This is a genomic window from Pseudomonas sp. FW305-70 (genome assembly GCF_058783925.1).
In genome coordinates, this window is sequence record NZ_JBYSYZ010000015.1 from 1 (window position 1) to 57516 (window position 57516).

Annotated in this window: 50 protein-coding genes (1 of these 50 only partly in view); 18 read left to right on the plus strand and 32 right to left on the minus strand. The window is 60.3% G+C overall.

The annotated features are described in order from the left end of the window. The first annotated feature begins 190 nt into the window (after positions 1 to 190). From AC3WN7_RS13725 to AC3WN7_RS13740, 4 genes are all read left to right on the plus strand, one after another. Positions 191 to 664: a MarR family winged helix-turn-helix transcriptional regulator gene (locus tag AC3WN7_RS13725; protein WP_095966517.1), complete on the plus strand. Its 474-nt coding sequence runs from the start codon at positions 191 to 193 to the stop codon at positions 662 to 664. Then, positions 661 to 2130 (plus strand): efflux transporter outer membrane subunit, encoded by a 1470-nt coding sequence (locus AC3WN7_RS13730; protein ID WP_102674009.1) that lies wholly within the window; start codon positions 661 to 663, stop codon positions 2128 to 2130. Before AC3WN7_RS13725 ends, AC3WN7_RS13730 begins: the two co-directional genes overlap by 4 nt. A gap of 15 nt (positions 2131 to 2145) precedes the next feature. Further along, positions 2146 to 3348, plus strand: a complete 1203-nt coding sequence (locus tag AC3WN7_RS13735) for an HlyD family secretion protein (protein ID WP_102674008.1) — start codon at positions 2146 to 2148, stop codon at positions 3346 to 3348. 164 nt (positions 3349 to 3512) lie between these two features. After that, positions 3513 to 5042, plus strand: coding sequence for a DHA2 family efflux MFS transporter permease subunit (locus tag AC3WN7_RS13740; RefSeq protein WP_095966514.1), 1530 nt, complete (start codon positions 3513 to 3515; stop codon positions 5040 to 5042). A gap of 121 nt (positions 5043 to 5163) precedes the next feature. Here the strand turns inward: AC3WN7_RS13740 and lpxH are convergent, their stop codons facing one another. Then, a complete protein-coding gene (gene lpxH / locus AC3WN7_RS13745) occupies positions 5164 to 5916 on the minus strand; it encodes a UDP-2,3-diacylglucosamine diphosphatase (protein WP_095966513.1) in 753 nt (250 codons plus the stop codon). Further along, complete coding sequence (locus AC3WN7_RS13750) at positions 5913 to 6416, minus strand: peptidylprolyl isomerase (protein ID WP_095966512.1); 504 nt, start codon at positions 6414 to 6416, stop codon at positions 5913 to 5915. Before AC3WN7_RS13750 ends, lpxH begins: the two co-directional genes overlap by 4 nt. A gap of 251 nt (positions 6417 to 6667) precedes the next feature. On the opposite strand from AC3WN7_RS13750, the gene AC3WN7_RS13755 reads away from it, so the two are divergent. Together AC3WN7_RS13755 and cysS are read left to right on the plus strand one after the other, a co-directional pair. Next, positions 6668 to 8365: a glutamine--tRNA ligase/YqeY domain fusion protein gene (locus AC3WN7_RS13755; protein ID WP_102674007.1), complete on the plus strand. Its 1698-nt coding sequence runs from the start codon at positions 6668 to 6670 to the stop codon at positions 8363 to 8365. A gap of 21 nt (positions 8366 to 8386) precedes the next feature. After that, positions 8387 to 9769: a cysteine--tRNA ligase gene (gene cysS / locus AC3WN7_RS13760; protein ID WP_102674006.1), complete on the plus strand. Its 1383-nt coding sequence runs from the start codon at positions 8387 to 8389 to the stop codon at positions 9767 to 9769. Between the two features lie 209 nt (positions 9770 to 9978). On the opposite strand, the gene AC3WN7_RS13765 is transcribed toward cysS, so the two are convergent. Next, entirely contained in the window at positions 9979 to 11811 is a 1833-nt protein-coding gene (locus AC3WN7_RS13765) for a sigma-54-dependent Fis family transcriptional regulator (RefSeq protein WP_102674005.1), read from the minus strand. Positions 11812 to 12184: 373 nt separating this feature from the next. Between AC3WN7_RS13765 and AC3WN7_RS13770 the strand changes: the two genes are divergently transcribed. Genes AC3WN7_RS13770 through AC3WN7_RS13795 form a run of 6 tightly spaced genes read left to right on the plus strand, consistent with a single transcriptional unit; the run spans position 12185 to position 18140 of the window. Then, positions 12185 to 13279, plus strand: coding sequence for an ABC transporter ATP-binding protein (locus tag AC3WN7_RS13770; protein ID WP_015094365.1), 1095 nt, complete (start codon positions 12185 to 12187; stop codon positions 13277 to 13279). Beyond that, entirely contained in the window at positions 13279 to 14394 is a 1116-nt protein-coding gene (locus tag AC3WN7_RS13775) for an ABC transporter ATP-binding protein (protein WP_102674004.1), read from the plus strand. The genes AC3WN7_RS13770 and AC3WN7_RS13775 overlap by 1 nt, the downstream gene beginning before the upstream one ends. Continuing rightward, entirely contained in the window at positions 14391 to 15257 is an 867-nt protein-coding gene (locus AC3WN7_RS13780) for a carbohydrate ABC transporter permease (protein WP_102674003.1), read from the plus strand. Before AC3WN7_RS13775 ends, AC3WN7_RS13780 begins: the two co-directional genes overlap by 4 nt. 10 nt (positions 15258 to 15267) lie before the next feature. Continuing rightward, positions 15268 to 16068 (plus strand): carbohydrate ABC transporter permease, encoded by an 801-nt coding sequence (locus AC3WN7_RS13785; RefSeq protein ID WP_007970460.1) that lies wholly within the window; start codon positions 15268 to 15270, stop codon positions 16066 to 16068. A 10-nt stretch (positions 16069 to 16078) separates the two neighbouring features. Further along, positions 16079 to 16351 carry a DUF2160 domain-containing protein gene (locus AC3WN7_RS13790; protein WP_015094367.1) on the plus strand — a complete coding sequence of 91 codons (273 nt, stop codon included), beginning with the start codon at positions 16079 to 16081 and terminating at the stop codon, positions 16349 to 16351. 46 nt (positions 16352 to 16397) lie between these two features. Continuing rightward, entirely contained in the window at positions 16398 to 18140 is a 1743-nt protein-coding gene (locus tag AC3WN7_RS13795; RefSeq protein WP_102674002.1) for an ABC transporter substrate-binding protein, read from the plus strand. 238 nt (positions 18141 to 18378) lie between these two features. Here the strand turns inward: AC3WN7_RS13795 and AC3WN7_RS13800 are convergent, their stop codons facing one another. From AC3WN7_RS13800 to AC3WN7_RS13915, 24 genes are all read right to left on the minus strand, one after another. Next, positions 18379 to 18660 carry a type II toxin-antitoxin system prevent-host-death family antitoxin gene (locus AC3WN7_RS13800; protein WP_102674001.1) on the minus strand — a complete coding sequence of 94 codons (282 nt, stop codon included), beginning with the start codon at positions 18658 to 18660 and terminating at the stop codon, positions 18379 to 18381. Positions 18661 to 18867: 207 nt separating this feature from the next. Further along, on the minus strand, positions 18868 to 20331 hold the full coding sequence (gene nuoN / locus AC3WN7_RS13805; protein ID WP_015094370.1) for an NADH-quinone oxidoreductase subunit NuoN: 1464 nt from the start codon (positions 20329 to 20331) through the stop codon (positions 18868 to 18870). Between the two features lie 7 nt (positions 20332 to 20338). Next, the gene (gene nuoM / locus AC3WN7_RS13810) at positions 20339 to 21871 is read right to left on the minus strand and encodes an NADH-quinone oxidoreductase subunit M (protein WP_095966506.1); all 1533 of its coding nucleotides are present in this window, start codon (positions 21869 to 21871) and stop codon (positions 20339 to 20341) included. Positions 21872 to 21910: 39 nt separating this feature from the next. Further along, positions 21911 to 23764 carry an NADH-quinone oxidoreductase subunit L gene (gene nuoL, locus AC3WN7_RS13815; RefSeq protein ID WP_095966505.1) on the minus strand — a complete coding sequence of 618 codons (1854 nt, stop codon included), beginning with the start codon at positions 23762 to 23764 and terminating at the stop codon, positions 21911 to 21913. Continuing rightward, positions 23761 to 24069, minus strand: coding sequence for an NADH-quinone oxidoreductase subunit NuoK (nuoK, locus tag AC3WN7_RS13820; RefSeq protein ID WP_007946416.1), 309 nt, complete (start codon positions 24067 to 24069; stop codon positions 23761 to 23763). The genes nuoL and nuoK overlap by 4 nt, the downstream gene beginning before the upstream one ends. A 2-nt stretch (positions 24070 to 24071) precedes the next feature. Then, positions 24072 to 24575, minus strand: a complete 504-nt coding sequence (nuoJ, locus tag AC3WN7_RS13825; RefSeq protein ID WP_015094373.1) for an NADH-quinone oxidoreductase subunit J — start codon at positions 24573 to 24575, stop codon at positions 24072 to 24074. 9 nt (positions 24576 to 24584) lie between these two features. Next, a complete protein-coding gene (gene nuoI / locus AC3WN7_RS13830; protein ID WP_015094374.1) occupies positions 24585 to 25130 on the minus strand; it encodes an NADH-quinone oxidoreductase subunit NuoI in 546 nt (181 codons plus the stop codon). A gap of 12 nt (positions 25131 to 25142) precedes the next feature. Then, the gene (gene nuoH / locus AC3WN7_RS13835; protein ID WP_102674000.1) at positions 25143 to 26150 is read right to left on the minus strand and encodes an NADH-quinone oxidoreductase subunit NuoH; all 1008 of its coding nucleotides are present in this window, start codon (positions 26148 to 26150) and stop codon (positions 25143 to 25145) included. Then, complete coding sequence (nuoG, locus tag AC3WN7_RS13840; RefSeq protein WP_095966503.1) at positions 26147 to 28861, minus strand: NADH-quinone oxidoreductase subunit NuoG; 2715 nt, start codon at positions 28859 to 28861, stop codon at positions 26147 to 26149. The genes nuoH and nuoG overlap by 4 nt, the downstream gene beginning before the upstream one ends. Positions 28862 to 28997: 136 nt before the next feature. Then, complete coding sequence (nuoF, locus tag AC3WN7_RS13845; RefSeq protein WP_095966502.1) at positions 28998 to 30353, minus strand: NADH-quinone oxidoreductase subunit NuoF; 1356 nt, start codon at positions 30351 to 30353, stop codon at positions 28998 to 29000. Then, a complete protein-coding gene (gene nuoE, locus AC3WN7_RS13850; RefSeq protein ID WP_008020715.1) occupies positions 30350 to 30847 on the minus strand; it encodes an NADH-quinone oxidoreductase subunit NuoE in 498 nt (165 codons plus the stop codon). The genes nuoF and nuoE overlap by 4 nt, the downstream gene beginning before the upstream one ends. Before the next feature lie 2 nt (positions 30848 to 30849). Continuing rightward, a complete protein-coding gene (nuoC, locus tag AC3WN7_RS13855; protein WP_095966501.1) occupies positions 30850 to 32634 on the minus strand; it encodes an NADH-quinone oxidoreductase subunit C/D in 1785 nt (594 codons plus the stop codon). A gap of 72 nt (positions 32635 to 32706) precedes the next feature. Beyond that, positions 32707 to 33381 carry a NuoB/complex I 20 kDa subunit family protein gene (locus AC3WN7_RS13860; protein ID WP_102673999.1) on the minus strand — a complete coding sequence of 225 codons (675 nt, stop codon included), beginning with the start codon at positions 33379 to 33381 and terminating at the stop codon, positions 32707 to 32709. Between the two features lie 10 nt (positions 33382 to 33391). Next, entirely contained in the window at positions 33392 to 33805 is a 414-nt protein-coding gene (locus tag AC3WN7_RS13865; RefSeq protein ID WP_003223812.1) for an NADH-quinone oxidoreductase subunit A, read from the minus strand. A gap of 568 nt (positions 33806 to 34373) precedes the next feature. Beyond that, the gene (gene aceA, locus AC3WN7_RS13870) at positions 34374 to 35699 is read right to left on the minus strand and encodes an isocitrate lyase (protein ID WP_007970439.1); all 1326 of its coding nucleotides are present in this window, start codon (positions 35697 to 35699) and stop codon (positions 34374 to 34376) included. A 473-nt stretch (positions 35700 to 36172) separates the two neighbouring features. Then, positions 36173 to 36925 carry a secretin N-terminal domain-containing protein gene (locus tag AC3WN7_RS13875; RefSeq protein ID WP_095966500.1) on the minus strand — a complete coding sequence of 251 codons (753 nt, stop codon included), beginning with the start codon at positions 36923 to 36925 and terminating at the stop codon, positions 36173 to 36175. 368 nt (positions 36926 to 37293) lie between these two features. Beyond that, positions 37294 to 37719 (minus strand): GNAT family N-acetyltransferase, encoded by a 426-nt coding sequence (locus AC3WN7_RS13880; RefSeq protein WP_095966499.1) that lies wholly within the window; start codon positions 37717 to 37719, stop codon positions 37294 to 37296. Beyond that, the gene (locus AC3WN7_RS13885; protein WP_007972092.1) at positions 37712 to 38881 is read right to left on the minus strand and encodes a ribosomal protein uL16 3-hydroxylase; all 1170 of its coding nucleotides are present in this window, start codon (positions 38879 to 38881) and stop codon (positions 37712 to 37714) included. The genes AC3WN7_RS13880 and AC3WN7_RS13885 overlap by 8 nt, the downstream gene beginning before the upstream one ends. An 86-nt stretch (positions 38882 to 38967) precedes the next feature. Continuing rightward, positions 38968 to 40338 (minus strand): adenylosuccinate lyase, encoded by a 1371-nt coding sequence (gene purB / locus AC3WN7_RS13890; RefSeq protein WP_007981277.1) that lies wholly within the window; start codon positions 40336 to 40338, stop codon positions 38968 to 38970. Between the two features lie 124 nt (positions 40339 to 40462). After that, on the minus strand, positions 40463 to 41086 hold the full coding sequence (gene hflD, locus AC3WN7_RS13895) for a high frequency lysogenization protein HflD (RefSeq protein WP_102673998.1): 624 nt from the start codon (positions 41084 to 41086) through the stop codon (positions 40463 to 40465). Further along, entirely contained in the window at positions 41083 to 42216 is a 1134-nt protein-coding gene (gene mnmA / locus AC3WN7_RS13900) for a tRNA 2-thiouridine(34) synthase MnmA (protein ID WP_007972086.1), read from the minus strand. The genes hflD and mnmA overlap by 4 nt, the downstream gene beginning before the upstream one ends. Positions 42217 to 42275: 59 nt before the next feature. Then, positions 42276 to 42722, minus strand: coding sequence for an NUDIX hydrolase (locus AC3WN7_RS13905; RefSeq protein ID WP_102673997.1), 447 nt, complete (start codon positions 42720 to 42722; stop codon positions 42276 to 42278). Positions 42723 to 42931: 209 nt separating this feature from the next. Continuing rightward, a complete protein-coding gene (locus AC3WN7_RS13910; protein WP_102673996.1) occupies positions 42932 to 45157 on the minus strand; it encodes an NADP-dependent isocitrate dehydrogenase in 2226 nt (741 codons plus the stop codon). Positions 45158 to 45484: 327 nt separating this feature from the next. After that, a complete protein-coding gene (locus AC3WN7_RS13915; RefSeq protein ID WP_173862065.1) occupies positions 45485 to 45652 on the minus strand; it encodes a hypothetical protein in 168 nt (55 codons plus the stop codon). Here AC3WN7_RS13915 and icd point away from each other — a divergent pair. Next, the gene (gene icd, locus AC3WN7_RS13920; protein ID WP_007972065.1) at positions 45651 to 46907 is read left to right on the plus strand and encodes an NADP-dependent isocitrate dehydrogenase; all 1257 of its coding nucleotides are present in this window, start codon (positions 45651 to 45653) and stop codon (positions 46905 to 46907) included. The genes AC3WN7_RS13915 and icd overlap by 2 nt on opposite strands. An 81-nt stretch (positions 46908 to 46988) precedes the next feature. Here the strand turns inward: icd and cspD are convergent, their stop codons facing one another. Further along, on the minus strand, positions 46989 to 47243 hold the full coding sequence (gene cspD / locus AC3WN7_RS13925; RefSeq protein WP_015094393.1) for a cold shock domain-containing protein CspD: 255 nt from the start codon (positions 47241 to 47243) through the stop codon (positions 46989 to 46991). A gap of 223 nt (positions 47244 to 47466) precedes the next feature. Here cspD and clpS point away from each other — a divergent pair, with 223 nt between their 5' ends. Together clpS and clpA are read left to right on the plus strand one after the other, a co-directional pair. Continuing rightward, on the plus strand, positions 47467 to 47829 hold the full coding sequence (gene clpS, locus AC3WN7_RS13930) for an ATP-dependent Clp protease adapter ClpS (protein WP_015094394.1): 363 nt from the start codon (positions 47467 to 47469) through the stop codon (positions 47827 to 47829). Between the two features lie 30 nt (positions 47830 to 47859). Continuing rightward, on the plus strand, positions 47860 to 50130 hold the full coding sequence (gene clpA, locus AC3WN7_RS13935) for an ATP-dependent Clp protease ATP-binding subunit ClpA (RefSeq protein WP_007972069.1): 2271 nt from the start codon (positions 47860 to 47862) through the stop codon (positions 50128 to 50130). 218 nt (positions 50131 to 50348) lie between these two features. Here clpA and infA read toward each other — a convergent pair whose 3' ends face one another. The 4 genes from infA to trxB form a co-directional block, all read right to left on the minus strand. Then, positions 50349 to 50567 (minus strand): translation initiation factor IF-1, encoded by a 219-nt coding sequence (infA, locus tag AC3WN7_RS13940; RefSeq protein ID WP_002553999.1) that lies wholly within the window; start codon positions 50565 to 50567, stop codon positions 50349 to 50351. Positions 50568 to 50678: 111 nt separating this feature from the next. Next, on the minus strand, positions 50679 to 51386 hold the full coding sequence (locus tag AC3WN7_RS13945) for an arginyltransferase (protein ID WP_015094395.1): 708 nt from the start codon (positions 51384 to 51386) through the stop codon (positions 50679 to 50681). A gap of 57 nt (positions 51387 to 51443) precedes the next feature. Continuing rightward, positions 51444 to 52124, minus strand: a complete 681-nt coding sequence (gene aat / locus AC3WN7_RS13950) for a leucyl/phenylalanyl-tRNA--protein transferase (RefSeq protein ID WP_095966494.1) — start codon at positions 52122 to 52124, stop codon at positions 51444 to 51446. 62 nt (positions 52125 to 52186) lie between these two features. Beyond that, positions 52187 to 53146 carry a thioredoxin-disulfide reductase gene (gene trxB / locus AC3WN7_RS13955; RefSeq protein WP_007972075.1) on the minus strand — a complete coding sequence of 320 codons (960 nt, stop codon included), beginning with the start codon at positions 53144 to 53146 and terminating at the stop codon, positions 52187 to 52189. Positions 53147 to 53440: 294 nt separating this feature from the next. Between trxB and AC3WN7_RS13960 the strand changes: the two genes are divergently transcribed. From AC3WN7_RS13960 to AC3WN7_RS13970, 3 genes are all read left to right on the plus strand, one after another. Beyond that, complete coding sequence (locus AC3WN7_RS13960; protein WP_095966492.1) at positions 53441 to 55852, plus strand: DNA translocase FtsK; 2412 nt, start codon at positions 53441 to 53443, stop codon at positions 55850 to 55852. 66 nt (positions 55853 to 55918) lie between these two features. Further along, positions 55919 to 56542, plus strand: a complete 624-nt coding sequence (lolA, locus tag AC3WN7_RS13965; RefSeq protein WP_102673995.1) for an outer membrane lipoprotein periplasmic chaperone LolA — start codon at positions 55919 to 55921, stop codon at positions 56540 to 56542. Positions 56543 to 56693: 151 nt separating this feature from the next. Beyond that, on the plus strand, positions 56694 to 57516 hold the 5' portion of the coding sequence (locus tag AC3WN7_RS13970) for a replication-associated recombination protein A (protein WP_102673994.1). It continues 500 nt past the right edge of the window; the window shows 823 of its 1323 coding nt (coding positions 1-823); it begins with the start codon at positions 56694 to 56696; the stop codon falls past the right edge of the window.

The window sequence follows — 57516 nt, forward strand, 5'->3', positions numbered from 1 at the left end:
CGCTCCCACAGGTTCAGCGTGATCCCTGTGGGAGCGGGCTTGCTCGCGAAGGCGTCGGCGTGGACAGCACAAAATCTGATGCCATTAGTCAACTATTTACAAAGCATGCTAACTATTGCGTTGACATTCGCTGCCTAGGCAGTAACATTTAGACATACATTCACTGCCTAGGCAGCTAACGGGTGGTCAGATGAAACATTTCTCTCCAGACGATTTCCACAATTGCCATCTCGGCCTGCTGCTCGGACGCGCCGCGCTGCTCAAGGACCGGATCATCGACACCCACATGGAACCCCACGGCATCACCGCCGCGCAGTTCAAGGTGTTGATCATCATGGCCCAGTACGGCGTCGATTCGCCGGGCGAGTTGTGCCGTCATCTGTCCCTGGACAGCGGCTCGATGACGCGCATGCTCGATCGTCTGGAACAGAAGGGCTTCCTCGCCCGCCAACGCTCCGAGGCGGATCGCCGTCAGGTGCAGCTGGTACTCACGGAAGACGGCCAGAAGCTCGCCGGGCTGTTGCCGCACATCGGCGCCGAAGCCATGAATGAACTGGCCGGTGCCATCACTCCAGATGAGCTGAAAACCCTGGAGATGATTCTGAAGAAGATTTTGGTAGCCGCCGGTGACTCGATCACCCTGCTGCGGGTAGGTGACAAATGAGCAGTAAACCCTTGCGTGCCGGCTTGAGCCTGGTGCTGCTGGCCATGAGCCTGGCCGGTTGCGCCAGTTACAGCGGCCTGAAAACCGAAGGTGTCAGCCTCGACGCGAAAAACTTCAAGGCCGGGCAATCCCTCGGCGGCGTGACCCTGTCGCCGGCCGCCTGGCCGAAAAGCGACTGGTGGAAAAGCCTCGGCGACCCGCAACTCGACGGCCTGATCCGCGAGGCCCTGCGCGACAGCCCGGACATGCAGATCGCCGACGCCCGTGCCCACCAGGCCAGCGCCGCCGCCTACGCCGCCGACGCCGCGCGGATGCCGACCCTGGATGCCAGCGCCGGTGTCAGCCGCTCGCGCCTGGCCCGGGACCAGGACCCGCTCGGGCAGGGTGACGCGTACGCCACCCTTCGCAATATCAGCACCAGCTTCAACTACAACTTCGACCTGTGGGGCGGCCAGCGCGATGCCTGGGAAGCGGCCCTCGGCCAGGCCCGTGCCGCCGAAGTCGACCAGCAGGCCGCGCAACTGACCCTGGCCGCCGACGTCGCCCGGGCCTACAGCGATCTCGGTCAGGCGCACATCGTGTATGACCTGTCCAGCGAAGACCTCAAGCGTACCCGGCAAATGCTCGAGCTGAGCCAGCGGCGCCTGACGGCCGGGATCGACAGCCAGTACCAGTTCCAGCAGACCGAAAGCCTCGAAGCCACCTCCCTAGCCAATTTGATCGACGCTGAAAAGCGCCTGAACAGCGCGAAGACCGCCCTTGCGGTGCTGCTCGGCAAAGGTCCGGACCGCGGCAATGAAATTGCCCGGCCGAACATTCTTCAGCCGAGTGCGGTAGCGCTACCTTCGGTGTTGCCGGCCGAGTTGCTCGGGCGTCGCCCGGACCTGGTCGCCGCGCGCTGGCGGGTCGAGGCGGCGAGCAAAAGCATCGACGCCGGCAAGACCCGGTTCTACCCCAACCTGAACCTCAGCGCCGCTGCCGGCGCCGAGTCCTTGTTGGGCGATGCGATGTTTGGATCGGCCAGCCGCTTCTTCAGCATTGCACCGACGATTTCTGTGCCGATTTTCGACGGTGGCCGCTTGCGCGCCGACCTCGATTCCCGCGACGCCGACTACGACCTCGCCGTGGCGCAATACAACAAAAGCCTGGTGAAGGCGCTGGGGGATGTCAGTGACAGCGTCAACCAGCTGCGCGATATCGGCCGGCAGATCGCGGCCCAGCAGCATGCCACCGACATCGCCCAGGATTCCTACAACACCGTGGTCCAGCGTTACGGTTCCGGCATCGGCAACTACCTGGATGTGCTCAGCATCGAGCAGCAATTGCTCCAGGCCCAGCGCCAGCTGGCCAACCTGAATGCCGAGCAGATCGACCTGTCGATCCAGCTGATGCAGGCGCTGGGCGGCGGTTTCCAGCCTGAGGTCGTCGCCTCGGCCAACGCCACGCCAGCCACGCTGACCCACTAATTCAAGGTACTTGTCATGGCCACTGCCGATACAACTCAACCTCCGGAAAACACCCAAGGCAACCCCAACTCGGGCAAGCGCAAGTTCATGTTGCTGGTCCTGGCTGCCGCCGTCGTGCTCAGCGGCGCGGGTGTCTGGGCCTACCACGAGTTTTATGGACGCTGGAGCGAAAGCACCGACGACGCCTATGTGAACGGCAACGTGGTGGAAATCACGCCGCTGGTCACGGGCACCGTGGTCAGCATCGGCGCCGACGATGGCGATCTGGTGCATGAAGGCCAGGTGTTGGTGAACTTTGACCCGAACGACGCCGAAATCGGTCTGCAAAATGCCCAGGCCAATCTGGCCCGTACCGTGCGTCAGGTGCGTGGCCTGTACAGCGATGTGGATGGCATGAAAGCCCAGGTCAATGCGCAGAAAGCCGAAGTGCAAAAGGCCCAGGACAACTTCAGCCGGCGCAAGAACCTCGCTGCCGGCGGGGCGATTTCCCAGGAAGAGCTGTCCCACGCCCGCGACGACCTGACCTCGGCGCAAAACGCCCTGGCCAATGCCGAACAAAAGCTCAAGACCACCAGCGCGCTGGTCGATGACACCGTGGTGTCTTCGCACCCCGATGTGATGGCCGCCGCCGCACAACTGCGTCAGGCCTACCTGAACAACTCACGCAGCGTCCTGATTGCACCGGTCACCGGTTACGTGGCCAAGCGTTCTGTACAGCTCGGCCAGCGCGTGCAACCGGGTACCGCGCTGATGGCGGTGATTCCGCTGGATCAACTGTGGATCGACGCCAACTTCAAGGAAACCCAATTGCGCGATATGCGCATTGGCCAACCGGTCGAGATCGAAACCGACCTGTACGGCAGCAGCGTCAAGTACAGCGGCACCATCGACAGCCTCGGCGCCGGTACCGGCAGCGCCTTTGCCCTGCTGCCGGCGCAGAACGCCACCGGCAACTGGATCAAAATCGTGCAGCGCGTACCGGTGCGAGTCCACGTCAACGCCGAGGAACTGGCCAGGCATCCGCTGCGGGTCGGCCTGTCGACCATGGTCGATGTGGACCTGCACGACCAGAGCGGGCCGGTGCTGGCGCAACAGCCGCCGCAGAAGGCTTCGTTCAGCACCAACGTCTACGACCGTCAGCTGGCCGAGGCCGACGCGATGATCACCCGGTTGATCCACGACAACAGCGCCGCGGTCAGCAAAACCGCGCAACGCTGAAATGCCATTACCTCGAGCCTGTGGGAGCGGGCTTGCTCGCGAAGGCGGAGGGTCAGGCGACATCCATGTTGAATGTGCCGACCTCTTCGCGGGCAAGCCCGCTCCCACGGGGTTGGCTGCGTCCGTGACGGACGCGGCACCCATCAGGTTTCCAAGGGTTCGCGATGAGCAATAACGCGTCTTTCACACCGCCAAGCCTGTTACTTAGCACCATCGGCCTGTCGCTGGCGACCTTCATGCAGGTGCTCGACACCACCATCGCCAACGTGGCGCTGCCGACGATTTCCGGCAACCTGGGCGTGAGTTCGGAGCAGGGCACCTGGGTCATCACCTCGTTTGCGGTGAGCAATGCCATCGCCTTGCCGCTGACCGGTTGGCTCAGTCGGCGTTTTGGCGAGGTGAAGCTGTTTGTCTGGGCGACACTGCTGTTCGTGCTGGCCTCGTTCCTGTGCGGGATTTCCACCTCGATGCCCGAGCTGGTGGGCTTCCGGGTGCTGCAAGGGGTGGTGGCGGGGCCGTTGTACCCGATGACCCAGACGTTGCTGATCGCGGTTTATCCGCCAGCGAAGCGGGGGCTGGCCCTGGCGTTGCTGGCGATGGTCACGGTGGTCGCGCCGATTGCCGGGCCGATCCTCGGCGGCTGGATCACCGACAGCTATAGCTGGCCGTGGATTTTCTTCATCAACGTGCCGATCGGCCTGTTCGCGGCATGGGTGGTCACCCAGCAGATGAAAAAGCGCCCGGTGGTCACCAGCCGCCAGCCGATGGATTACGTTGGTCTAATTGCGCTGATCATCGGTGTCGGGGCGCTGCAGATCGTGCTCGACAAGGGTAACGATGCCGACTGGTTCGAATCGAGCTTCATCGTGATCGGCAGTGTGATTTCTGTGGTGGCCCTGGTGTTCTTCGTGATCTGGGAAATGACCGATGAACACCCGGTGGTCAACCTGCGTCTGTTCGCCCACCGCAACTTCCGCTACGGCACCATTGTGTTGATCCTGGGCTATGCCGGGTTCTTCGGGATCAACCTGATCCTGCCGCAGTGGCTGCAGACACGCTTGGGCTACACCGCGACCTGGGCCGGTTTTGCCGTGGCACCGCTGGGGATCCTGCCGGTGTTACTGGCACCCTTTGTTGGCAAATACGCACCGAAATTCGACATGCGGTTACTGGCAGGCGGTGCGTTCCTGGCCATTGGCCTCAGTTGCTTCATGCGCGCCGGGTTCACCAATGAAGTGGATTTCCAGCACATTGCCATGGTGCAGCTGTTCATGGGGATCGGCGTGGCGCTGTTCTTCATGCCGACCCTGACCATCCTGCTCTCGGACCTGCCGCCGAGCCAGATTGCCGACGGTTCCGGGTTGGCGACGTTCCTGCGGACCCTGGGCGGTAGTTTCGCGGCGTCGCTGACCACCTGGATCTGGATTCGCCGTGCCGACCAGCACCATGCCTACCTGACCGAAAGCATCACCCCGTTCGACCCGGCGACCCGCGAAGCACTGAGCAATCTGGGCGGGGCGGGGGCCAAGGCCTATACGCAACTGGATCAGATGGTGATCAGCCAGGCGTACATCATGTCCACGGTGGATTACTTCACCTTGCTGGGCTGGATGTTCCTGGGGCTGATCCTGATCGTGTGGCTGGCCAGGCCGCCGTTTACGGCCAAGGCCGGGCCTGCGGCCTCGGGACACTAAGGCAGCACATAACCTGTGGGAGCGGGCTTGCCCGCGAAGGCGGCGGATCAGTCATACAGATCTCGACTGACACTCCCTCTTCGCGGGCAAGCCCGCTCCCACAGGTTTTTGTGTTCGGCTGTTAGTTTGCGGGTGCTGCCAGTTGCGGTGGCGGTGTGAAATCAAACGGCGCCAGCGCAAACCCTTGCTCATCCACCTGCAACGCCCACCCCTGACGATCCCAATCCCCCAGCACAATGCGCCGGGCGGCCTGGTCGCCCAACTGCAACTTGTGGATCGCCGGACGATGGGTATGCCCGTGGATCAAGGTCTTCACCCCGAACTCCTGCATGATCCGCGGAATCTCTTCGGGCGTGACGTCGACGATGTCATTGGCCTTCATCCGCACCTGTGCACGGCTTTCACTGCGCAGTTTGCGTGCCAGCTTGTGCCGGGTGCGCAAGGGCAGGTTGCGCAGGATGAACAGGGTGATCGGGTTGCGCAGGTAGCGGCGCAGCTTCATATAGCCTTCGTCGCGGGTGCACAGGCTGTCGCCGTGCATCAGCAGCACCGGCTCGCCGTTGAATTGCACGACACTCGGGTCTTTGAGCAGGGTGCAGCCGGCCTGCTTGCAGAAGGCCTTGCCGAGCATGAAATCACGATTGCCGTGCATCAGGAAAATGGCCGTGCCGCTGTCGCTGAGGTCGCGCAGGGCCTGGCAGATGGAACGCTGGAAGGGCGTCATGGCGTCGTCGCCAATCCACACCTCGAAAAAGTCGCCCAGGATGTACAACGCACTCGCCGAGCGGGCGCGTCCGGCGAGCAAATCCAGAAACGCCCGGGTAATGTCCGGGCGCTCCTCTTCCAGATGTAAATCTGAAATCAGCAATATCACTCAATGATCTCGGCTTTCTCGATGATCACGTCGTCTGCCGGAACGTCCTGGTGGCCGGACTTGGAAGTGGTGGCCACGCCTTTGATCTTGTCGACAACGTCGGTGCCGGCGGTCACTTTACCGAATACCGCGTAGCCCCAGCCTTGAACGTTCTTGCCGCTGTGGTTGAGGAAGCTGTTGTCCGCCACGTTGATGAAGAACTGTGCGGAAGCGGAATGCGGCTCCATGGTGCGGGCCATGGCGATGGTGTACTTGTCGTTGGAAAGACCGTTGTCGGCTTCGTTCTGGATGCTTGGACGCTTGTCTTTCTTTTCTTTCATGCCTGGCTCGAAACCGCCGCCCTGGATCATGAAGTTGCCGATGACACGGTGGAAAACGGTGTTTTCGTAGTGACCGGCTTTAACGTACTCGACGAAGTTGGCCACGGTGATCGGGGCTTTGTCGGCGTTCAGTTCGAGGACGATGTCGCCGAAATTGGTAGTCAGTTTGACTTGGGTCATGATCGTTACTCACTAAGGGAATTCGTGGTTTTGGGACATTCCATCCCGCAACCGGTTCAGCCTGTCTCGGCCAAGGTGCGCAGTTTAGCGTGACAGGCACGAATTTCGAGGCAGTTTTTTCATTTGCGGCCCATTAAATGCGACGGTTTACAGAGTGCGCTCTGTCAGGCACTTGACGGCATCGGCTATGATAGCGGCTTTGTTTTGTCCGGCCTTCATTACGGCCACGCACTTGTACGTTCAAGGATCCTATGAGCAAGCCCACTGTCGACCCTACCTCGAATGCCAAGACCGGCCCAGCCGTGCCGGTCAACTTCCTGCGGCCGATCATCCAGGCAGACCTGGACTCGGGCAAGCACACGCAGATCGTCACCCGTTTCCCGCCTGAACCCAACGGCTACCTGCACATCGGTCACGCCAAGTCGATCTGCGTGAACTTCGGCCTGGCCCAGGAGTTCGGCGGCGTCACGCACCTGCGTTTCGACGACACCAACCCGGCCAAGGAAGACCAGGAATACATCGACGCGATCGAAAGCGACGTCAAATGGCTGGGCTTCGAGTGGTCCGGTGAAGTGCGCTACGCCTCGCAATATTTCGACCAGTTGCACGACTGGGCAGTGGCGCTGATCAAATCCGGGAATGCCTACGTCGATGACCTGACGCCGGAGCAAGCCAAGGAATACCGTGGCAGCCTGACCGAACCTGGCAAGAACAGCCCGTTCCGCGACCGCAGCGTCGAAGAGAACCTGGACCTGTTCGCCCGCATGAAGGCCGGCGAGTTCAAGGACGGCGCACGGGTGCTGCGGGCCAAGATCGACATGGCTTCGCCGAACATGAACCTACGTGATCCGATCATGTATCGCATCCGTCACGCTCACCACCACCAGACCGGTGACAAGTGGTGCATCTACCCGAACTACGACTTCACCCACGGTCAGTCGGACGCCATCGAAGGCATCACCCACTCGATCTGCACCCTGGAGTTCGAAAGCCACCGTCCGCTGTACGAGTGGTTCCTCGAGCACTTGCCGGTGCCGGCCAACCCGCGCCAGTACGAGTTCAGCCGCTTGAACCTGAACTACACCATCACCAGCAAGCGCAAGCTCAAGCAGCTGGTCGATGAGAAGCACGTCAACGGCTGGGACGACCCGCGCATGTCCACGCTGTCGGGTTTCCGCCGCCGTGGCTACACGCCGAAATCGATCCGCAACTTCTGCGAAATGATCGGCACCAACCGTTCCGACGGCGTGGTGGACTTCGGCATGCTCGAGTTCAGCATCCGTGACGACCTCGACCAGAGCGCCCCGCGTGCCATGTGCGTGCTGCGTCCGCTGAAAGTCGTGATCACCAACTACCCGCAAGGCCAGGTCGAGAACCTCGAACTGCCGTGCCACCCGAAAGAAGACATGGGCGTGCGCGCTTTGCCGTTCGCCCGTGAAATCTACATCGACCGTGAAGACTTCATGGAAGAGCCGCCGAAGGGCTACAAGCGCCTGGAGCCGGCCGGTGAAGTGCGTCTGCGTGGCAGCTACGTGATCCGCGCCGACGAAGCGATCAAGGACGCCGATGGCAACATCGTCGAACTGCGCTGCTCGTACGATCCGGACACCCTGGGCAAGAACCCGGAAGGCCGCAAGGTCAAAGGCGTGATCCACTGGGTGCCGGCCGCGGCCAGCGTCGAGTGCGAAGTGCGTCTGTACGATCGTCTGTTCCGTTCTCCGAACCCGGAGAAGGCCGAAGACAGCGCCAGTTTCCTGGACAACATCAACCCTGACTCGCTGCAGGTGCTCACCGGTTGTCGTGCTGAACCCTCGCTGGGCAATGCACAGCCGGAAGACCGTTTCCAGTTCGAGCGCGAAGGTTACTTCGTCGCCGATCTCAAGGACTCGAAACCAGGTCAGCCGGTATTCAACCGTACCGTGACCCTGCGTGATTCGTGGGGCCAGTGATTCAGCGTCAAGGGAAATAACGTGCTTACGATCTACAACACGCTCACCAAGAGCAAAGAAGTCTTCAAGCCGCTCGATGGCAACAAGGTGCGCATGTACGTGTGCGGCATGACCGTGTACGACTACTGCCACCTGGGCCACGGCCGCAGCATGGTTGCGTTCGACCTGGTGACCCGCTGGTTGCGCTTTAGCGGTTACGACCTGACCTATGTGCGCAACATCACCGACATCGACGACAAGATCATCAATCGTGCCCGCGAGAATGGCGAGTCGTTCGAAGCCTTGACCGAGCGCATGATCGCGGCGATGCACGAAGACGAAGCGCGCCTGAACATCAAGAAGCCGGACATGGAGCCGCGTGCCACCGATCACATTCCGGGCATGCACGCGATGATCCAGACCCTGATCGACAAGGGTTATGCCTACGCCCCGGGCAATGGCGACGTGTACTACCGCGTCGGCAAGTTCATGGGCTACGGCAAGCTGTCGCGCAAGAAGATCGAAGACCTGCGCATCGGCGCGCGCATCGAAGTCGACGAGTCCAAGCAGGACCCGCTGGACTTCGTGCTGTGGAAAGCGGCCAAGCCGGGCGAACCGAGCTGGGAATCGCCGTGGGGCGCCGGGCGTCCGGGCTGGCACATCGAATGCTCGGTGATGTCGACCTGCTGCCTCGGTGAGACTTTCGACATTCATGGCGGCGGCAGCGACCTTGAGTTCCCGCACCACGAAAACGAAATCGCCCAGAGCGAAGCGGCCACCGGCAAGACCTACGCCAACGCGTGGATGCATTGCGGCATGATCCGTATCAATGGCGAGAAGATGTCCAAGTCCTTGAACAACTTCTTCACCATTCGCGACGTGCTCGACAAGTACCACCCGGAAGTCGTGCGTTACTTGCTGGTGTCGAGCCACTACCGCAGCGCCATCAACTACTCGGAAGACAACCTCAAGGACGCCAAGGGCGCCCTGGAGCGTTTCTACCACGCGTTGAAAGGCCTGCCGAACGTGGCGCCGGCCGGCGGCGAAGCCTTCGTCGAGCGTTTCACCCAGGTGATGAACGACGACTTCGGCACGCCGGAAGCCTGCGCGGTGCTGTTCGAGATGGTCCGCGAGATCAACCGTCTGCGCGAGAGCGATCTCAATGCAGCGGCCGGCCTGGCGGCGCGTCTGAAAGAACTGGCCAGCGTGCTGGGTGTGTTGCAACTCGAAGCTGATGACTTCCTGCAGGCCGGTGCCGAAGGGCGCGTGGATGCAGCCGAAGTCGAGGCGCTGATTGCTGCTCGCCTGGCGGCTCGTGCCAGCAAGGACTGGGCCGAATCCGACCGCATCCGCGACCAGCTCACCGCCATGGGCGTGGTGCTGGAAGACGGCAAGGGCGGCACGACCTGGCGTCTGGCTGACTGACAGCGGCTGTATTGGCTATAAAAACAAAACCCGCCTTGTGCGGGTTTTTGTTTTTCGGGGGTGGCTGCTCGTTCTTTGGCGACAGGACTGACGCCTTCGCGGGCAAGCCCGCTCCCACAGTTGATCTTTGGTGTGTTTGAGTTTTGAGTACAACGCAAATCCAATGTGGGAGCGGGCTTGCCCGCGAAGAGGCCCATTCGGCCAACTTGTCATTCAGCCTGGCGCAACCGCTTGTACAGGGTATTGCGACTAACTCCCAACCGCCGCGCCAGATACGAAATATTCCCCCCGACCGCCTGCAACTGCCGATTCAGTGCTTCCACATCATTCAAGTCGATGCCCAGCGGCTCCGGCGTCTCCACCGGTTCCATCTCCAGGTCGACAAAAAAATCATCCGGCAAGTGCTCAGCCCGCACCGGCTGTTCCTCGGCCATGGCCAGGGCCACCTGGATCACGCTACTGACCTGGCGCAAGTTGCCCGGCCACGGGTGGCGGCCGAACAAAACCATCACTTCCTGGCTCAAACCGGCCCATTGCGTCGGTTCGCGGTGCTGCTCCCACAGGCGTTTGAACAGTGCCTCCTTATCGCTGCGCTCACGCAGGGGCGGCAGTTCCAGGGTCAGGCCGCCGATGCGGTAGTACAAGTCTTCACGAAACCGCCCCAGTTGTACTTGTTCGCGCAGCGAGCGATTGGTCGCTGAAATGATGCGCAAGTCCACAGGGAACAATTCGCTGCTGCCCACTGGCTGAACGCAACGTTCCTGCAACACCCGCAACAGTCGCGCCTGTGTTGGCAGCGGCATGTCACCGATTTCGTCGAGAAACAGCGTGCCTTTGTCCGCCTTGCGGATCAGCCCGATGCTGCCTTTCTGGTTGGCGCCGGTGAACGCGCCTTTCTCATAGCCGAATAACTCGGACTCCACCAGTTCGGCGGGAATCGCCGCACAGTTGACGGCGATGAGCGCTTGTTTGCTGCGCGAACTGGCCTGGTGCAGGGCCTTGACGAAGACTTCCTTGCCGACTCCGGTTTCACCATGGATCAGCAGTGGAATGTCTTTTTCCAGCAAGCGTTCGGCCTGGCGCACGGCTTTTTCCACGCGGCTGTCGCCGAAATGCAGGGTGTTGAGGCTGATGGCCGCGGGTGTAGCGACAACCGGCTCGGTGAACACTCGGGGTTGAACGGATGCCTGTTTCGGCCGCTTCAGCAGGCACTGGAAGCGGTTGCGTCCTGAGGTTTGCAAGGCGAAGGGCAGGCCTTCGGGCTGATTGAGCAGTTCCAGCAGAGAGACCTTGAACAGGCTCTCGACACTGACCCGCGACAGGCTGATGCCCAGCAGATTGTCGGCCCGGCGATTGGCCGACAGCACCTGGCCGCTTTCATCGAAAATCAGCAAGCCAGCCCATTGGCTGTCGAGGTTGTTCAGCCCGGTGTTGAACGTCAACTGGAAATGCTGGCCATGGAACAGGTTGAGGATCAGCCGGTTTTCCACGGTCTGGCTCATCATCTTGACCATGCCCAGGGTGTGGGATGGCGGCAGGTAGCTGTCGCTGGACACGTCCAGCACCGCGATCACCTTGCGCTCGGCATCGAAAATCGGCGCGGCGGAACCGGTCATGAAGCGGTTGGCCTTGAGGAAATGTTCATCGTGCTCGATGTGCACGGCTTGCTCACAGGCCAGGGCGGTGCCAATGGCATTGGTGCCAGTGCAACGTTCCATCCAGCTGGCGCCGGCGCTGAAACCCCGAGCCAGTTTCGGCTCGATAAAGCGCTGGGTGCCCCACGATGTGAGCACCTGGCCCTGATGGTCGGCGAGCATGATCAGGCAATTGGAATTGCTCAGGATGTTCTCGTAGTAGGGCAGCACTTCCTGATGGGTGGTTTGCACCAGTGAATGCTGGCTTTCCAGCAATTGCGCGATGCCCGCGGCCGGCAATTGATCGAATGCCGGCGCGCTCTGATGACTGAGGCCGAACGCGCGGCAACGCGACCAGGAGTCCTGGATGATGGCGTCGTGGGACAGCGGCAGGGCAGGTGCGGCCATGGCAGTCGATCTCTGAACAAGACTTTATTGTTTTTATGGGATAGCGCCGATCCCTGTAGGAGCGAGCTTGCTCGCGATGCACGTGAGAGCGCCGCATTTACTCAGGCAGCCCTCGTCAACGTTAACGTCCATCGCGAGCAAGCTCGCTCCTACAGGGGCCGTGAACAGTCCGTAGAGTGTTGTTCACTATTGTTCACTGTCAATGGGTGAACTGTTCAATTGTTCATTTCGGATTGTTCATTTGTGTTCAGCAACGAACGTCGATGGGCCGTGATTTTCACTTATTTTAAGCTAAATCAGTGGCTTGGGATTTTTGGCACGGATGTCGCTTTATCGCTCCGGTCGCTTGACTCCAATAATAAAAGGCCGAGCCATGTCACTCACCCTGGAGCACGTCAGCCGCACCGTCGAGGGCCAGACCTGGATCGACGATGCCAACCTGAGTTTTGAACCCGGTTCCTTCAACGTTTTGCTGGGGCGCACCCTGTCCGGCAAAACCAGCCTGATGCGCCTGATGGCCGGTCTGGACAAGCCCGACAGCGGGCGCATCCTGATGAACGGCGTCGACGTTACCCAACGGCCAGTGCGTTTGCGCAATGTGTCGATGGTTTATCAGCAATTCATCAATTACCCGACGATGACGGTGTTCGACAACATCGCCTCGCCGCTGCGCCAGGCCGGTGTATCCAGCGAGCTGATCCAGAGCAAGGTGCTGGAAACCGCGAAGATGTTGCGCATCGAAAAATTTCTGAAGCGCTATCCGCTGGAGCTTTCCGGTGGCCAGCAACAACGCACGGCCATGGCCCGGGCGCTGGTCAAGGATGCCGAGTTGATCCTGTTCGACGAGCCACTGGTCAACCTCGACTACAAGTTGCGCGAGGAACTGCGCCAGGAAATGCGCGAGCTGTTCAAGGCGCGCCATACCATCGCGATCTATGCCACCACCGAACCCAACGAGGCCCTGGCCCTGGGCGGCACCACCACCATTCTTCACGAAGGGCGGGTGATCCAGAGCGGCCAGTCGTCTTCGGTCTATCACCAGCCGCAAACCGTGCTGGCGGCGGAGCTGTTCTCCGAGCCGCCGATCAACCTGATGCCGGGGCGCATTGCCGGCAACGAAGTGAGTTTCGCCAACTTCGTGCACTTTCCGCTGAACGTCGATTTGCGCCCGGTGGGCGAGGGCGAGTTCCGTTTCGGCGTGCGACCCAGCCATATCTCGCTGGTGCCGAGCAATGACGATGACCTCGAACTGGCGGTGACCGTCGAGGTGGCCGAAATCAGCGGTTCGGAAACCTTCCTGCACGTGCGCAACGAGCATTTCCTGCTGGTGCTGCACTTGCCGGGTGTTCACGAATACGACGTCGATGCGCCGATCCGTATCTACATCCCGACCCATAAACTGTTTGTGTTCGATACGCAGGGCCGGCTGGTTCAGGCGCCGGGCCAGCGTGTCGCGAGGGTAGCCTGATGGCCGAAATCCGTTTGCAGAACCTCGCCCACAGTTACACCAAAACCCCGGTGGGACCCGAGGACTACGCGATCCGCGAGATGGACCACATCTGGGAGCAGGGCGGCGCCTATGCGTTGCTCGGTCCGTCGGGCTGTGGCAAATCAACCTTGCTCAACATTATTTCCGGGCTGCTCAGCCCGTCCCAGGGGAATGTGCTGTTCGACGGCAAAGCGGTCAACGACCTGACGCCGGAGAAGCGCAACATTGCTCAGGTTTTTCAGTTCCCGGTGGTCTACGACACCATGACGGTGTTCGACAACCTGGCCTTCCCGCTACGCAACCAGGGCATGGCCGAGGCAAGCATTCATACCAAGGTGCAGGAAATCGCCGAAGTCCTCGACCTGCAGAGCCTGCTGAGCAAAAAGGCGCGCAACCTCACCGCCGACGAAAAACAGAAAGTCTCCATGGGCCGTGGGCTGGTGCGCGACGATGTGTCGGCGATCCTGTTCGACGAGCCGCTGACGGTGATCGACCCGCACCTGAAGTGGAAACTGCGACGTAAGCTCAAGCAGATCCACGAACAGTTCAACATCACCATGGTTTACGTCACCCACGATCAACTGGAGGCCTCGACCTTCGCCGACAAGATTGCGGTGATGTACGGCGGGCAGATCGTGCAATTCGGCACACCACGGGAATTGTTCGAGCGCCCGAGTCACACCTTTGTCGGCTACTTCATCGGCAGCCCGGGGATGAACCTGATCGAGGTGCAGCCGCAGCCGGGGGGCGTCGGGTTCGCCTCGACCCACCTGCCGCTGTCCGAGGCCATGCAACAACGCATCGCCGAATCCGAATGGCAAACCCTGAAGGTCGGCATTCGCCCGGAGTTCGTCCATGTCTGGGACGAAGCCTTTGATGATGCGCTGCGGGCACAAGTCGTACATGTCGAAGACCTGGGTACCTACAAGATCATGAGCCTCAACCTCGACGGCGCCACCCTGAAAGTGCGCCTGGCCGAAGACAAACCGGTGCCGCAAGGCACGGCCTACATCAGTTTTCCGGCGCAATGGCTGATGGTCTATGCCGATGATTTCCTGCTCGAAACCAATGCCAATCAAGGGGCGCAGCCATGAACAAGGTGCAGAACAACAAGGCCTGGTGGCTGGTGCTGCCGGTGTTCCTGCTGGTGGCGTTCAGTGCGGTGATCCCGATGATGACTGTGGTCAACTATTCGGTGCAGGACATCTTCGACCAGTCCAGCCGCTATTTCGTCGGTGCCGACTGGTACAAGCAGGTACTGCTCGACCCTCGGCTGCACGACTCGCTGCTGCGCCAGTTCATCTATTCCGCCTGCGTGCTGCTGATCGAAATTCCGCTGGGCATCGCCATCGCCCTGACCATGCCGACCAAGGGCCGATGGTCTTCGGTGGTGCTGATCGTGCTGGCGATCCCGCTACTGATCCCGTGGAACGTGGTCGGCACCATCTGGCAGATCTTCGGCCGCGCCGACATCGGCTTGTTGGGGGCGAGCCTCAAGGCCATGGGCATCAGCTACAACTATGCGGCGAACACGGCGGACGCCTGGGTCACCGTGCTGGTGATGGACGTCTGGCACTGGACCTCGCTGGTGGCGCTGTTGTGTTTCTCCGGGTTGCGGGCGATTCCGGATGTGTATTACCAGGCGGCGCGGATCGACCGAGCCTCGGCCTGGGCGGTGTTCCGGCACATTCAGTTGCCCAAACTCAAGAGCGTGCTGCTGATCGCCGTGATGCTGCGCTTCATGGACAGTTTCATGATCTACACCGAGCCCTTCGTGCTCACGGGCGGCGGTCCGGGCAATGCCACGACCTTCCTCAGCCAGACCCTGACCCAGATGGCCGTAGGGCAATTCGACCTGGGGCCGGCCGCGGCGTTCTCGCTGGTGTACTTCCTGATCATCCTGTTGGTGTCCTGGCTGTTCTATACCGCCATGACTCACTCTGACGCCAACCGTTGAGGCCCGCGCCATGAGCAAAAGAAAGCTTATCCCCCTGCTGCTCTACATCCTGTTCCTGCTGGTGCCGATCTACTGGCTGCTGAACATGTCCTTCAAGAGCAACAGCGAAATCCTCGGCGGCCTGACGCTGTTCCCGCAGGATTTCACCCTGGCCAACTACAAGGTGATCTTCACCGACCCGAGCTGGTACACCGGCTACATCAACTCGGCGTATTACGTGAGCCTGAACACGATCATTTCCCTGACCGTGGCACTGCCGGCGGCGTATGCCTTCTCGCGTTATCGCTTCCTGGGCGACAAGCACCTGTTCTTCTGGCTGCTGACCAACCGCATGGCGCCGCCGGCGGTGTTCCTGTTGCCGTTCTTCCAGCTGTATTCGTCGATCGGGCTGTTCGACACCCATATTGCCGTGGCCCTGGCCCACTGCCTGTTCAACGTGCCGCTGGCGGTGTGGATTCTCGAAGGCTTCATGTCCGGCGTGCCCAAGGAAATCGACGAAACCGCCTACATCGATGGCTACAGTTTTCCCAAGTTCTTCGTGAAGATTTTCATCCCGCTGATCGGCTCCGGCATTGGTGTGACGGCGTTCTTCTGCTTCATGTTTTCCTGGGTCGAACTGCTGCTGGCACGAACCCTCACCTCGGTGAACGCCAAACCCATCGCGGCGGTGATGACCCGCACCGTTTCGGCATCCGGTATCGACTGGGGTGTACTGGCAGCGGCGGGGGTGTTGACCATCCTGCCGGGCATGCTGGTGATCTGGTTTGTTCGCAACCACGTGGCCAAGGGCTTTGCCCTGGGCCGGGTATGAGGAGCTGATGATGGAATGGATGAGTTGGACCGCCCCTACGGCGGCGTTCTTCGGCGTCATTGCCTTGATCCTGGTGGGCATGACCACCTGGGAGTTGCGTTCGCCGAGCGTGCTTCGGCGAGGTTTGCTACCGATTGCCACCACCCGTGGCGATCGCTTGTTCATCGGTCTTCTCGGCAGCGCCTACCTGCATTTGCTGGTAATCGGCGTCACCGACTGGAGCATCTGGGTGGCGTTCGCGTTGTCCCTGGTGTGGCTGTTGGCTGTGATGCGTTGGGGCTAGTCGAATCGCTCGGCACTGTTGCTCCGAAACCCAATAAGGAGGTCTTATGTTCGACAAAAACAATAAGCTGCGACATAGCATTTCATTGGCAGCCATGCTGGCACTCAGCGGTTTGAGCGCTTCGGCCTGGGCCGATGCTTACGAAGATGCCGCAAAAAAATGGATCGGCAGTGAATTCAAGCCATCCACGCTGACGGCCGATCAACAGCTGGAAGAGTTGAAGTGGTTCATCAAGGCGGCGGAACCCTTTCGCGGAATGAACATCAAGGTGGTGTCGGAAACCATCGCCACCCACGAGTACGAGTCCAAGGTGCTGGCCAAGGCCTTTACCGAGATCACCGGGATCAAGCTCACCCACGACCTGCTGCAGGAAGGCGATGTGGTGGAAAAGCTGCAGACCGTGATGCAATCGGACAAGAGCATCTATGACGGCTGGGTCAACGACTCGGACTTGATCGGTACGCACTTTCGGTACGGCAAGACCGAATCGATCACCGACCTGATGGCGAACGAAGGCAAGGACTTCACCTCGCCGACCCTCGACCTCAAGGACTTCATCGGCATTTCCTTCACCACCGCGCCGGACGGCAAGATCTACCAGCTGCCTGACCAGCAGTTCGCCAACCTGTACTGGTTCCGCGCCGACTGGTTCGAGCGCGCGGACCTTAAGGCCAAGTTCAAGGAGAAGTACGGCTACGACTTGGGCGTACCGGTGAACTGGTCCGCCTATGAAGACATTGCCAGGTTCTTCAGCGAAGACGTCAAGGAAATCGACGGCAAACGCGTCTACGGGCACATGGACTACGGCAAGAAGGACCCGTCCCTGGGCTGGCGCTTCACCGATGCCTGGTTCTCCATGGCCGGTGGCGGCGACAAGGGCATCCCCAACGGCTTGCCGGTGGACGAGTGGGGCATTCGTGTCGAGGACTGCCACCCGGTGGGTTCCAGCGTGACCCGCGGTGGCGACACCAACGGCCCGGCGGCGGTGTTCGCCACCACCAAGTACGTCGACTGGCTGAAAAAGTACGCGCCACCGGAAGCGGCGGGCATGACCTTTTCCGAATCCGGCCCGGTGCCCTCCCAGGGCAGCATCGCCCAGCAGATTTTCTGGTACACCGCCTTCACCGCCGACATGACCAAGCCAGGCCTGGCGGTGATGAACGCCGATGGCACGCCGAAATGGCGCATGGCGCCGTCACCACGGGGACCGTACTGGGAAGAGGGCATGAAGCTGGGCTATCAGGACGTGGGTTCCTGGACCTTCATGAAGTCCACGCCCGAGAAGCAGAAACTGGCGGCCTGGCTCTATGCGCAGTTCGTGACCTCGAAAACCGTGTCGCTGAAGAAAACCATCGTCGGCCTGACGCCTATCCGCGAATCGGACATCAACTCACAAGCGATGACCGACCTGGCGCCGAAACTCGGTGGCCTGGTGGAGTTCTACCGCAGCCCGGCCCGCGTGCAATGGACCCCGACCGGGACCAACGTACCTGATTATCCTCGCCTCGCGCAGTTGTGGTGGAGCCACATCGCCGAAGCGGCCAGCGGCGACAAAACCCCGCAACAGGCACTCGACGGCCTGGCCAAGGATCAGGACGCGATCATGACCCGTCTGGAGCGTTCGAAGGCACAAGCCACCTGCGCACCGAAAATGAACCCCGAGCGCGATGCTCAGTACTGGTTCGACCAGCCGGGCGCACCGAAACCTAAACTGGAAAACGAGAAACCTAAGGGAGAGACCGTGAGCTACAGCGAGCTGCTGAAATCGTGGGCGGATGCGCGTAAGTAAGTGTTTGGGAGTGTGAAAGGCGAACGGCACCGAAAGGTGCCGTTTTCATTTGTGCCCGTTCCGCCCCCTTCGCGAGCAAGCCCGCTCCCACACTGGATCAGCGTCGGCCACCATTTTTTTGTTCGCTGCACATCAAGTGTGGGAGCGGGCTTGCTCGCGAAGAGGCCGTCTCAGTCACCAAATTTCATCAGCCGAACGAACATCTACGTGTTGAGTCATTTGGCGAAAATCAGAAACCTCAAATTTGACTACCTTCGAAATCATCAAGCATGTCATCAGGCAACGGGGCATCAAAGTGTTCGGGGATCACCCGTTTGGCTTTCATTGTTCCTATTCGTTGGTTACGTGACTGTTCTGCCTCTACCGCGTGATTCACCTCCAATGCAGCCAACTTCTCGACAGTATCAGGTGCCAGTTTTGGCAGTTTGACCTTGTGTGTCCGCAGCGTCACTTTGACTTTGCGCTCGTCGGCCAGGGCTTCGAGGCCGTCCTTCAGTTCGGAAAAAATGTCACGGATCATTGTTCGTTCTCGCGTTGATTTACTTATCCTGAAGTCATTCAAGATGAAGCCAGGTACTCAATGCCGGCTGTAGGACGACCCTGGGTATTGCGCGAGAGTGTTCCGGTTTTTTTTGAAATAGCGGAGGGAGTGGTAACAAATCTTACAAAAACAGAAACGGCACCCGAAGGTGCCGTTTCCGTTTACTGCCGAGAGCCGCCTAAGCGATCAACCCGCCAGACCCGATTGCTGAACCAGGTTCAGCAGCGGTTGTGGGTACAGGCCGAGGAAGAAAGCCAGTACCGCGATGGCCAGCAGCATCACGCCGCCTGCACGTTGTTCCCAGTGCAGCTGGGCATCGACGCGACGAAGGTTCGGTTCGATCAGGTACAGGGTGACCATCACACGCAGGTAGTAGAACACGCCGATGGCGCTGCCCAGTACCAGGGAGCCGACCAGCCACCATTGGTGCGACTCGACACCGGTGGCGATGATGTAGAACTTGCCGATGAAGCCCGCGGTCAGCGGGATACCTGCCAGGGACAGCATCATCACGGTCAGTACGGCGGTCAGGTACGGACGGCGCCAGAACAGGCCGCGGTATTCGTACAGGGCGTCTGCGTCACGGCCTTTGTACGGCGAGGACATCAGGGTGATCACGCCGAAGGCGCCGAGGCTGGTGATCACGTAGGTGACCAGGTATACGCCGATGGCTTCCACGGCCAGGCCCTTGCTCGCCACCAGGGCGATCAGCAGGTAGCCGAAGTGGGCGATGGACGAGTAACCCAACAGACGCTTGAGGTTGCTCTGGGTCAGTGCCAGCAAGTTACCGAACAGGATCGACGCAATGGCGATGATGGTCAGCACGTCGCTCAGCACGCCGCTGCTGGCCGCTGGCGAGATCTGGAACAGGCGCACCATCACTGCGAACACGGCTACTTTGGAAGCGGTGGCCAGGAACGCTGCGACCGGTGCCGGAGCACCCTCGTAGACGTCTGGAGTCCAGAGGTGGAAGGGCACCAGCGACAGCTTGAACGCCAGGCCGATCAGCATCATGCCCAGGCCCAGTTGTGCCAGCGAGCTTGGCAGGCCGGTAGCCGCCAGCGCCTGACCGATGCCGACGAAGCTCAGGGAGCCGGAGTCTGCGTACAGCAGGGCCATACCGAACAACAGGAACGCGGAGCCGGCAGCCGACAGCACCATGTACTTGATACCGGCTTCCAGCGAACGCTTGTTGAAGAAGGCATAGGCCACCAGACCGTAGACCGGCACCGACAGCAGTTCCAGACCGATGAACAACCCGGCCAGGTGCTGCGCGCTGACCAGCACCAGGCCACCGGCGGCGGCCATCAGGATCAGCAGGTACAATTCTTCACGGTTGCCCGGGTAACCCGTGCCGCCATCGCCGAGGTAGGCGTGGGCGAGGGTGACACAAGCGAGGGTGGCGACCAGGATCAGTGCCATGTACAGGCAAGCGAAGCTATCGATTTGCAGCAGTGGGGTCACGGCCAATGGCGCGACCTTCAAGGCTGGCAGGATCGACAGCAACGCCAGGTTCAGACCCGCCACGGACAGCAGGAAGGTCTGGGAGTGGTTGCGGCGCCAGGCGATCGCCAGCATCACCACGATGATCGTGGCGCTGGTAATCAACAGCGGCGCTAGCGCGATAAAGTGTTGAGTCGTGAATTCCATAGCGCTCTTACCGGGCCGAAGCGAGTTGAGTGAAGGCGGTGCCGAGCCATTGCTGCACGCCATGCATCGTAGCGGCAGAGGTATCGAGGAACGGTTGTGGGTAGATGCCGATGTAGACCAGCAGCGCTGCCAGACCGACCACCATGATCATTTCGCGACCGTCCATGCCATGCAGTACCGCGTCCGACTTGGCTGGGCCGAAGAAGGCACGGTGGACCATGATCAGCGAGTAGACCGAACCGAACACCAGGCCGGACGTGGCGATGATGGTGACCCATGGGGCGATCGGGAAGGTGCCGATCAGGATCAGGAACTCACCGACGAAGTTACCGGTACCCGGCAGGCCCAGGGACGCCGCCGCGAAGAACAGGCTGAGGGCCGGCAGGTAGGCGATCTTCGACCACAGGCCACCCATTTCACGCATGTCGCGGGTGTGGGTGCGTTCGTACAGCTGGCCACTCAGGATAAAGAGTGCCGCCGCCGACAGACCGTGGGCCAGCATCTGCATCACCGCGCCCTGCAGTGCCAGTTGGCTGCCGGAGTAGATGCCGATCAGTACGAAGCCCATGTGGGAAACGGACGAGAAGGCGATCAGACGCTTGATGTCGGTTTGCGCGAACGCCAGGAACGCACCGTAGAAGATCCCGATCAGACCCAGGGTCATGGCGATCGGCGCGAACTCGGCCGAGGCATTCGGGAACAGCGGCAGGGCGAAACGCAGCAGGCCGTAGGCAGCGGTCTTCAGCAAGATACCGGCGAGGTCGACGGAACCGGCGGTCGGCGCCTGGGCGTGAGCGTCAGGCAGCCAGGAGTGGAACGGCACCACGGGCAGCTTGACCGCAAAGGCGATGAAGAAGCCGAGCATCAGGATGTACTCGGTGGTCATCGACATCTTGGTCTTCAACAGGTCGGCGTAGTTGAAGGTAATCACGCCGGTGTCGTTGAAGTTGACCAGTACCAGACCCAGGATCGCCACCAGCATGATCAGGCCGGAAGCCTGAGTGAAGATGAAGAACTTGGTCGCCGCGTAGATCCGGGTTTTCTTGCCGTCCGAAGAACTGTGACCCCAGAGCGCGATGAGGAAGTACATCGGCACCAGCATCATTTCCCAGAAGAAGAAGAACATGAACAGGTCGAGGGCGAGGAACACGCCGACGACACCGCCCAGGATCCACATCAGGTTCAGGTGGAAGAAGCCAACGTGACGCTGGATCTCTTTCCACGAGCAGAGTACCGAGAGGACACCCAGCAGGCCGGTCAGCATGATCATCAACAGCGACAGGCCGTCGAGGGCCAGGTGCACATTGATGCCGAAGCGCTGGATCCAGACGTGCTTGAACTCAAGCGCCCAGGTCGGATCGGCACCCGGTGCCGGAGCAAATGAATAGTCACCGTTGGCCCACAGCCAGAGGCCGAGGGAAAGCAGCAGGGACATGGTGATCAGCGCAATCCAGCGGGGGAGGGTGGCGCCGAAGCGCTCACCCATCCAGCACAGCAGGCCGCCGATGAAGGGGATCAGGATTAGCCAAGGCAGAATCATGACGGGTTCGTTTCCTTTCGCAAATTCGCAAGGTTCATATCAGACCGCTACCAGCACGACGGCGCCGATGACCAGCACGGCACCCGCAGCCATCGAGGCGGCATACCAACGCAGTTGACCGGTCTCGGTACGGCTCAGGGCGGTGTGACCGCCTTTGGCCATGCGCGGGATCAGACCGATGGTCTGGTCGAGCGGGTCTTTGCGCAGGATGTGGCTGATCGCCAGGTACGGCTTGACGAACAGTTTGTCGTAGATCCAGTCGAAGCCCCAGGCAGCGAACCACCAGGCCGAAAGGACACGGCCGATGCCGCTGTTGGCGATGGCCGTCACGAAGCGACGCTTGCCGAGGAACAGCAGCGCGGACAGCAGGATACCGGCCAGGGCGATGGCGCCCGAAGCGATTTCCAGGCTGTGCTTGGCTTCGCCGCCGGCGTGGCCGACGCTCTCAGGCAGCACGCCGTGCAGCGGCGGAACGATCATTGCGCCGACGAAGGTCGACAGCACGATCAGCACCGACAGTGGCAGCCAGTGGGCAATGCCGTGACCGGCGTGGGCTTCGGTCTTCGCTTCACCGTGGAATGCGATGAAGATCAGGCGGAAGGTGTAGAGCGAAGTCATGAACGCACCCACCAGACCTGCGTAGAGCAGACCGTGGTTGCCGCTGGCGAACGCTTCCCAGAGGATTTCGTCCTTGGAGTAGAAGCCCGCGGTGACCAGTGGCAGGGCCGCCAGGGCCGCGCCGCCGACGATGAAGCTGGCGTAGGCCAGTGGCAGCTTTTTCCACAGACCGCCCATCTTGAAGATGTCCTGCTCGTGGTGGCAGGCAACGATCACCGCACCGGATGCAAGGAACAGCAGGGCCTTGAAGAAGGCGTGGGTCATCAGGTGGAAGATCGCGCCATCCCAGGCACCGACGCCCAGGGCCAGGAACATGTAGCCGATCTGGCTCATGGTCGAGTAGGCGAGGATACGCTTGATGTCGGTCTGAACCAGGGCTGCAAAACCTGCCAGGACCAAGGTCACGCCACCGACAATGCCTACCAGGTGCAGGATTTCCGGCGCCAGGGTGAACAGGCCGTGGGTACGGGCGATCAGGTAGACACCGGCGGTCACCATGGTTGCGGCGTGGATCAGTGCCGAAACCGGGGTAGGACCGGCCATCGCGTCCGCCAGCCAGGTTTGCAGTGGCAGTTGCGCGGATTTACCGACAGCGCCGCCCAGCAGCATCAGGGTGGCCATGACCATCCAGAAGTCGCCGGCCTGGAATTTCTGCGGTGCCAGCACCAGCAGTTCCTGGACGTTCAGCGTGCCCAGTTGGGCAAACAGAATGAACAGGCCGATGGCCATGAACACGTCACCGATGCGGGTCACGATGAAGGCTTTGAGTGCGGCGTTACCGTTGTTGCGGTTGCTGTAGTAGAAACCGATCAACAGGTACGAGCACAGGCCCACGCCTTCCCAGCCGAAGTACAGGAACAACAGGTTATCGCCCAGCACGAGGAACAGCATGCTGGCGATGAACAGGTTGGTGTAGGCGAAGAAACGCGAGTAACCGGCTTCACCGCGCATGTACCAGGACGCGAACAGGTGGATCAGGAAGCCGACGCCGACAACCACACCGAGCATGGTCAAGGACAGGCCGTCCAGGTACAGGGCGAAGTTAGGCGTGAAGCCTTCCACCGCCATCCACTGCCACAACACCTGGGTGTAGTGACCGCCTTCCGGCGGGGCGACGTTGAATTGCCAGATCACGTAGGCGGTAACGATCGCCGACAGACCGATGGAGCCGACGCCAATCAACGCGGCCAGGTTTTCCGAGATGCGTCCACGGGAGAAAGACAGCAGCAGGAAACCGATGAGAGGGAATACGAAAGTCAGATAGAGAAGGTTCATCCGCGCATCTCACTGGCAGCGTCGATATCGAGCGTGTGGAAGCGGCGATACAGTTGCAGCAGGATCGCCAGGCCAATACTGGCCTCGGCGGCTGCCAGGCTGATCACCAGGATGAACATGATCTGTCCATCCGGCTGCGCCCAGCGGCTACCGGCAACGATGAACGCCAAGGCGGAGGCATTCATCATGACCTCCAGGCTCATCAGCACGAAAAGGATGTTGCGGCGGACCATCAGGCCGACCAGGCCGAGGCAGAACAGGATGCCGGCGACCGCCAGACCATGCTCCATGGGGATAGCAGGCATCGTCATTGCTCCTTGGCTTCGTTGCGGCCCAAGTGGAACGCCGTGACGGCTGCGGCGAGCAGCAGCATCGAGGCGAGTTCAACCACCAGCAGATAAGGACCGAACAGGCTGATGCCCACGGCCTTGGCGTCTACGGTGGTGTGGCCGATGGCTTCACCGGTCTGGTGGGAGAACAGCACGTACAGCAGTTCCACCAGCAGCAGCGTGGCGAGGAGGACCGGGCCGCCCCAGATGCCAGGCTTGAGCCAGGCGCGCTCTTGCTGAACCGAGGCCGGGCCCAGGTTCAGCATCATCACCACGAACACGAATAGCACCATGATGGCGCCAGCATAGGCGATCACTTCCAGGACACCGGCAAACGGTGCGCCGAGGGCGAAGAACGTCATGGCCACGGCGATCAGCGAAATGATCAGGTAGAGCAGGGCGTGCACAGGGTTGGTGTGGGTGATCACGCGAAGCGTGGACACCACAGCGATACCCGATGCGAAATAGAAAGCGAATTCCATCTTTCTTCCTTAAGGCAGCAAGCTCTTCACGTTGATCGGCTGGGCTTCGTTCTGCGCGGAGCCTTTCGGCTTCCCGGCAATCGCCATACCTGCAACACGATAGAAGTTGTAATCAGGGTTTTTGCCGGGGCCGGAGATCAGCAGATCTTCTTTCTCGTAGACCAGGTCCTGACGTTTGAACTCGGCCATCTCGAAATCCGGTGTCAGCTGGATCGCGGTGGTCGGGCAGGCTTCCTCGCAGAGGCCGCAGAAAATGCAGCGCGAGAAGTTGATGCGGAAGAAGTCCGGGTACCAGCGACCGTCTTCGGTTTCAGCTTTCTGCAGCGAGATGCAACCGACCGGGCAGGCCACGGCGCACAGGTTGCAGGCTACGCAACGCTCTTCGCCGTCGGGGTCGCGGGTCAGGACGATACGTCCACGGTAGCGCGGCGGCAGGTAGACCGGTTCTTCCGGGTACTGCAGCGTGTCGCGCTTGCGGAAGGCGTGGCCGAAAATCATCACCAGGCTGCGAAGCTGGGTGTAGAAGCCATGCACGATGTCAAATATGTACTTCATGATTCTCTATCCTCACTGAGCCGCGACGGCGGGCGTGTTGAGCAACACGATCGCAGCGGTCACCAGCATGTTGACGAGGGTCAGCGGCAGGCAGAACTTCCAGCTGAAATCCATCACTTGGTCATACCGTGGGCGCGGGATCGAAGCGCGCAGCAGGATGAAGATCATGATGAAGAACGCGGTTTTCAGTGCGAACCAGATGAACGGGATCTGCGGCAGAAGGCCGAACGGACCGTGCCAGCCACCGAAGAACAAGGTCACCAGCAGCGCCGAAATCAACACGATGCCGATGTACTCGCCGACGAAGAACATGCCCCATTTCATGCCGGCGTATTCAATGTGGTAACCGTCGGCCAGTTCCTGTTCTGCTTCCGGCTGGTCGAACGGGTGACGGTGAGTCACGGCCACGCCAGCGATGAAGAAGGTCAGGAACCCGAAGATCTGCGGAATGATGAACCACAGGTTCTGCGCCTGATATTCAACGATGTCGCGCATGTTGAACGAGCCGACCTGGATCACGATGCCCATCAGCGACAGGCCCATGAACACTTCGTACGACACAGTCTGCGCCGAGGCACGCAAGCTGCCCAGCAGGGCGAACTTGTTGTTGCTCGACCAGCCGGCGAACAGCACCGCGTAGACCGAGAGGCCGGCCATGGCGAAGAAGAACAGGATGCCGATGTTGATGTCCGCCACGCCCCAGGTCGGGGTGATCGGGATGATCGCGAAGGCAATCAGCAGGGCGCTCATGGCCACGACCGGTGCCAGGGTGAAGATCATCTTGTCGGCGAATGGAGGCGTCCAGTCTTCCTTGAAGAACATCTTGATCATGTCGGCGGCGATCTGGAACGCGCCGAACGGACCGACGCGGTTCGGACCGTAACGGTCCTGCCAGAGCGCGAGCAAACGACGCTCGACCCAACTGAGCAGGGCGCCGCAGATCACCACGGCGAGCAGAATCACCACGGCCTTGAGGACCGTGATGATGATGTCGATCACTTCAGGAGTGAACCAGGTCATTGAGCTGCCTCCTGCAGACCGTCAACGGAAAAGCCTGCGATCGCTGGCGGAATGCCGGCGATGCCCGCAGGCAATGCCACCAGGCCTGCGCCCAGCTCTTCATTGATACGCAGCGGCAGACGCAGGGTCTGGCCGGCCACGTTCAGGCTCAGCATGGCACCGTCGTTGACGCCCAGGCGGTCGGCTTCGGACTTGGCCAGTGCGACGTAGGCCGCCGGAATGCGTTCCTGGACCGGAGCGGCTTTCGAAGAGTTTTCTTCGCTGCCGAACAGGTGGAAGAACGGAACGACCTGCCAGGTGCCTGGAGCCGGGTTGAACGCGCGTGGAACGCTGGCGAACCAGTTCAGCGAGTCACCGGTGCTTTCGATCAGGCGGGTGCCCGGGTCGCCAGCGCGGATGTGACCACCGACTTCGTCCTGGAACTTGTTCCAGGCTTGCGGCGAGTTCCAGCCCGGAGACCAGGCGAATGGCACTTGCTGACGCGGTTCGGCCGAACCCGAGTAACCTTCCATGGAGAAGGCGAACGCGGTGTCCTTGTCCTGCGGGGTACGCGGTTCGTGCACGTTGATGTCGGCGCGCATGGCGGTACGACCGGAGTAGCGCAGCGGTTCACGGGCCAGTTTCATGCCCTTGATGCGGAACGCGGCGGACGGTGCGGCGTCGACAATGCGGTTCAGGACCGGTGTGCTGGAAGCGACAGCGGCGGTGACGTGGTCCAGCTGGGTCCAGTCGATCGGCTGGTTCAGCAGGGTGGCGCGCAGGGCATGCAGCCAGCGCCAGCCTTCGTGGACCAGGATGCTCGCGTCCATGTACTTCGGATCGAAGACCTGGAAGAAGCGCTGGGCGCGACCTTCCTGGCTGACCAGGGTACCGTCGCCTTCAGCGAAGCTGGCGGCTGGCAGTACCAGGTGCGCGCGATCGCTGGTGGCAGTCTTCTGATGGTCGGCCACGATCAGCACTTTCGCGGCGCTCAGGGCAGCATCGACACGGGCCTTGTCGGTACGGGTGTACAGATCGTTTTCCAGCACGACAATGGCGTCGGCCTTGCCGTCGATCACCGCTTGCAGCGCGGCGTCGACCGATTCACCACCGAGCATGGCCAGGCCGAGGCTGTTGGCCTCCGGCACGATCAGGCTGATGGAACCGTTCTTCTCGCGCAGCTTCAGGGCCTTCGCAATGTTGGCAGCAGCCTCGATCAGCGCTTTGGAGCCCAGGGAAGTACCGGCGATGATCAGTGGGCGCTTGGCCGCGAGCAGGGCGTCGGCAATGCGCTTGGCCAGCTCAAGGGCTTCAGCGTCCAGGCCTTCAACGGCCGGTGCGCTGGCGTCGAGGGCGTGCGCCACGGCGAAACCGATGCGGGCCAGATCGTCGGGAGCGGCGTGAACGCACTCTTCGGCGATGTCGTCGAGCTTGGTTTCAGCCAGGCTGGCGATGAACAGCGGGTTCAGCGCGTGCTGGCCGATGTTCTTCACGGCGGCGTCGAGCCAAGGCTGGACGCGCATGGCGTCGGCCATGTCTTCGGCCTTGCCCTTGACCGATTGACGCAGGGACAGGGCCATGCGCGCAGCCGTCTGGGTCAGGTCTTCACCGAGGACGAACACGGCGTCGTGGTCTTCGATGTCGCGCATGTTCGGCACTGGCAGCGGGCTGTCTTTGAGCACTTGCAGGACCAGGCGGATGCGCTCCAGTTCGGCGGCTTCGATACCCGAGTAGAAGTGCTCGGCACCGACCAGTTCGCGCAACGCGTAGTTGCTTTCGAGGCTGGCGCGTGGCGAACCGATGCCGACGATGTTGCGACCGCGCAGCAAATCAGCAGCTTTATCCAGCGCGTCGTCGAGACTCAGCTTGGTGCCATTGGCCAGCTGCGGCTGACGTGGACGGTCTTCGCGGTTGACGTAGCCATAGCCGAAACGGCCACGGTCGCACAGGAAGTACTGGTTCACCGAACCGTTGAAACGGTTTTCGATGCGGCGCAGTTCGCCGTAACGCTCGCCCGGAGAGATGTTGCAACCGCTGGAGCAGCCATGGCAGATGCTCGGCGAGAACTGCATGTCCCACTTGCGGTTGTAGCGCTCGGAGTGAGTCTTGTCAGTGAACACACCGGTCGGGCAGACCTCGGTGAGGTTACCGGAGAACTCGCTTTCCAGGGTGCCGTCTTCAACGCGACCGAAGTACACGTTGTCGTGGGCGCCGAATACACCCAGATCGGTGCCGCCGGCGTAGTCCTTGTAGAAGCGCACGCAGCGGTAGCAAGCGATGCAGCGGTTCATTTCGTGGGAAATGAACGGGCCCAGTTGCTGGTTCTGGTGGGTACGCTTGGTGAAGCGGTAACGGCGCTCGTTGTGGCCGGTCATTACCGTCATGTCTTGCAGGTGGCAGTGACCACCTTCCTCACAGACCGGGCAGTCGTGAGGGTGGTTGGTCATCAGCCATTCAACAACACTGGCGCGGAACGCCTTGGACTCTTCATCTTCGATGGAGATCCAGGTGTTGTCGGTGGCAGGGGTCATGCAGGACATGACGATGCGACCACGGGTGTCGTTCTCGTCGGTGTACTGCTTGACCGCGCACTGGCGGCAAGCGCCAACGCTGCCAAGGGCAGGGTGCCAGCAGAAATAAGGGATATCGAGGCCTAGCGACAGACATGCCTGTAACAGGTTGTCTGCCCCATCGACTTCGAGCTCTTTGCCGTCTACGTGGATAGTGGCCATGGTTCAAAGTTCTTCGTTGGCCCGGTGTCAGCGGGCGTGGCTAATGGAATCTTGTTATCCGCGTGAATCAACACAGCCGCTTACGGCGTCATCACACGAAAAGCGAAGGGCACGGACCCTTCGCCTTTTTAAGCAGTTACGCGCCGACTACGATCGGCCTTGCCAGAGGCGGGACGGCGGCGCTGACAGGCGCGATACCGGCTTCGAACTCTGGACGGAAGTATTTGATTGCGCTGCCCAACGGCTCCACGGCGCCCGGTGCGTGAGCACAGAAGGTCTTGCCTGGGCCGAGGAAGCCGACCAGGCCCAGCAGGGTCTCGATGTCGCCTGGCTGGCCTTCACCGTTCTCGATGGCCATCAGGAGCTTGACGCTCCATGGCAAGCCATCGCGGCACGGGGTGCAGAAACCACAGGATTCGCGGGCGAAGAACTGCTCCATGTTGCGTAGCAGGGACACCATGTTGACGCTGTCGTCCACCGCCATGGCCAGGCCGGTACCCATACGGGTACCCACTTTGGCGATGCCGCCGGCGTACATTTGTGCGTCCAGGTGTTCCGGCAACAGGAAGCCGGTACCGGCGCCGCCAGGCTGCCAGCACTTGAGCTTGTAACCGTCGCGCATGCCACCGGCGTAGTCTTCGAACAGCTCGCGACCGGTGACGCCGAACGGCAATTCCCACAGGCCCGGGTTCTTGACCTTGCCGGAGAAGCCCATGAGCTTGGTGCCCATGTCTTCACTGCCTTCGCGGGCCAGGGATTTGTACCAGTCCACGCCGTCGGCAATGATCGCCGGCACGTTGCACAGGGTCTCGACGTTGTTCACGCAAGTCGGCTTGCCCCACACGCCCACGGCGGCAGGGAAGGGCGGCTTGGAGCGCGGGTTGGCGCGGCGGCCTTCGAGGGAGTTGATCAGTGCGGTTTCTTCACCGCAGATATAACGCCCGGCACCGGTGTGGACGAACAGCTCGAAATCGAAACCGCTGCCCAGGATGTTCTTGCCCAAAAGGCCTGCTGCCTTGGCTTCTTCCACGGCACGGTTCAGGTGCTTGGCGGCGGTGGTGTACTCGCCACGCAGGAAGATGTAGCCGCGGTAGGTTTTCAGCGCACGGGCACTGATCAGCATGCCTTCGATCAGCAGATGGGGCAGTTGCTCCATCAGCATGCGGTCTTTCCAGGTGTTCGGCTCCATTTCATCCGCGTTGCACAGCAGGTAGCGGATGTTGATGGATTCGTCCTTGGGCATCAGGCCCCACTTCACGCCAGTGGGGAAGCCCGCACCGCCGCGACCCTTGAGGCCGGAATCTTTCACGGTCTGGACGATGTCGTCCTGGGCCATGTCGGCGAAGGCTTTGCGTGCAGCGGCGTAACCGTTCTTGGCCTGGTACTCGTCGAGCCATACGGCTTCGCCGTCGTCGCGCAGACGCCAGGTGAGCGGGTGAGTCTCGGCCGAACGCTTGATGCGGTTGGCTGGACCGAAGGAAGTCAGGGTCATACGTAGCCCTCGAGCAATTTGGCAACGCCTGCTGGCTGCACATCACCGAACGTGTCGTCGTCGATCATCAGCGCCGGCGCCTTGTCGCAGTTGCCGAGGCAGCAGACCGGCAGCAGGGTGAAACGACCGTCGGCGGTGGTCTGACCCAGGCCGATGCCGAGCTTGCTCTGGATTTCGCTGACCACGGACTCGTGGCCGCCGATGTAGCAGACCATGCTGTCGCAGACGCGAATGATGTGGCGGCCGACCGGCTGACGGAAGATCTGGCTGTAGAACGTCGCCACGCCTTCAACGTCGCTGGCCGGGATGCCGAGGATCTCGCCGATGGCGTACAGGGCGCCGTCCGGCACCCAGCCACGTTCCTTCTGGACGATCTTCAGGGCTTCGATCGACGCCGCGCGCGGGTCTTCGTAGTGATGCAACTCGTGCTCGATGGCCGAGCGCTCGGTTTCACTCAAGGTGAAACGGTCTGTCTGGATAAGCGTGCTGTTCATGCTTAGCGGTCCACGTCGGCCATAACGAAGTCGATACTACCCAGGTACGCAATCAAGTCCGCGACCATGCTGCCTTTGATCACCGAAGGGATCTGCTGCAGGTGCGGGAAGCTTGGGGTACGAATCCGGGTGCGGTAGCTCATGGTGCCGCCATCGCTCGTCAGGTAATAACTGTTGATGCCCTTGGTCGCTTCGATCATCTGGAAGGATTCGTTGGCCGGCATGACCGGGCCCCACGAAACCTGCAGGAAGTGCGTGATCAAGGTTTCGATGTGCTGCAGGGTGCGCTCTTTCGGCGGCGGCGTGGTCAGCGGGTGATCCGCCTTGTACGGGCCTTCCGGCATGTTGCGCAGGCACTGGTCGATGATCCTGATGCTCTGGCGCATCTCCTCGACGCGCACGATGCAGCGGTCGTAGGCATCGCCGTTGGCAGCCAGCGGCACTTCGAATTCGAAGTTCTCGTAGCCCGAGTACGGACGCGCTTTACGCAGGTCGAAATCGCAACCGGTCGAACGCAGGCCTGCACCGGTGACGCCCCATTCCAGGGCCTCTTTGGTGTTGTAGTCGGCGACGCCGATGGTCCGGCCACGCAGGATGCTGTTGTCCAGGGCGGCTTTCTGGTATTCGTCCAGACGCTTGGGCATCCACTCGACGAAGTCCTTGACCAGCTTTTCCCAACCGCGCGGCAGGTCGTGGGCGACGCCACCGATGCGGTACCAGGCCGGGTGCAGGCGGAAACCGGTAATCGCTTCGATCACCGTGTACGCGCGCTGGCGGTCGGTGAAGGTGAAGAACACCGGGGTCATGGCGCCGACGTCCTGGATGTAGGTACCCAGGAACAGCAGGTGGCTGGTGATCCGGAAGAACTCGGCCATCATGATGCGGATGACGTCGACCTTCTCGGGCACCTTGATGCCGGCCAGCTTCTCGACCGAGAGCACGTACGGCAGGTTGTTCATCACGCCGCCGAGGTAATCGATACGGTCGGTGTACGGGATGAAGCTGTGCCACGACTGACGCTCGGCCATTTTCTCGGCACCACGGTGGTGGTAACCGACGTCCGGTACGCAATCGACGATCTCTTCACCGTCCAGCTGCAGGATGATGCGGAATGCACCGTGCGCCGAAGGGTGGTTCGGGCCGAGGTTGAGGAACATGTAGTCCTCGTTCGGGCCGGAGCGCTTCATGCCCCAGTCTTCCGGCTTGAAGCGCGCGGACTCTTCTTCGAGCTGCTGCTTGGCCAGGTTCAGGGTGAACGGGTCGAACTCGGTGGCGCGGGCCGGGAAGTCCTTGCGCAGCGGGTGACCTTCCCAGGTCGGCGGCATCATGATGCGCGACAGGTGCGGGTGGCCTTTGAAGTCGATGCCGTACATGTCCCAGACTTCACGCTCGTACCAGTTGGCGTTCGGCCAGATGCTGGTGACGGTCGGCAGGCTGAGGTCGCTCTCGGACAAGGCGACCTTGATCATTACGTCACTATTACGTTCGATCGACATCAAGTGGTAGAACACGGAGAAGTCGACGCCGTTCGGCAGCCCTTGACGCTTGGTGCGCAGACGCTCGTCCACGCCGTGCAGGTCATAGAGCATGACGTACGGCTTGGGCAGGTTACGCAGGAAAGTCAGGACTTCGACGAGTTTGGCGCGGGCAACCCAAAGCACCGGCATGCCGGTGCGGGTAGGCTGGGCGGTGAACGCCTCCGGGCCAAAACGGTTGTTCAGTTCGACGACCACATCCTGGTCGTCTGCCTTGTAAGGCGGGATGTACAGAGCACTGCCTGTAGTCATGGTTATTTATCGCTTTCGGTCAACGTAAAGAATGAAGCCAGGTTCTCGTTCTATATAAGAAGCAGATCTGGATCAGACTTCGTCGGGGCTGCGCAGGTTGGTTACCTGAATACGCTGTTCGCGGCGCTTTTCCTTCTCGGAAGGCATCTCGGCGCGATACACGCCTTGATCGCCAACGACCCAGGAAAGTGGGCGACGCTCCTGGCCAATCGACTCCTGCAACAGCATCAGGCCTTGCAGGAAAGCTTCAGGGCGGGGCGGGCAGCCAGGCACGTAGACGTCCACGGGCAGGAACTTGTCCACCCCTTGAACGACGGAGTAGATGTCGTACATGCCACCGGAGTTGGCGCACGAACCCATGGAGATGACCCATTTAGGCTCGAGCATTTGCTCGTAGAGACGCTGAATGATCGGCGCCATCTTGATGAAGCAGGTACCGGCGATAACCATGAAATCCGCCTGGCGCGGCGATGCCCGGATAACTTCGGCGCCAAAGCGCGCGATGTCGTGGGGCGCCGTGAAGGCGGTGGTCATTTCCACGTAGCAGCACGAAAGACCGAAGTTATACGGCCACAGGGAGTTCTTGCGCCCCCAGTTGATCGTGCCGTTGATCACGTCTTCGAGCTTGCCCATGAAAATGTTTTTGTGGACTTGATCTTCTAACGGATCGGAAACGGTTTCCCGCTGGCCAATCGGATACTGCTCGTTAGGAGCATCGGGGTCGATCCTGGTGAGATTGTATTGCATTGCCAAAGCCTCATTGTTTCAGCTTCGCTTGCCGCTTGCGCCGAGCTTCCGGAGCCCAGTCAAGGGCGCCCACTCGGAATAGGTAGACAAGGCCTGCCAACAGAATTGCTATGAAAACGAGAGCTTCGACGAATCCGGTCCAGCCGCTTTCGCGGACGGACACAGACCATGCAAAGAGAAAGAGAGCTTCGATATCGAAGATCACGAAGAGCATCGCGACCAGATAGAATTTGGCTGAGAGCCGCAAGCGGGCGCCACCTGTAGGTAGCATGCCGGACTCGAACGGTTCGTTTTTGCTGCGGCCCCAGGCTTTTGACCCGAGGAGGCTGGAGACGCCCAGCATGAAGGCACAGAGGCCGACGACGCCTAGAAGGAAAATGGCAAAGCCCCAGTTGTGGGCCATGAGTCCTGTCGCTTCGGGCATGCTGGTAATCCTTAACAGAGAGCAAAGGTCTCTGAGCTTGAAAAGAAACAAAAGCAGTGACGATATGTCGCAGCAATCAATCCCACTGATTTTATGGCTAAACACCCGGCAAGTAAAATTCCTATAGCGAAATTATTTATAGGAATAAGGACATAGCGAGCCATAAAGGCCCTGTGGCCCTTGGCCCGTGGGCATTAGCCGGCATTTCGTCAATTATGTTTTGTAGGGAATGTAACGAACATAGTTGTTGCTAAATGATAATCAATATTGTTTGTCTTGGTTTTTATACTGCTTGTCCTTCAGATACTCGGGAAGTTGTCTTATATGGGCGTTACTTGTAGGAGCGAGCTCGCTCGCGATGGTCGTGAACGATAACGCGGGGAACCAGATTCCCCAGCGGCGTCCTTGAGTTTTTCGCGAGCAGGCTCGCTCCTACAGGGAGAGTGTGGTGTTGGTGAACTCTCAGGCAAAAAAACGCCCCGAACCAGGCGGTCGGGGCGTCAGATGTGCAGCGCTGCGGTTAGCTTTCTATTCGGCCCGCGGCGGCTGATGTCTCAGGCGAAGCAGATCAGTGGAACTGTTCTTCTTCAGTCGAGCCGGTCAGTGCGGTTACCGAAGACGAGCCACCCTGGATCACGGTGGTCATGTCGTCGAAGTAGCCGGTGCCCACTTCCTGCTGGTGGGCCACGAAGGTGTAACCCTTGGCGGCGTCAGCGAATTCCTGCTCTTGCAGCTTCACGTAGGCAGTCATGTCGTTGCGGGCGTAGTCGTGCGCCAGGTTGAACATGCTGTGCCACATGTTGTGAATGCCGGCCAGGGTGATGAACTGGTGCTTGTAGCCCATGGCGGACAGTTCGCGCTGGAACTTGGCGATGGTCGCGTCGTCCAGGTTTTTCTTCCAGTTGAAGGAAGGCGAGCAGTTGTACGACAGCAGTTGGTCCGGGTATTCCTTCTTGATCGCTTCAGCGAAGCGACGAGCCTCGTCCAGGTCCGGCTTGGCGGTTTCGCACCAGATCAGGTCGGCGTACGGAGCGTAGGCCAGGCCGCGAGCGATGGCCTGGTCCAGACCGGCGCGCACTTTGTAGAAGCCTTCCTGGGTACGTTCGCCGGTTACGAATGGCTGGTCGTACGGGTCGCAGTCGGAAGTCAGCAGGTCGGCAGCGTTGGCGTCGGTACGGGCCAGGATGATGGTCGGCGTACCGGCGACGTCAGCTGCCAGACGGGCAGCGGTCAGCTTCTGCACGGCTTCCTGGGTAGGAACCAGAACCTTGCCGCCCATGTGGCCGCATTTCTTCACGGAAGCCAGCTGGTCTTCGAAGTGAACGCCGGCGGCGCCTGCTTCGATCATGCTCTTCATCAGCTCGTAGGCGTTCAGTACGCCGCCGAAACCGGCTTCGGCGTCAGCCACGATCGGTGCGAAGTAGTCGATGTAGCCAGCGTCGCCAGGGTTCTTGCCGGCTTTCCACTGGATCTGGTCGGCACGACGGAACGAGTTGTTGATGCGCTTGACCACGGTTGGAACCGAGTCCACCGGGTACAGCGACTGGTCCGGGTACATCGATTCGGCGGAGTTGTTGTCCGCAGCAACCTGCCAGCCCGACAGGTAGATTGCCTGGATACCGGCTTTGACTTGTTGTACAGCCTGGCCGCCGGTCAGGGCGCCCATGCAGTTGACGAAATCTTTCTCAGGACGGAAGGCTGGCTTGGCACCCTGGGTGACCAGGTTCCACAGCTTCTCGGCGCCCATTTTTGCAAAGGTGTGCTCAGGTTGAACCGAGCCACGCAGGCGGACGACGTCAGCAGCGGAGTAAGTGCGTGTCACGCCTTTCCAGCGCGGGTTTTCAGCCCAGTCTTTTTCGAGGGCTGCAATTTGCTGTTCGCGTGTCAGTGCCATGGGAGATAAACCTCGTCGCGTCTTTATGAAAAGTTGTTCTGCGGTGGAAAATTCCTGCGCTCGCTGACCAGAAGCTTAAGCGGTCAAGTCGGATTCGGCGGGGAGGGCGACGGGATGAACGATGGGCTCGAGGGGAAGTGAGCAGGTAAAGGCGAACTGCGGGCGCATTCGGGCGTCGTGGGCCTTGGTACGAACATCAGTGTGGTGCCGGGTTACCTATTACGCTTCCGTCCCTCGGGACAACTTCGTTCCAGTCGACAACCTCGTCAAACACACCTTGTGGGCGGTACAGACACGAAGCGGTTCGCGGGGTAGGTGCGAACATCGCCTCGAAGGCCCTTGCCAGGGCCCCTGATTAGCGGGAGCGAGGCCATCATGCCTTCGCTTTTTTGGCTCGTCAAACGTTTTGTAGTGCTTTTTTTCAAGCACTACATCTTTGGTCTAATACGACTCGTCAGTCAGTATTTGGTGATTTAGTCCAAGGTGTCGACTTTCACCCGCAAAGTCATGTCGTTGCGGCTCTGGGTTGAGTAGCTGCGGGTCTGGCCCTGTTTGTCGGCCTGGGTCTGGCCATTGACCCCGGCCAGCAGGATCCACTCACCGAGGTGGCCGGTGACGGTTGTGTCGGTGCTTTGCACGTTCACTACATCGGGACGTTCCTGGCTCATGCGGTCACGGTTGGTACTGATCGAGAGGTGAACGATGTCGCCGGTGACGTTTGCGGTGACGTAAAAGCCCTGGGTGACGTTGCGGTATTCGGTCTGGCTGCGCAGGTCACCATAGCCATCGGTCTGCGAACTGGTCAGGGGCACGCTCTGGCCGACCTGGATCAGCGCCGGTGCGCCTTCGCTGGCCTGCACTTGCTGAATACCGCCGTCACGGCTGTCGGTGCTGTAGTTGATGATGCGAGTCTTGGCGCCGTTGGCTGAAGAACCCTGGTCACTCTGGAAGTTGTTGTCGCTGGTGTCGACAGTGATCAGCAGGCGCTTGGGGGCTGTGTCGAGTTGGGAGATAAGGGCTTTAAGTTCGTCGATCTTGCGCTGATCGGCGTTGACGATGAGTTGATTGCCGTAGGCGCTGACCTGTCCGTCCTTGCCGATGAAATCCTGCGCCACCGGCAGCAGGTCGGCGCTGGTGCGATAGCTCAGGGGCACGATTTCGGTGGCTGCCATGACCGAAAAACTGCAGGCTACCAGCAGGGTGCTGAGCAGGGTGCGTAGGGACATATCCGTTATCTCCGGCTTCGTGATTTGTGTAGGAGCGAGCTTGCTCGCGATGGTCGTCAACGATAATGCGTGAAGCCTGACACCCCGCGGCGCTCTCAGGTGCATCGTCGGAACGCCGCCCGGAGCAAGCTCGCTCCTACAGGTGCATGTGTTGATATTGCCAGTTTGTCGGCCTGTAGTGGCGCTAGTTGAATCCTAGACAGCAAAACGCCCCGGCATCGTGTGATGTCAGGGCGTTTTGTGGTGTTCTTGAGGCTGCTATCGCGAGCAAGCTCGCTCCCACAGGGATCGATGGTGTTGCCAGAATCTTCAGCAACTCACAAATCTATTGTGGGAGCGAGCTTGCTCGCGATGTAGGCGACTCGGTCTCAGGCCGAATGGCGAACCATGTCCACATGCGGAATCCCGGCTTCCAGGAACTCCTCACTGACCATGTGAAAACCCAGGCGCTCATAGAACGCCGTGGCTTGTACCTGGGCGCTGAGCATCTGCTGCTTGAGTCCGCGCTCTTCGGCTTCGCCGATGACCGCTTGCATCAGCGCATCGCCGACTTTCAGGCCGCGCCAGTCCTTGAGTACCGAGACCCGGCCAACGTGACCGTCAGGCAACAGGCGCGCGGTGCCAATCGGAAAGTCGCCTTCGTAAGCGAGGAAATGCACGGCATCAATGTCATCGGCGTCCCATTCCAGTTCCGGCGGAACGGATTGCTCGGCGACGAACACCGCTTCACGAATGCGCCGGATCTCGGCGTTGTCCTTTTGCCAGTCTGCGACACGTACGTGAATCTTATTCATCGGCAAACCCCAGGCTTCCTTGCTTGACCAGTTCGCACAACAGGCCGCGGCCGTCTTCATCGCTCAACCATTCGCCGAGGTTGTCGGCGTGCAGCGCGTCGGCGGCGCAGATCATCTTCAGCAGTTCGCGCAGTTTGCCCGGCAGGTAACGGCTCTGGCCGCTGGCGAACAGCAGCAGGTCGTCATCGACTTCGGACCACGCCAGGCGCGCGCTCGGGTTGCGAATCAGGATCGCACCTTGCTCGAGGGCGGACATGAAGTCCTCTTCTTCGACGTCTTCCGGGCCCACTACCAGTTCCGGATAGCGTGGCTCGGTCATGAACTGGCCGAACCAGGTCAGCAGCAGGCGCTCGTCGCTCATGTGCTCGGCCAGCAGGCCTTTGAGGCGGTCGAGTGCATCGCGCTGGATCTGGTGAGGATCGGCAGTCGGCAGGGCGTCGGCGTCGGTGTAGCGTTCTTCGTCCGACAGGAACTGGCTGAGGAAGTCGGTGAAGTGGGTCAGCACTTCAGCGGCGCTCGGCGCGCGGAAGCCCACCGAGTAGGTCATGCAGTCATCTACGGCGACGCCGCAGTGGGCCAGGCGCGGCGGCAGGTAGAGCATGTCGCCAGGTTCCAGCACCCATTCATCGGTGGCTTCGAATTCGGAGAGGATGCGCAGGTCGGCGTGGGCCAGCATCGGGCTTTCGGTGTTGCACATCTGGCCGATCTTCCAGTTGCGCTTGCCGTGGCCTTGCAGCAGGAACACGTCGTAGTTGTCGAAATGCGGGCCCACGCTGCCGCCTGGCGCGGCGTAGCTGATCATCACGTCGTCGATGCGCCAGCTCGGCAGGAAGCGGAAATTTTCCAGCAGTTCGCTGACTTCCGGGACGAACTGATCCACGGCCTGAACCAGCAGGGTCCAGTCACGCTCAGGCAGCTTGCTGAATTCATCTTCGGCGAACGGGCCGCGACGCAGTTCCCATGGACGCTCGCCATTCTCGATGATCAGGCGCGATTCGACTTCTTCTTCCAGCGCCAGGCCGGCCAGTTCGTCGGCGTCGATCGGGCTTTCGAAATCAGGAATCGCCTGGCGGATCAACAGCGGCTTTTTCTGCCAGTAATCGCGCAGGAATTCCCGTGCCGTGATGCCGCCCAGAAGTTGAAGAGGAATATCAGGATTCATGTGTAACCTATTGAAAAAATGCACTTTTCAGACGGGAATAAAAACGCCCGGCGCGGCCGGGCGTCTTCAAAGGGTCTAGCGATCGATCAGATGCGTCTGGCTTGTTCCACGGCATTGCCGATGTAGTTCGCCGGGGTGAGCAGTTTCAGCTCGGCCTTGGCGGCGGCTGGCATGTCCAGGCCGTCGATGAAAGTCTGCAGCGCTTCAGGGCTGATGCCCTTGCCGCGCGTCAATTCTTTCAGTTTTTCGTACGGGTTTTCGATGTTGTAGCGACGCATCACGGTCTGGATCGGCTCGGCCAATACTTCCCAGCAGGCGTCCAGGTCAGCGGCAATCTTCTGCTCGTTGAGCTCAAGCTTGCTGATGCCCTTGAGGCTGGCTTCGTACGCGATCACGCTGTGGGCGAAGCCGACGCCGAGGTTGCGCAGTACGGTGGAGTCGGTCAGGTCGCGCTGCCAGCGGGAGATCGGCAGCTTGCTCGCCAGGTGCTGGAACAGTGCGTTGGCGATGCCCAGGTTGCCTTCGGAGTTTTCGAAGTCGATCGGGTTGACCTTGTGCGGCATGGTCGACGAACCGATTTCGCCAGCGATGGTGCGCTGCTTGAAATAACCCAGGGAAATGTAGCCCCAGATGTCGCGGTCGAAGTCGATCAGGATGGTGTTGAAGCGGGCGATCGCGTCGAACAGCTCGGCAATGTAGTCGTGGGGCTCGATCTGCGTGGTGTACGGGTTGAAACCCAGGCCCAGTTCGTCTTCGATGAAGGCGCGGGCATTGGCTTCCCAGTCGATCTCAGGGTAGGCCGACAGGTGGGCGTTGTAGTTGCCGACAGCGCCGTTGATCTTGCCCAGCAGCGGAACGGCAGCGACTTGAGCGATCTGGCGTTCCAGACGGTAAACCACGTTCGCCAGTTCTTTGCCCAGGGTGGTCGGCGAGGCCGGTTGACCGTGGGTGCGCGACAGCATTGGCACGTCGGCGAAGCGGATGGCCAGTTCGCGGATGGCGTTGGCGGTCTGGCGCATCAGCGGCAGCATCACGTCATCACGGCCTTCGCGCAGCATCAGGGCGTGGGACAGGTTGTTGATGTCCTCGCTGGTGCAGGCAAAGTGGATGAACTCGCTGACCTTGGCCAGCTCCGGCAGCTTGGCCGCTTGCTCTTTGAGCAGGTATTCGATGGCCTTGACGTCGTGGTTGGTGGTGCGCTCGATCTCTTTGACGCGCTCGGCGTGCTCCAGAGAGAAGTTTTCCGCCAGGGTGTTGAGCACAGCGTTGGCTTCGGCGGAGAACGCCGGCACTTCGCTGATGGCAGGATGAGCGGCCAGGCGCTGGAGCCAGCGCACTTCAACCAGAACGCGGGCACGGATCAGGCCGTACTCGCTGAAAATTGGGCGCAGGGCCTGGGTTTTGCCGGCGTAGCGGCCGTCAACAGGGGAAACCGCAGTGAGCGAAGAGAGCTGCATGGGGTGTTCTCGGACAGTCGGGCAACGAAATGGGGCGCGTATCATACATGAAAAAATCCGCCGGTCCGTCGCCAACTGACCGGCGTATTACGCGTATTGCTAAGTTCTGTTCTGTCGATGCGGGTTATTCGTTACGCATCAAGGGGTAAAGCTCTTTGAGCAATTTGCGACGGCTGATCACCAGCTGCCAGCGATGACCGCCCAATTGCCGCCACAGGCGTGCAGAACGGATGCCGGCCAGCAGCAGGGCACGAATTTTCGAGGCGTTGCTCGGTTGTTGCAGGTTGCGCATGTCGCCGTGCACCTGGATACGTTGGCGCAGGGTGCTCAAAGTATCCTGGTACAGCGCGCCGCAGGCGGCGATCACGTTTTCGTGAGCCGGGCCGAAGTGGTCGACCTGGGACTGAATCTGCGGCAGACGCTTGCCGATCACCTCAAGCATGTCGCCACGTTTTGCCAGTTGGCGCTCAAGACCGAGCATTGCCAGGGCATAGCGCAGCGGTTCGCGCTGCAGGGTGCTTGGGTCGCGCTCGAGGGCGCCGATCAGGGCGCGATAACCTTCACGCAGGTTGATGTCATCGCCGCCATAGACTTCCAGGGTGTCCTTGGGGTCGCGGATCAGCAGGCTGCCAAGCATGCAACTCAGGCCGGCCTCGTTGGTCTGGCCGCTCTTGGCAATCCTGTCCACCAGCACGGCGGCGAGAAACACGCCGCCCAGTGCTGTCAGTTGCTCCTGAATCGGGTTCATAGGGCCTGGCCCTTGCTCGTCCACGGCTCGGCTACTTCAATCACGCCGCCGCCGAGGCAGATCTCACCGTCGTAGAACACCACGGACTGGCCCGGAGTGACCGCGCGCTGCGGGTCATCGAAGGTCGCGCGATAACCGGTGGCGGTTTTTTCCAGGGTGCAGGGCTGGTCGCTCTGACGATAACGAACCTTGGCGGTCAGCTTGCGTGGCTGGCTCAGGTCGATCGGGTTGACCCAGTAGATATCGGAAGCGAGCAGGGCGCGGGAGAACAGCCACGGGTGGTCATTGCCCTGACCAACGATCAGCTCGTTGTGCTCCAGGTCCTTGATCAGCACGTACCACGGCTCGTCGCTGGCGTCTTTGAGGCCGCCGATGCCCAGGCCCTGACGCTGGCCGATGGTGTGATACATCAGGCCGTGATGACGGCCGATGATTTCACCTTCGGTGGTCTTGATCTCGCCCGGTTGTGCCGGCAGGTACTGTTTGAGGAAATCGCTGAAACGGCGCTCGCCGATAAAGCAGATCCCGGTGGAGTCCTTCTTCTTCGCGGTCGCCAGCTCGTACTTTTCGGCAATCGCGCGCACTTGCGGTTTTTCCAGCTCGCCGACCGGGAACAGGGTCTTGGCGATCTGTTCGCCGCCGACGGCGTGCAGGAAGTAGCTCTGGTCCTTGTTCGGGTCCAGGCCCTTGAGCAGTTCGGTGCGACCATCGATGTCGCGGCGACGCACGTAGTGGCCGGTGGCGATCAGGTCCGCGCCAAGCATCATGGCGTAGTCGAGGAACGCCTTGAACTTGATTTCGCGGTTGCACAGGATGTCCGGGTTCGGCGTGCGTCCGGCCTTGTATTCGGCCAGGAAGTGCTCGAACACATTGTCCCAGTACTCGGCGGCGAAGTTGGCGGTGTGCAGCTTGATGCCGATCTTGTCGCACACGGCCTGGGCGTCCGCCAGGTCATCCATGGCGGTGCAGTATTCCGTTCCATCGTCTTCTTCCCAGTTCTTCATGAACAGGCCTTCCACCTCATAGCCCTGCTCGATCAGCAGGAGGGCGGAAACGGAAGAGTCCACGCCGCCGGACATGCCGACAATGACGCGCTTCTTTTGTGTGTCAGAAGGGGCTGGATCACGCATAGGGATTCAATGAGTGTCTTGAAAAAGGACGCGATTCTAACAGGCCGGAGCCTGCATGGCTAAAGAGAAGGACGGATCAATTCAAGGCCGAAGTGTTGGCCTGCCAGATAGTCATCGATGCAGCGCATGATCAGCTCGCTGCGCCAGTTGTCGCGCTGCTCGATTAATTCCTCGCGGGTCAACCACTTGGCGCCGACGATGCCGTCGTCCAGTTGATAATCGGGGTGGTGTTTCAGCGGTTTGGCGATGAAGCAGATCCGCTGGTAGGTTACGCCGTTGCTCGGGGCGGTGTAGAGGTAAATACCCAGTACGCCGGTCGGTTCGACGTCCCAGCCGGTTTCCTCGAGGGTTTCGCGCACGGCGGCTTCGGTCAGGGTTTCGTCCGGATCGAGATGCCCGGCGGGCTGGTTGAGCACCACGCGACCGTGCTTGAGTTCTTCGACCATCAGGAAGCGGCCGTTGTCTTCGACGATGGTGGCGACGGTGATGTGGGGTTTCCAGTCCATGAGATCTCCTCGAAGTTGAAATGCTGTCCCTGTGGGAGCGGGCTTGCTCGCGAAAGCGGTGGGTCAGTCAATAAAGATGTTGAATGATAAACCCCTTTCGCGAGCAAGCCTGCTCCCACATTGGATCGGATTTCACTGATAAAAATGTGTATGGGCCACAAACACAAACCCCGGCACAGGGCCGGGGTTTGTGGTGCTTCCTTACAACCTTAAACCAGCGCTGCAACCGCCGCGTTGAAGGTTGCGCTTGGGCGCATGGCTTTGCTGATCAGCTCGGCGTCGGCGTGGTAGTAACCGCCGATGTCCACTGGCTTGCCCTGAACGGCGTTGAGTTCGGCAACGATGGTCGCCTCGTTCTCGGTCAGGGTTTTGGCCAGGGTCGCGAACTGCGCTTGCAGTGCAGCGTCTTCGGTCTGGGCGGCCAGGGCTTGAGCCCAGTACAGCGCCAGGTAGAAGTGGCTGCCGCGGTTGTCGATATTGCCGACTTTGCGCGATGGCGACTTGTTGTTGTCCAGGAACTGGCCGGTGGCCTGGTCCAGGGTCTTGGCCAGTACCAGCGCCTTCGGATTGTCGTAGGTCACGCCCAGGTGTTCCAGGGACGCGGCCAGGGCCAGGAATTCACCCAGCGAATCCCAGCGCAGGAAGTTTTCTTCCAGCAACTGCTGAACGTGCTTCGGAGCCGAACCGCCGGCGCCGGTTTCGAACAGGCCACCGCCGTTCATCAGCGGCACGATCGACAGCATCTTGGCGCTGGTGCCCAGTTCCATGATCGGGAACAGGTCGGTCAGGTAGTCGCGCAGTACGTTGCCGGTCACCGAGATGGTGTCCTTGCCTTCGCGGGTGCGCTGCAGGGTGAACTTCATGGCGTCGACTGGCGACATGATCTGGATGTCCAGGCCGGCGGTGTCGTGATCCTTCAGGTAGGCCTGAACTTTCTCGATCACCACGCCGTCGTGGGCGCGCATTGGGTCCAGCCAGAAAATCGCCGGCGTGCTGCTGGCGCGAGCACGGTTGACCGCCAGTTTGACCCAGTCCTGGATCGGTGCATCTTTGGTCTGGCACATGCGGAAGATGTCGCCGGCTTCGACCGACTGCTCCAGCAGCAGGTTGCCCTTGCTGTCGGTGACGCGAACAACGCCGTCAGCCTTGATCTGGAAGGTCTTGTCGTGGGAACCGTATTCTTCGGCTTTCTTCGCCATCAGGCCAACGTTCGGCACGCTGCCCATGGTGGTCGGATCGAATGCGCCGTTGGCTTTGCAATCTTCGATCACGGCCTGGTAGATGGTCGCGTAGCAACGATCCGGGATCACGGCCTTGGTGTCGTGCAGCTGGCCGTCGGTGCCCCACATCTTGCCGGAGTCACGGATCATCGCCGGCATCGAGGCGTCGACGATCACGTCGCTCGGCACGTGCAGGTTGGTGATGCCTTTGTCGGAGTTGACCATTGCCAGGGAAGGGCGAGCGGCGTAGACCGCCTGGATGTCAGCTTCGATGGCCGCTTGCTGTTCGGCAGGCAGGGCCTTGATGCGAGCGTACAGGTCGCCGATGCCGTTGTTCAGGTTGAAGCCGATCTGTGCCAGCACGTCAGCGTGCTTGGTCAGTGCGTCTTTATAGAACTCGGCAACGATCTGGCCGAACATGATCGGGTCGGAGACCTTCATCATGGTGGCTTTCAGGTGAACCGACAGCAGTACGCCTTGTGCCTTGGCGTCTTCGATTTCGGCGGCGATGAAGCGGCGCAGGGCGTTTTTGCTCATGACCGCGCAATCGAGGATCTCACCGGCTTGTACGCTGGTCTTTTCTTTCAGGACGATGGCGGTGCCGTCTTGCGCGATCAGTTCGATTTTCACGGCGTCAGCGGCGTCGATCAGGGCGGCTTTTTCGCTGCCGTAGAAATCGCCGGTGCTCATGTGCGCGACGTGGGACTTGGAGTCCTTGGCCCAGGCGCCCATTTTGTGCGGGTGCTTGCGCGCGTAGTTCTTGACCGACAGCGGAGCGCGACGGTCGGAGTTGCCTTCACGCAGAACCGGGTTCACGGCGCTGCCCTTGACCTTGTCGTAGCGCGCCTTGGCTTCTTTGTCGGCGTCGCAGGTCACGGTTTCCGGGTAGTCCGGCAGGTTGTAGCCCTGGGCTTGCAGCTCTTTGATCGCGGCTTGCAGTTGTGGAACCGAAGCACTGATGTTCGGCAGCTTGATGATGTTGGCTTCAGGCGTAACGGCCAGGGCGCCCAGTTCGGCGAGGTGGTCGGCTACGGCTTTGTCACCCAGTTGCTCGGGGAAGCTGGCCAGGATGCGCCCTGCAAGAGAGATATCGCGGGTTTCAACGGCGATATCAGCCGAGGCGGTGAAGGCCTCTACGATAGGCAACAGTGAATAGGTGGCGAGGGCAGGAGCTTCGTCGGTGAAGGTATAGATGATCTTCGAGCGGGTGGGCATATTCGGATTAACTCTCTCTTCTTTGCTAAAGCGTGCGCAGAAACTCGAGGGCGCCGGGTAAGCGCGTTCGTTCAAAGTCATCCATGAGCCGAATATCGAGGTTTCGTTGCTGTGATGTTGGGTGCATCAGTGGGGCGTCAAGCAGTCGGGCTGCGGTAACAGACCGACTTATCGGGTTGAAACTCTCGTCGTAGAGCCGTTCAACCCGTCGTGACCCTTTAGTCAGCGGCGGCATTATACATAGGTAGCTGGCAATCTGCCGATGGTTCATACGCAACGAATGTCGTCCATTGGTCTAAAGGTCGCAGGGGCGAGGAGGGCGTAAGGTCATTCGTCGTGCTTGAGTTTGGCGTTTTTCCCTTTGTTTTCAGGCTTGTAGGTCGCTGGTTGTGCGCCTTTGCGGCATATGGATAGAACATAGGGTTTGCGCGCCGATTCAACTGGGTTACGCTCGAACCAAGCCAGATGTTCAATCCAATCAATGGAGTTCAGCATGGGTTACAAGAAGATTCAGGTTCCAGCCGTCGGCGACAAAATCACCGTCAATGCAGACCATTCTCTCAATGTTCCTAATAACCCGATCATCCCCTTCATCGAAGGCGACGGCATTGGTGTCGACATCAGCCCGGTCATGATCAAGGTTGTCGATGCTGCTGTTAAGAAGGCTTACGGTGGCGAGCGCAAGATTTCCTGGATGGAGGTGTACGCCGGGGAAAAAGCGACTCAGGTCTACGATCAGGACACCTGGCTGCCTCAGGAAACCCTGGACGCGGTCAAGGATTACGTGGTTTCCATCAAGGGCCCTCTGACCACCCCGGTCGGTGGTGGCATCCGTTCACTTAACGTGGCCCTGCGTCAGCAACTCGATCTGTACGTCTGCCTGCGACCGGTGCGCTGGTTCGAAGGCGTGCCTAGCCCTGTCAAGAAACCGGGTGATGTCGACATGACCATCTTCCGCGAGAACTCCGAAGACATCTACGCCGGCATCGAGTGGAAGGCCGGTACGCCGGAAGCCACCAAGGTCATCAAGTTTCTTAAAGAAGAAATGGGCGTCACCAAGATCCGTTTCGACGAGAACTGCGGTATCGGTGTCAAGCCGGTTTCGCTGCAAGGCACCAAACGTCTGGCGCGCAAGGCCCTGCAATATGTGGTCGACAACGATCGCGATTCGCTGACCATCGTGCACAAAGGCAACATCATGAAGTTCACCGAAGGTGCCTTCAAGGAATGGGCCTACGAAGTGGCGGCTGAAGAATTCGGCGCGACCCTGCTCGACGGCGGTCCGTGGATGCAGTTCAAGAACCCGAAAACCGGCAAGAACGTCATCGTCAAGGATGCCATCGCCGACGCCATGCTCCAGCAGATCCTGCTGCGCCCGGCCGAATACGATGTGATCGCGACCCTGAACCTGAACGGTGACTACCTCTCCGACGCCCTGGCGGCGGAAGTGGGCGGTATCGGTATCGCACCAGGGGCCAACCTGTCCGACACCGTGGCCATGTTCGAAGCCACCCACGGTACGGCACCGAAGTATGCCGGCAAGGACCAGGTCAACCCGGGTTCGCTGATCCTCTCCGCTGAAATGATGCTGCGCCACATGGGCTGGACCGAAGCGGCCGACCTGATCATCAAGGGCACCAATGGCGCGATTTCCGCCAAGACCGTGACCTATGATTTCGAGCGTCTGATGGAAGGGGCGAAACTGGTGTCGTCTTCCGGTTTCGGTGATGCGCTGATCTCGCACATGTAAGAACACGCAGGTACACAAAAACCGCCTGATTCAAGAAGTTGAGTCAGGCGGTTTTTTTTATGACTGGATGACGCGGCGGTATTAAACCGAAACGGTCTGCTCAGGTGACGGTGTCGCGGTTTTCGAGGCGTCCACCGGGTTGCCGATGTTGACCGCGTGAAGGCCTTTGGGGCCCTGGATGATCTCGAATACGACAGCTTGCCCGGCTTTCAGGGTTTTATAACCTTCCATTTTTATGGCCGAGTAGTGGGCAAACAGATCCTCTGTCTTGCCTTCCTCGTTGATGAATCCGTAACCCTTGGCGTTGTTGAACCACTTCACCTTGCCGACTGCCATACCCAACTCCCTCTGCAACAGACTCCATCACTGGAGTATCATCCACTACATCCGCAGTCGAACCTGTAAATAAGTTTGACTCCGCGGACCTTTTTTACCCACTGTGGGCTCTATTGGTTGTAACACCCTTTTGCCGATAGTCAAGCTGACCGGCAGTCGGAGTTGAAATCGCTGATAGCCGCCCCCACCACTGTATTTGAACAACTGACGAACCTTTCTTTCCATGCATGCAATCAGCCAGATTCGACTAACATTCAATCAGGATCGCCCTGATTTACACGACGACGATTCCGCAGGCATTGCTGTTCAGGAGGCAAAGCCTGCTCTACAGGCGCCGCCGATGTACAAGGTGGTTTTGTTCAATGATGACTACACACCGATGGATTTCGTCGTCGAAGTGCTCGAGGTGTTTTTTAACCTGAATCGCGAGCTGGCGACCAAGGTCATGCTGGCCGTCCATACAGAAGGACGGGCAGTATGTGGAGTGTTTACCCGCGACATCGCGGAGACCAAGGCCATGCAGGTCAACCAGTACGCCAGGGAAAGCCAGCATCCGCTACTCTGTGAAATCGAGAAGGACGGTTAATCGCCGACCACTTGGGTATGAGGTGAAGCTATGTTAAACCGCGAGCTCGAAGTCACCCTCAATCTTGCCTTCAAGGAAGCCCGTTCGAAGCGTCATGAGTTCATGACCGTCGAACACCTCCTGCTGGCCCTATTGGACAATGAGGCTGCCGCCACCGTTCTGCGCGCGTGCGGCGCAAACCTCGACAAACTCAAGCATGACCTGCAGGAGTTCATCGACTCCACCACGCCATTGATCCCCGTGCATGACGAGGATCGCGAAACCCAGCCAACCCTGGGCTTCCAGCGTGTACTGCAACGTGCTGTGTTTCACGTACAGAGCTCGGGCAAACGCGAAGTGACTGGTGCCAACGTGCTGGTCGCGATCTTCAGTGAGCAAGAGAGTCAGGCGGTGTTCCTGCTGAAACAGCAGAGCGTTGCCCGCATAGATGTCGTCAACTACATCGCCCATGGCATTTCCAAGGTGCCGGGGCATGGCGATCACTCTGAAGGTGAGCAAGATATGCAGGACGACGAGGGCGGTGAGTCTTCTTCCTCGGGCAATCCCCTGGATGCTTATGCCAGCAACCTCAACGAACTCGCGCGACAGGGTCGTATCGATCCGTTGGTGGGGCGTGAGCTGGAAGTCGAGCGTGTCGCACAGATCCTGGCGCGTCGGCGCAAGAACAACCCGCTGCTGGTGGGCGAGGCGGGCGTGGGTAAAACCGCGATCGCCGAAGGCCTGGCCAAGCGCATTGTCGACAACCAGGTGCCGGACCTGCTGGCCAACAGCGTGGTTTACTCCCTCGACCTGGGTGCCTTGCTGGCCGGTACCAAATACCGTGGTGATTTCGAGAAGCGCTTCAAGGCGTTGCTCAATGAGCTGAAGAAACGGCCGCAGGCGATCCTGTTCATCGACGAGATCCACACCATCATTGGTGCGGGTGCCGCGTCCGGTGGTGTCATGGATGCCTCGAACCTGCTCAAGCCGCTGCTGTCCTCGGGTGATATCCGTTGCATCGGGTCGACCACCTTCCAGGAATTCCGCGGTATCTTCGAGAAGGACCGTGCCTTGGCCCGGCGTTTCCAGAAGGTCGATGTGTCGGAGCCTTCGGTGGAAGACACCATTGGCATTCTGCGCGGCCTGAAGGGGCGTTTCGAAAGCCATCACAATATCGAATACAGCGATGAAGCCCTGCGTGCGGCTGCCGAACTGGCTTCGCGTTACATCAATGATCGTCACATGCCGGACAAGGCCATCGACGTCATCGACGAGGCAGGTGCCTACCAGCGCCTGCAACCGGTCGAGATGCGTGTCAAGCGCATCGAAGTGCCTCAGGTCGAAGACATCGTCGCGAAAATCGCGCGGATTCCGCCAAAACACGTCACCAGCTCCGACAAGGAATTGTTGCGTAATCTCGAGCGTGACCTGAAGTTGACCGTATTTGGTCAGGATGCCGCGATCGACTCGCTGGCCACCGCGATCAAGCTGTCCCGTGCCGGCCTCAAGTCCCCTGACAAGCCTGTCGGTTCGTTCCTGTTCGCAGGGCCTACCGGTGTCGGTAAAACCGAAGCGGCGCGTCAGTTGGCCAAGGCGCTGGGTGTCGAGCTGATTCGCTTCGACATGTCCGAGTACATGGAGCGCCACACCGTATCGCGTCTGATCGGTGCGCCTCCGGGCTATGTCGGGTTCGATCAGGGCGGTCTGCTGACCGAAGCCATCACCAAGCAGCCACACTGCGTGCTGTTGCTCGATGAAATCGAGAAAGCGCATCCGGAAGTCTTCAACCTGCTGCTGCAGGTCATGGACCACGGTACCTTGACCGATAACAACGGGCGCAAGGCGGATTTCCGTAACGTGATCGTCATCATGACGACCAACGCCGGTGCCGAGACAGCTGCTCGTGCTTCGATCGGTTTCACCTTCCAGGACCACTCGTCCGATGCGATGGAAGTGATCAAGAAGAGCTTCACGCCGGAATTCCGCAACCGTCTGGACACCATTATCCAGTTTGGTCGCCTCAGCCATGAGGTCATCAAGAGCGTGGTGGACAAGTTCCTTACCGAACTTCAGGCGCAGCTGGAAGACAAACGAGTGTTGCTGGAAGTCACCGATGCGGCCCGCAGCTGGCTGGCCGAAGGTGGCTACGACGCGGCGATGGGTGCTCGCCCAATGGCTCGCCTGATCCAGGACAAGATCAAGCGTCCACTGGCGGAGGAGATTCTCTTTGGCGAACTGGCCGAACATGGCGGTGTGGTGCACATCGACATCAAGGATGGCGAGCTGACCTTCGAGTTCGAGACCACGGCCGAGATGGCCTGACGTTTGGAAGCAATGCAAAAAGGCGCCGAAAGGCGCCTTTTTGTTGTCTGTAGGGGCGAGCTTGCTCGCGATGGTTGTTAACGATGACGCGGGAAGCCTGGATTGACGCGGCGTTCTCAGGTTTTTCGCGAGCAAGCTCGCTCCTACAGTGGTTTGGCAGCTAAATCCCGCACAAACAAAAACGCCCGGCATAAGCCGGGCGTCTTGTATTGACCAGATTAGCGGGCGCGGTAAGTGATGCGCCCTTTGCTCAAGTCATAGGGAGTCAGCTCTACGCGCACTTTGTCGCCGGTAAGAATACGGATGTAGTTCTTGCGCATCTTGCCGGAGATGTGCGCGGTTACGACGTGCCCATTTTCCAACTCCACACGAAACATGGTGTTGGGCAGGGTGTCGACGACAGTGCCTTCCATTTCGAAGCTGTCTTCTTTCGACATGCAGTAAAGCCCTCGGTGTCCAATGAATGGCCCGGTGCAACTGCGCCAGGCAAAAGCGGCGTGCATTGTGCCCGAAAAGTGGGGTTTAAGCCAAGGGGTTTAGGGCCGGCTCTAGTTTAGAACCACCCAGCGCTGATTAATCAGCAACTCAATAGGGCGATATTGAGTCTTGTAATTCATTTTTTTGCAGTTTTTGATCCAGTAGCCGAGGTAGACCGCCTCCAGCCCCAGTCGCCGGGCCTCGGCGATTTGCCACAGGATTGCATAGCGCCCAAGGCTGCGACGCTCTTCGGCTGGCTCGTAGAAGGTGTAGACCGCCGAAAGACCGTTCGGCAGCAAATCGGTGACGGCGACGGCCAGCAGCTGGCCATTCAGGCGGAACTCATAAAACCGTGAAAACGGCAGGTCCCGCACCAGGAAAGTCGAAAACTGGTCGCGACTGGGCGGGTACATGTCGCCATCGGCGTGACGCTGTTCGATGTAGCGCTGGTAAAGCTCGAAGTACTCTTCGTTGAAGCGGGGCTTGGCCGGACGCACCTGCAAGTCCGCGTTGCGCTTGAAGATGCGTTTCTGTTGCCGGTTGGGCGTGAACTGCCCCACGGGAATGCGCGCCGGAACGCAGGCATTGCAATTCTGGCAATGCGGCCGGTAGAGATGATCGCCACTGCGACGAAACCCCATCTCCGACAGGTCTGCATAGACATGCACATCCATGGGCTGGCTAGGATCGAGGAACAGGGTGGTGGCCTGCTCATCGGGCAGATAACTGCAAGAGTGCGGCTGAGTGGCATAGAACTTCAAACGCGCCAACTCGGTCATGATCAACCCTCGGGATAATGCTTTTGAATAAGTGTAAGCCACGCGCGCAAATGTCGCTCAGCAAACCCAGGTGGCATGGTTGGGTTGGTCCAGATATCCGGCCAGATAGCTGGCAAACTCACGGCGGGGGATGGCCCGGGCTCCGAGGCTGTGCAGGTGATCGGTCGGCATCTGGCAATCGATCAGTACAAACCCCGAGTCTTTCAGATGCCGGACCAGGGTGGCAAAGCCGAATTTAGAGGCGTTGTCAGCGCGACTGAACATGGACTCGCCAAAAAACAACCGGCCCATGGCCAGGCCATACAGGCCGCCGACCAGTTCGTCCCCGTCCCACACTTCCACCGAGTGCGCGTGACCCCGCCTGTGCAGTTCGATGTAGGCCTCCTGCATCGCTTCGGTGATCCAGGTGCCGTCGGCATAATCCCGGGGAGCTGCACAAGCGCGGATGACGGCGGCGAAGTCCTGGTCGAAGGTCACTTGATAGCGTTGCTGGCGCAGCAGTTTGTTCAGGCTTCGCGAGACGTGCAATTCGTCGGGAAACAGAACCGTACGCGGGTCCGGCGACCACCAGAGAATCGGCTGGCCTTCGGAAAACCATGGGAAGCAGCCGTGGCGATAAGCCGAGATCAGCCGATCGGCGGACAGGTCGCCACCGGCAGCCAGCAGCCCGTTGGGGTCGCGCATGGCCTTTTCCAGCGGTGGGAAATGCAAGGTGTTGCGTTGTAACCAAGTCAGCATGGCATCCGGGCTTGCAGAAGGGGAGGGCAGTGGCGGGCATTGGCCCGCCGTAAAGTTTGCCTTCAAACGGCAGGAATGTCGTCGAGGTATTTTTCGGCGTCCAGCGCCGCCATGCAACCGGCACCGGCAGACGTAACGGCCTGGCGATAAACATGGTCGGCCACGTCGCCGGCGGCAAACACACCTGCAATCGCCGTGGCGGTAGCATCGCCTTCGCTGCCGCCCTTGACCAGCAGATACCCGTCGCGCATTTCCAGTTGCCCGATGAACAGGTCGGTGTTGGGTTTGTGGCCGATGGCGATAAACACCCCGGCCAGCGGCAGCTCTGTGGTTTCACCCGTTTGGCTGTCCCGCAGGCGGGCCCCGGTCACGCCACTGGCATCGCCGAGCACTTCGTCCAGGTTCTGGTTCCAATGCAGGCGGATATTGCCGTTGGCGGCTTTTTCGAAGAGTTTGTCCTGGAGGATTTTCTCCGAGCGCAGTTTGTCGCGTCGATGGATCAGGTGCACTTCCCTGGCGATGTTCGACAGGTACAAGGCTTCCTCGACCGCCGTGTTGCCGCCGCCGACCACCGCGACCACCTGGTTGCGATAGAAGAACCCGTCACAGGTCGCGCACGCCGAAACCCCTTTGCCGGCAAAGGCTTCTTCCGATGGCAGGCCCAGGTATTGCGCGCTGGCGCCGGTGGCAATGATCAGGGCGTCGCAGGTGTAGGTGCCGCCATCGCCAATCAGCTCGAATGGCCGTTGTTGCAACTTGGCGGTATGGATGTGGTCGTAAACGATCTCGGTGGCAAAGCGCTCGGCGTGTTTTTGCATGCGCTCCATCAGCACGGGGCCGGTCAGGCCTTCGACGTCGCCTGGCCAGTTATCGACTTCGACGGTGGTGGTGAGCTGGCCACCTGCCTGTATGCCGGTGATGACAACGGGCTTGAGGTTGGCGCGGGCGGCATAAACGGCTGCGCTGTAACCGGCAGGACCGGAGCCCAGGATAATCAGGCGGGAATGCTTCGCTTCGCTCATAAAAACACCTCATAAGCCTTTGTCACAAAAGACAATGCATGCTCAAATTGAATAGCATGTCATGTGCTGTTGACTATGCTACACCCAAGGGTCTCAAGCATGGCGTCGTGCGTACAAACCCGTACAATGCCCTGCGTGTTACATATATTCAGTGCGCACCGTGTTTATAAAAGCCGGAGCGCAGTGTTAAAAGTAGTCCCGGTTACGTGTGTTAACTTTTTTACCTGCCTGGATTGGGCGGTTTTTTAGACATTCAACAGATGGACGCGCCATTGGCGCAGGAAAAGAAGCGTTTTGAAGAAATCCACCGCAGCACCTAAACCAGCCGTCGTTCCGCTCTGGCGCCAGCACTTGCACTACCGACTCAAGGAAGGTGCGCTGATCGCCATCGGTGCCCTGTGCCTGTTCCTGATGATGGCCTTGCTGACCTATGGCAAGGATGATCCGGGCTGGAGCCATAACAGCAAGATCGACGACGTGCAGAATTTCGGCGGGCCCGCGGGCTCCTACAGCGCCGATATCCTGTTCATGGTGCTGGGTTACTTCGCCTACATTTTCCCGTTGCTGCTGGCGGTCAAGGCGTACCAGATCTTCCGTCAGCGTCACGAGCCTTGGCAGTGGAGCGGCTGGCTGTTCTCCTGGCGCCTGATCGGCCTGGTGTTCCTGGTGCTGTCGGGGGCCGCGCTGGCCCATATTCATTTCCATGCCGCGACCGGTCTGCCGGCCGGTGCGGGCGGTGCGCTGGGGGAAAGCCTCGGCGAACTGGCGAGGAACGCCCTGAATATCCAGGGCAGTACGCTGCTGTTCATCGCGTTGTTCCTGTTCGGCCTGACGGTGTTTACCGACCTGTCGTGGTTCAAGGTGATGGACATCACCGGCAAGATCACCCTCGACCTGTTCGAACTGTTCCAGGGGGCGGCCAATCGCTGGTGGGCGGCCCGTACCGAGCGCAAACAGCTGGTCGCCCAGTTGCGTGAAGTCGATGACCGTATGGGTGAAGTGGTTGCGCCGACCGTCACCGACAAGCGCGAACAGGCCAAGGTCAAGGAGCGGTTGATCGAGCGTGAGCAGGCCCTGAGCAAGCACATGTCAGAGCGTGAGAAGCAGGTGCCGCCGGTGATTGCACCCGCGCCGCCAAAACCTGCCGCGCCGAGCAAACGCGTTGAAAAAGAGAAGCAGGCGCCACTGTTCGTCGACAGCGCCGTGGAAGGCACCTTGCCGCCGATCTCGATTCTTGATCCCGCGGAAAAGAAACAGCTCAATTATTCGCCCGAATCCCTGGCGGCGGTCGGCCACCTGTTGGAAATCAAGCTCAAGGAGTTCGGCGTCGAAGTGACTGTGGACTCGATCCACCCGGGTCCGGTGATTACCCGTTACGAAATCCAGCCCGCCGCTGGCGTCAAGGTCAGCCGCATCGCCAACCTGGCCAAAGACCTGGCCCGTTCCCTGGCCGTGACCAGCGTGCGCGTGGTGGAAGTGATTCCGGGCAAGACCACGGTCGGTATCGAGATTCCCAACGAAGACCGGCAGATCGTGCGTTTCTCCGAGGTGTTGTCGACCCCCGAGTACGACAACTTCAAATCCCCGGTCACCCTGGCCCTGGGCCACGATATCGGCGGCAAGCCGGTCATCACCGACCTGGCGAAGATGCCGCACCTGTTGGTGGCCGGTACCACCGGTTCCGGTAAGTCGGTGGGCGTGAACGCGATGATCCTGTCGATCCTGTTCAAGTCCGGGCCGGAAGACGCCAAGCTGATCATGATCGACCCGAAAATGTTGGAATTGTCGATCTACGAAGGCATTCCGCACCTGCTGTGCCCGGTGGTCACCGACATGAAGGACGCCGCCAACGCCCTGCGCTGGAGCGTTGCCGAGATGGAGCGACGCTACAAGCTGATGGCCAAGATGGGCGTACGGAACCTGTCGGGTTTCAACGCCAAGGTCAAGGAAGCCCAGGACGCCGGCGAGCCGTTGAGCGATCCGCTGTACAAGCGCGAAAGCATCCACGACGAAGCGCCGCTCCTGCAAAAGCTGCCGACCATCGTGGTGGTGGTCGACGAATTCGCCGACATGATGATGATCGTCGGCAAGAAGGTTGAAGAACTGATCGCGCGTATCGCCCAGAAGGCGCGTGCGGCCGGCATTCACTTGATCCTCGCGACCCAGCGTCCGTCGGTGGATGTGATCACCGGTCTGATCAAGGCCAACATCCCGACCCGCATGGCGTTCCAGGTATCGAGCAAGATCGACTCGCGGACCATCATCGACCAGGGCGGCGCCGAACAACTGCTGGGCCACGGTGACATGCTGTACATGCCGCCGGGCACCAGTCTGCCGATTCGTGTTCACGGTGCCTTCGTGTCCGACGATGAGGTTCACCGCGTGGTGGAGGCCTGGAAGCTGCGGGGCGCGCCGGAATACAACGACGATATCCTCAATGGCGTCGAAGAGGCGGGCAGCGGCTTCGAAGGCAGCAGCGGGGGCGGCGACGGTGACGATCCCGAGGCCGACGCGCTGTACGACGAAGCGGTCCAGTTCGTGCTGGAAAGCCGTCGCGCCTCCATTTCCGCGGTTCAGCGCAAGCTCAAGATCGGCTACAACCGCGCCGCGCGCATGATCGAAGCCATGGAAATGGCCGGGGTCGTGACGTCCATGAACACCAACGGTTCGCGTGAGGTCCTGGCCCCTGGCCCGGTGCGCGACTGACACGAACATGAAAGGGTGGCGCCCTTTGGCGCCGCTCGCACTCCCACGAATGTTATGAGGACTCCCATGCGTCTGATCCGCATGCTGTTGCTGCCGGTACTGGCTTTGACCACGCTCCAGGCTAACGCCGATGACAAGGATGTGGCACGCCTGACCCAACTGCTGGAAAAATCCCAGACCCTGACGGCGCGTTTCTCGCAACTGACCCTTGATGGCACCGGCACCCAGTTGCAGGAAACTGCCGGCGACATGTCCCTGCAGCGCCCGGGCCTGTTCTATTGGCACACCGATGCACCGGCCGAACAGACCATGGTGTCCGATGGCAAGAAGGTCACCCTGTGGGACCCGGACCTGGAACAGGCCACCATCAAGAACCTCGACCAGCGCCTGACCCAGACTCCGGCCTTGCTGCTGTCCGGTGACGTGTCCAAGATCAGCCAGAGCTTCGACATCAGCGCCAGGGAAGCCGGCGGCGTGATCGACTTCACCCTGAAGCCGAAGACCAAGGACACCCTGTTCGACAGCCTGCGCCTGTCGTTCCGCAATGGTCTGGTCAACGACATGCAGTTGATCGACAGCGTGGGCCAGCGCACCAATATCCTGTTCACCGGGGTGAAGGCCAACGAGCCGATCCCGGCGTCCAAGTTCAAGTTCGAGATCCCCAAAGGGGCGGACGTGATCCAGGAATAAAACGCAGAACCCCTGTAGGAGCGAGCCTGCTCGCGATGGACTCAAGGGCACCGCTGGGTGTCAGGCTGCCAGCGTTATCGTTAACGTCCATCGCGAGCAAGCTCGCTCCTACAGGATCGGCATTCGACCCAGTGAGGTTTCATAGATAGCCATGGACCTGTTTCGCAGCACCCCCATCGCCCAGCCCCTGGCCGCCCGCCTGCGCGCGGCCAACCTGGACGAGTACGTCGGTCAGGAACACGTGCTCGCTCGCGGCAAGCCCTTGCGCGAAGCGCTGGAGCAGGGTGCCCTGCATTCGATGATTTTCTGGGGGCCGCCGGGCGTGGGCAAAACCACCCTGGCGCGATTGCTCGCGGAAGTCTCGGATGCACACTTCGAAACGGTCTCGGCGGTGCTGGCCGGGGTCAAGGAGATCCGTCAGGCGGTGGAAATCGCCAAGCAGCAGGCCGCGCAGTACGGCCGCCGCACCATTTTGTTCGTCGACGAAGTGCATCGTTTCAACAAGTCCCAGCAGGACGCGTTCCTGCCCTATGTCGAAGACGGCACGCTGATTTTCATCGGCGCGACCACGGAAAACCCTTCGTTCGAACTCAACAACGCCTTGCTCTCCCGCGCCCGCGTCTACGTGCTCAAGAGCCTCGACGAAGCGGCCCTGCGCAAACTGGTGCAGCGTGCGCTGACCGAAGAGCGGGGCCTGGGCAAGCGCAACCTGACCCTCAGCGATGAAGGCTTCCAGATGCTGCTGTCGGCTGCAGACGGCGATGGTCGACGCCTGCTCAACCTGCTGGAAAACGCCTCGGACCTGGCCGAAGACAACAGCGAATTCGGCACCGAGCTCCTGCAGAGCCTGCTCGGCGACACCCGTCGACGCTTCGACAAGGGTGGCGAAGCCTTCTACGACCAGATATCCGCGCTGCACAAATCGGTGCGCGGCTCCAACCCCGACGGCGCGCTGTACTGGTTCGCGCGCATGA

Excerpts from the sequence above, each read along its gene's own strand:
- AC3WN7_RS13725 (WP_095966517.1), top strand. The coding sequence starts at position 191 with ATGAAACATTTCTCTCCAGACGATTTCCACAATTGCCATCTCGGCCTG.
- AC3WN7_RS13730 (WP_102674009.1), top strand. The coding sequence starts at position 661 with ATGAGCAGTAAACCCTTGCGTGCCGGCTTGAGCCTGGTGCTGCTGGCC.
- AC3WN7_RS13735 (WP_102674008.1), top strand. The coding sequence starts at position 2,146 with ATGGCCACTGCCGATACAACTCAACCTCCGGAAAACACCCAAGGCAAC.
- AC3WN7_RS13740 (WP_095966514.1), top strand. The coding sequence starts at position 3,513 with ATGAGCAATAACGCGTCTTTCACACCGCCAAGCCTGTTACTTAGCACC.
- AC3WN7_RS13750 (WP_095966512.1), bottom strand. The coding sequence starts at position 6,416 with ATGACCCAAGTCAAACTGACTACCAATTTCGGCGACATCGTCCTCGAA.
- AC3WN7_RS13755 (WP_102674007.1), top strand. The coding sequence starts at position 6,668 with ATGAGCAAGCCCACTGTCGACCCTACCTCGAATGCCAAGACCGGCCCA.
- AC3WN7_RS13765 (WP_102674005.1), bottom strand. The coding sequence starts at position 11,811 with ATGGCCGCACCTGCCCTGCCGCTGTCCCACGACGCCATCATCCAGGAC.
- AC3WN7_RS13770 (WP_015094365.1), top strand. The coding sequence starts at position 12,185 with ATGTCACTCACCCTGGAGCACGTCAGCCGCACCGTCGAGGGCCAGACC.
- AC3WN7_RS13775 (WP_102674004.1), top strand. The coding sequence starts at position 13,279 with ATGGCCGAAATCCGTTTGCAGAACCTCGCCCACAGTTACACCAAAACC.
- AC3WN7_RS13780 (WP_102674003.1), top strand. The coding sequence starts at position 14,391 with ATGAACAAGGTGCAGAACAACAAGGCCTGGTGGCTGGTGCTGCCGGTG.
- AC3WN7_RS13785 (WP_007970460.1), top strand. The coding sequence starts at position 15,268 with ATGAGCAAAAGAAAGCTTATCCCCCTGCTGCTCTACATCCTGTTCCTG.
- AC3WN7_RS13790 (WP_015094367.1), top strand. The coding sequence starts at position 16,079 with ATGGAATGGATGAGTTGGACCGCCCCTACGGCGGCGTTCTTCGGCGTC.
- AC3WN7_RS13795 (WP_102674002.1), top strand. The coding sequence starts at position 16,398 with ATGTTCGACAAAAACAATAAGCTGCGACATAGCATTTCATTGGCAGCC.
- AC3WN7_RS13800 (WP_102674001.1), bottom strand. The coding sequence starts at position 18,660 with ATGATCCGTGACATTTTTTCCGAACTGAAGGACGGCCTCGAAGCCCTG.
- nuoN (WP_015094370.1), bottom strand. The coding sequence starts at position 20,331 with ATGGAATTCACGACTCAACACTTTATCGCGCTAGCGCCGCTGTTGATT.
- nuoM (WP_095966506.1), bottom strand. The coding sequence starts at position 21,871 with ATGATTCTGCCTTGGCTAATCCTGATCCCCTTCATCGGCGGCCTGCTG.
- nuoL (WP_095966505.1), bottom strand. The coding sequence starts at position 23,764 with ATGAACCTTCTCTATCTGACTTTCGTATTCCCTCTCATCGGTTTCCTG.
- nuoK (WP_007946416.1), bottom strand. The coding sequence starts at position 24,069 with ATGCCTGCTATCCCCATGGAGCATGGTCTGGCGGTCGCCGGCATCCTG.
- nuoJ (WP_015094373.1), bottom strand. The coding sequence starts at position 24,575 with ATGGAATTCGCTTTCTATTTCGCATCGGGTATCGCTGTGGTGTCCACG.
- nuoI (WP_015094374.1), bottom strand. The coding sequence starts at position 25,130 with ATGAAGTACATATTTGACATCGTGCATGGCTTCTACACCCAGCTTCGC.
- nuoH (WP_102674000.1), bottom strand. The coding sequence starts at position 26,150 with ATGACCTGGTTCACTCCTGAAGTGATCGACATCATCATCACGGTCCTC.
- nuoG (WP_095966503.1), bottom strand. The coding sequence starts at position 28,861 with ATGGCCACTATCCACGTAGACGGCAAAGAGCTCGAAGTCGATGGGGCA.
- nuoF (WP_095966502.1), bottom strand. The coding sequence starts at position 30,353 with ATGACCCTGACTTCCTTCGGTCCAGCCAACCGCATCAAGCGTTCGGCC.
- nuoE (WP_008020715.1), bottom strand. The coding sequence starts at position 30,847 with ATGAACAGCACGCTTATCCAGACAGACCGTTTCACCTTGAGTGAAACC.
- nuoC (WP_095966501.1), bottom strand. The coding sequence starts at position 32,634 with ATGACTACAGGCAGTGCTCTGTACATCCCGCCTTACAAGGCAGACGAC.
- AC3WN7_RS13860 (WP_102673999.1), bottom strand. The coding sequence starts at position 33,381 with ATGCAATACAATCTCACCAGGATCGACCCCGATGCTCCTAACGAGCAG.
- AC3WN7_RS13865 (WP_003223812.1), bottom strand. The coding sequence starts at position 33,805 with ATGCCCGAAGCGACAGGACTCATGGCCCACAACTGGGGCTTTGCCATT.
- aceA (WP_007970439.1), bottom strand. The coding sequence starts at position 35,699 with ATGGCACTGACACGCGAACAGCAAATTGCAGCCCTCGAAAAAGACTGG.
- AC3WN7_RS13875 (WP_095966500.1), bottom strand. The coding sequence starts at position 36,925 with ATGTCCCTACGCACCCTGCTCAGCACCCTGCTGGTAGCCTGCAGTTTT.
- AC3WN7_RS13880 (WP_095966499.1), bottom strand. The coding sequence starts at position 37,719 with ATGAATAAGATTCACGTACGTGTCGCAGACTGGCAAAAGGACAACGCC.
- AC3WN7_RS13885 (WP_007972092.1), bottom strand. The coding sequence starts at position 38,881 with ATGAATCCTGATATTCCTCTTCAACTTCTGGGCGGCATCACGGCACGG.
- purB (WP_007981277.1), bottom strand. The coding sequence starts at position 40,338 with ATGCAGCTCTCTTCGCTCACTGCGGTTTCCCCTGTTGACGGCCGCTAC.
- hflD (WP_102673998.1), bottom strand. The coding sequence starts at position 41,086 with ATGAACCCGATTCAGGAGCAACTGACAGCACTGGGCGGCGTGTTTCTC.
- mnmA (WP_007972086.1), bottom strand. The coding sequence starts at position 42,216 with ATGCGTGATCCAGCCCCTTCTGACACACAAAAGAAGCGCGTCATTGTC.
- AC3WN7_RS13905 (WP_102673997.1), bottom strand. The coding sequence starts at position 42,722 with ATGGACTGGAAACCCCACATCACCGTCGCCACCATCGTCGAAGACAAC.
- AC3WN7_RS13910 (WP_102673996.1), bottom strand. The coding sequence starts at position 45,157 with ATGCCCACCCGCTCGAAGATCATCTATACCTTCACCGACGAAGCTCCT.
- icd (WP_007972065.1), top strand. The coding sequence starts at position 45,651 with ATGGGTTACAAGAAGATTCAGGTTCCAGCCGTCGGCGACAAAATCACC.
- AC3WN7_RS13915 (WP_173862065.1), bottom strand. The coding sequence starts at position 45,652 with ATGCTGAACTCCATTGATTGGATTGAACATCTGGCTTGGTTCGAGCGT.
- cspD (WP_015094393.1), bottom strand. The coding sequence starts at position 47,243 with ATGGCAGTCGGCAAGGTGAAGTGGTTCAACAACGCCAAGGGTTACGGA.
- clpS (WP_015094394.1), top strand. The coding sequence starts at position 47,467 with ATGCATGCAATCAGCCAGATTCGACTAACATTCAATCAGGATCGCCCT.
- clpA (WP_007972069.1), top strand. The coding sequence starts at position 47,860 with ATGTTAAACCGCGAGCTCGAAGTCACCCTCAATCTTGCCTTCAAGGAA.
- infA (WP_002553999.1), bottom strand. The coding sequence starts at position 50,567 with ATGTCGAAAGAAGACAGCTTCGAAATGGAAGGCACTGTCGTCGACACC.
- AC3WN7_RS13945 (WP_015094395.1), bottom strand. The coding sequence starts at position 51,386 with ATGACCGAGTTGGCGCGTTTGAAGTTCTATGCCACTCAGCCGCACTCT.
- aat (WP_095966494.1), bottom strand. The coding sequence starts at position 52,124 with ATGCTGACTTGGTTACAACGCAACACCTTGCATTTCCCACCGCTGGAA.
- trxB (WP_007972075.1), bottom strand. The coding sequence starts at position 53,146 with ATGAGCGAAGCGAAGCATTCCCGCCTGATTATCCTGGGCTCCGGTCCT.
- lolA (WP_102673995.1), top strand. The coding sequence starts at position 55,919 with ATGCGTCTGATCCGCATGCTGTTGCTGCCGGTACTGGCTTTGACCACG.